The sequence below is a fragment of the Vibrio sp. S9_S30 genome (assembly GCF_014694455.1).
Classification (GTDB): Bacteria; Pseudomonadota; Gammaproteobacteria; order Enterobacterales; family Vibrionaceae; genus Vibrio.
Window position 1 is genome coordinate 1 of sequence record NZ_JAAUWT010000023.1, and the last position, 57,671, is coordinate 57,671.

Below are 57,671 nucleotides of genomic sequence, written 5' to 3' on the forward strand. Positions count from 1 at the left end.
GAAGGTTTCAATTAGTTTGTCCATGCTCGTTCCTTGTTGGTGTCTGTTCACTTTTGGTCGAATGATCAGATCGAGGAACGAGCAATGAGTTCCGCTATTGGTTTAATTTCTTATCCAGAACTCAGGTTAAATCAGGTTAATGATTATATGCATAATTTTATTAACAAGAATTTGGCTTTCGATTGCAATATCAATACTAACTTTAATTCAGAGATGAATAAGGTAGTAGGAACGGTTAATTTCTTTCGTGAAAGTATGAAAAACGCGTTACTAAAAATGCATGAGGTTTCTTCCTGCAATGAAGATTTCGCGAAACATGCTACTTCCGAAATCGAAAAAATCCAATCTAACATACAGCTTTCCCGTGATACTTGTGGGGTTGCAAACGAACGGATTGTAACCATCAAAGATGTATCTTCAAACTTAGCGGTCAAAATGTCTGATTGCGATACCCAAATGAGAGAAATCTCTCAGTACTTAAGCAGTAGTGAGCGGGATGTTACTCAGTTGAAGGGGTCGGCTCATTCCTATGCATCGCAAAACAGTGAATTAAATGAACAATTGGATGTGTTAAGCGGCAATGCGGAACAAGTGAGAAATGTCCTTACGGTTGTTGGAAGTATTGCCGAGCAAACCAACTTGTTGGCATTGAATGCCGCTATTGAAGCAGCAAGAGCTGGGGAGCAGGGGCGAGGTTTTGCGGTGGTGGCGGATGAGGTCCGAACTTTGGCGGTACGCACTCAAGAAAGCTTGGAAGAGATTAATACTATCGTAAATAACATTACTCACGCGTCCTCTAACGTGATAGAGAAAATGCAAAATCAGAATGCATCATTAGAAAAATTGGTCGATTTGACGGGAAGCACGTCCGTCAGCATACAGCGTGCTGCGAAGATTCTCTCCACGTCAACGGAGGTAATTGGCCAGCTGAGTGAAGACACCAGTGGTATCCATAACGATGTGTTATCTATTTCGGATGAAATTAATAAGCTGCATAGAGTCGAGATAGATAATCAAGAACGTATGGACTCAATCGTTCAACAAATGCAGGAAACCAGCAAATACGCCAGTGAAGTGACCGGAATATTAAAAGAATTTGAGCTCGGTAGTGTCAAGATGGGTTAACTTAATCCTTAGATATGTTTCGAACTGAATTCTTAGCAGCATACAACCTAGCTATTTGGGTTTTGAAATCCTGATAGCTAGGTTGATGAAACGAGATAAAAATTGATGAAACGGGATAACAATTGTCATTACTTCGACGAGAAGGTTTGTTTCGGCACCTAGCACCTAAATTACTCATGCCTAAGTCTCTATGGGATTGATGGCTTTATTCAAACAAACGCATCAACTCAAACAAACGCATCAACAAACGCGACGCAATTTAGGTAACGCGTTCATTTCTTATATATTACCTAGGCTTATAGATTGAAATGGTTAAATAATCCGCATATTTATTGGTTGGTAGTATTTAATTCTGCAATATTAAGTGGTAATGGAATTATCATTGTGTTTTTTATTGCGCTCTTGTTTCTGACTTCTCTTTTGTTCATTATTCGCCCCTTATTTTTAGAATAAAATTTCATGATATTTGTAAACACAAGATTATTATAAGGATTTTCAGTGAGTCAGAAACTAAAATCAACTGATGTCATTGCTTTGGGCTTTATGCTCTTTGCGTTCTTTTTAGGAGCCGGCAATATCATTTTCCCTCCCTTGGCAGGTCAATTGGCCGGCGAAAATTTAATTCCAGCGATGTTGGGCTTCCTACTTACTGCGGTAGGATTACCTTTGATCACCATCATTGCCATTGCCGTTGCGGGAGGATCTTGGGAGCACCTGTCTAAGCATTTGCCTAAGCAGGCTGCAACTTTGATTGTGGTACTGATTTTTATCATTATTGGTCCTGCCTTTGCGGCACCACGTACGGGTTTGGTTGCTTATGAAATGGCAGTGAAACCATTTTTCGCGGATGCACAACAATGGCACTTGACGATGTTCTCAGTGTTGTTCTTTGCCGTGGCGATGTTTTTCGCTTGGTCTCAAGGCAAGTTGATCGATACGATCGGAAAAGTACTGACCCCCGTTCTGTTTTTTGGTCTGATTACGCTTGCGGTATCTGTTTTTGTTGATCCTCAAGGTTTACAGTCCGCTGCTCAAGGTGATTATGTGAGTCAGCCGTTGATCACGGGTTTCCTTGAAGGTTACAACACCATGGATACGTTTGGTGCGTTGATGTTCGGCATTCTGATTGTTGATGCGCTGCGTAGCAAAGGCATTACTGAATCGAGTCTAACAACGAAGTATTTGATCCACGCAGCGTTGATTGCTGCGATAGGCTTGGCGCTTGTTTACGTGTCTTTATTCTACTTAGGATCGACAAGCAATACTGTTGCGGCGGGTGCAGATAACGGTGGGGTTATCTTAAGTTTGTATGTTCAGGCGTTGTTTGGAGCGTCTGGGCAAACCGTTTTATCGGTTATTGTATTGCTAGCGTGTTTGACAACGGCGATTGGCTTGATTTCAGCGTGCTCGGATTATTTTAGTTCGGTGACGTCTGTGAAGTACAAGGTGTGGGTCGTGATCATCGGTGTGGCGTGTGCTGTTGTGGCTAACGTGGGTCTGAGTCAACTGATTTCACTGTCGGTTCCTGTATTGTTTGCGCTCTATCCTGTTGCTATCGCGCTGGTGGCACTGGCGTTTGTTCGTCACCGCTTACCCAACCCTGAGGTGGCTTATCGCATTGTGGTCTTGGTTGCGTTTGTCTTTGCCTTGTTGGATGCCGCTAAAGTGGCGGGCATCAATGTGAATGCGTTTAACATGCTACCGTTGTTTGATGTGGGAATGGCATGGTTAATGCCTACTAGTGCTGCGATTATCTGCATGTTCTTCATTGGAACGTCTCGCAAGTCACTGATGAAAGAAACAGCGTAAAGCAAGTTTGGATCCAGACATTCTAGCGAGCTAAAATGATAAGGGGCGGATATTCATCAGCCCCTTTTTAATTCTTTGGTGGATCTCAATTCTTTGGTGGATCTCAATGCACTTGCGTATTTGTTCGGTACGTGCGTTTTTATACAAAAGTTTAGAAGACCGACAGGTTAAAGCGAGTTGTGGTATTCCACTAAGATCTGTTCACACCATCTTTCGATGCGTTCGTCGCTAAGCTCATATTGGGAATCTTCATCCAACGCTAAGCCTACAAAATGTGACTTATCTTCTGTCAGTGCTTTCGATGCTTCGAAGTTATAGCCTTCATTTTTCCAAAAGCCAATGAACTGAGCGCCCGTTTTGGTCAATTCATCATGGAGAAGCCCCATCGCATCGAGAAACCACTCGCCATAACCTTCTTGATCGCCTAAGCCGAATAACGCGACGTATTTGCCTTTTAGCGACACGCCATCGATGTGCTCCCATACAGCACTCCAATCCTCTTGAATTTCACCGAAATCCCACGTGGAAATTCCAAGCACTAACAGATCATAGTCGTTCATTAATGATAGTGGTGTGTCTTTTACATTAAACATATCCACTAAGTCTTCACCAATGAAGGCGCGAATTTTCTCTGCTGCCATTTCAGTGTAGAAAGTTGTAGAGCCGTAAAAAAGTCCGATTTTCATGATCTGTGATTGTTGATGAAAGAGAGGGCAGATTCTAACGGGAAATGAGAAAGATTTGCAGAATTTATACTTTTAGAGAGGAATTTTAATAGTATTCTTTTCTCGGCTCACTTAGTCTGCTTAAGAATAAGTTTAGAAAAGAGAGAGAAGAATGACGCAAGTCAGTCATCCCGATAGCTATTTGATAGAGCAGTTTTTAGATGCAATGTGGATGGAAAGAGGGCTGTCTGAGAACACGCTCTCTTCTTACCGAAACGATCTATTTAAATTATTGAACTGGATGTCTGAATCCAATTTCCGTTTGGATTTTATCAGTGCTTCAGGGTTGCAGGATTACCAGTCATGGCTAATGGATCAAGGTTTTAAACAAACTTCTCGAGCGAGGATGCTCTCAGCGATACGGCGATTGTTTCAATATCTTCATCGAGAAAAAGTCAGGGCGGATGACCCTAGTGCGTTGTTGGTTAGCCCTAAATTACCGCAGCGACTCCCTAAAGATTTGAGTGAGCAGCAAGTTGAAGCGTTGCTTAATGCGCCAGACCCTAACGATCCCATAGAATTACGCGACAAAGCCATGCTTGAGCTTTTGTACGCGACTGGGCTACGCGTCACTGAACTGGTGAGCTTGACCATGGAAAATATTAGCCTACGTCAAGGCGTGGTCCGTGTCATGGGGAAAGGTGGAAAAGAGCGCTTAGTTCCAATGGGAGAAAATGCCATCGATTGGATTGAAACCTTTTTGGAACAAGGACGTCCAACCATCTTGGGTGAAAAATCGTCCGATGTTGTGTTTCCTAGTAAACGGGCAAGACAGATGACAAGGCAAACCTTTTGGCATCGAATAAAGTTTTATGCAGTGCTGGCAGATATTGACTCTGACGCATTATCGCCACACGTACTGCGCCATGCATTTGCAACACATTTATTAAATTACGGCGCAGATTTGAGGGTGGTTCAAATGTTGTTAGGACATAGTGACTTATCCACCACACAAATTTATACTCACGTCGCAACCGAGCGACTGAAACAGATTCACGAACAACACCACCCAAGGGCGTAGTTCGTATATGACTATTTTTAAGGTGAAATCATGCAATTTTTGCGCAAACTTGGTGTAGTAGCGGCTGGCGCGCTGACTTCTTTTTCTCTTTTTGCTGCTGAAGCAGATGTCAGTAACATTACTGAGCGATTCGGTAAATTGGGAGTGGCAGTGAGTAGCATAACCGACAGCGACATCACCGGTCTTTACGAAGTCGAAACGAATCAAGGGCTATTTTTGTCTACACAGACAGGCGACTATTTTATTCAAGGTAAAATCTACGCCCTAGATGACAAAGGTAACTTTACGGATGTGATCGCTAAGCGTTACGCCGAAAAAATTAAGGATTTCTCTTCTAGCTGGATCGAGTACAAAGCAAAAGAAGAAAAATACATTGTGACCGTATTTACGGATATTGATTGTGGTTACTGTTTGAAATTGCACCGTCAGATGCAAGAGTACAATGACAAAGGCATCACCATTCGCTATTTGGCATACCCTCGCGCTGGCGTACAAAGCCAAGTGGGTCAACAAATGTCGCAAATTTGGTGTTCTGTTGATCAAAAAGCGGCTATGGATGAAATGAAGCTTGAGCGCAGCTTCAGTCAAAAAGTCAGAGAGAAAGAAGACTGTCTCAACACCATCGCTTCACATCGTGATTTGGGTTCTAAATTGGGTGTGCGTGGTACGCCTGCCATCGTCACCAGTAATGGCAGTGTGATTGGTGGTTACTTATCACCGGATGATCTGATTGCTCAGTTGGAAAAAATTAACTAATACTAAACGGATGCCTGTGGGAAACTTCAGGCAAACGACTTTTCTCTGAGCGAAATTCAAAGATATGATCGAAATTCAAAGACGCCCTCAAGATACGCCCCATTCACTTCCGAATTCTATTTCGCCCTTACTTCAGCGAATTTACGCCGCGCGAGGTATTCAATCCTCCTCTCAGCTCGATACTACGGCTAAAGCCCTACACTCCTACCAGTTATTAGGGGGCATTCAGCAAGCCGTTGAAATCTTGTTTGGATCTATTCAGAAGAAAAAACGCATTATTGTTGTTGGCGATTTTGATGCTGATGGCGCAACCAGTTCTGCGTTGTCTGTGCTTGCGCTGAGAATGCTGGGCTGCCATAACGTTGATTATCTCGTTCCTAACCGGTTTGAAGATGGGTACGGGTTAAGCCCTGAAGTGGTTGATCAAGCGATCGAACTTGGCGTAGAAGTGATCATGACGGTGGACAACGGGGTTTCATCAATTGATGGTGTACGTTATGCCAAAGACAAAGGGATTACCGTTATTGTGACGGATCACCATTTGCCGGGTCATGAATTGCCTAATGCGGATGCCATCGTTAACCCCAACCTTGAAAGTTGCGAATTCCCATCAAAATCATTGGCAGGAGTTGGTGTCGCGTTTTATATGATGATGGCGCTTTGTGTCCATATGCGCAAACTGAACTGGTTTGCTTCGCAAGGTATGCAAGAGCCCAAGTTGATGGAGCTTATTGACTTGGTGGCTTTAGGCACCGTTGCTGATGTGGTGCCTCTTGATGAAAACAACCGAATATTGGTTCACCAAGGATTGCAACGCATTCGTGCGGGTAAAGCGCGGCCTGGTATTCAAGCTCTAATTGAAGTGGCGAAGCGTGATTCGCGGCGTCTGGTTGCTTCCGATTTTGGTTTTGCGCTAGGACCCCGAATAAATGCCGCGGGTAGGCTTGACGATATGTCATTTGGCGTTGAATTGTTGATGAGTAATAACATCCATGCCGCGCGTCGGATGGCGAGTGAATTGGATGGATTAAATCAAACTCGAAAAGAGATTGAAGAAGGCATGAAACAAGAAGCAATGGCATTTTGTGAACGCCTGCAATTTGGTGAAAACGCAGAGTTGCCTTATGGGCTGGTTTTGTTCCAACGAGACTGGCACCAAGGTGTGATTGGTATTTTGGCTTCGCGTATCAAGGAACAATTTCACCGTCCAGTGATTGCTTTTGCTGATGGGGGGGATGGCACTCTCAAGGGGTCGTGCCGTTCCATTCCTGGTTTGCACATGCGCGACACGCTGGATAGGATCGACACTCAAAACCCCGGTGTGATCACTAAATTTGGTGGGCATGCCATGGCCGCAGGTTTGACGGTAAAAGAGTCAAACTTTGAACAATTCAGTCGGTTGTTTGACAAAGCCGTTCGTCATGACCTAGACGAAGCCTCTCTAAAGGGCATTTTATTATCGGATGGAGAATTGCAACCTGAAGAGTTTTCCATGCACGTTGCAGAAACCCTGCGTTCAGCAGGACCATGGGGACAAGCGTTTCCTGAACCCTTGTTCGATGGTGAATTTAAAGTAATGCACCAAAAACTGGTGGGAGAAAAACACTTGAAGTTAATGTTGGAACCCTTACACAAAGGACACCCGACCAACATTATGATTGATGGTATTGCTTTTAATGTGGATTTGCGTCGATGGCCCGATGCATCGGTAAAAACGGTACGTTTGGCGTACAAGCTTGATATCAATGAGTTCCGCGGCAACCAGTCCCTTCAATTGATGATCGATCATATTGAGGCGAAATAACCTCGTAATCCATACTGTTTTTATGCCTGTCCTGCTGCGGATTAAGAGTCGCGGGCTCCTAGCATTTCTAAGCATGTATGACGCAAATTTTTCTGTATATCTATCACATTTTTGAGTAGAATTCTTCGGTTAAATTCTACGCTAAAATGTTGAGCCAACATGTTTGAAATCAATCCTATTAAAAACCGCCTACAGGACGTGACCGAGCGCACAAATGTCCTGAGGGGGTACCTTTGACTATGACGCTAAGAAAGAGCGTCTAGAAGAAGTCAACGCAGAACTAGAACAACCCGATGTATGGAATGAACCTGAGCGAGCACAAGCACTAGGTAAAGAGCGTGCCTCTCTTGAAGCGGTGGTCGAAACCATCGATTCACTCGATCAGGGTGTTGAAGACGTAGAAGGTCTTCTTGAGCTAGCGATTGAAGAAGAAGATCAAGAAACCTTCGATGAAATCGACCCTGAATTGGTTGAACTTGAGCTCAAACTAGAGAAGCTTGAATTTCGCCGTATGTTTGCGGGCGATCACGATGCTTCCGATTGCTACATCGATTTACAAGCAGGGTCAGGGGGGACAGAAGCACAAGACTGGACCAACATGATGCTGCGCATGTATTTACGCTGGGCGGAGTCGAAAGGCTTTAAAGCGGAAGTCATTGAAGTGTCTGAAGGCGATGTCGCGGGCTTGAAATCGGCAACGGTTCGTATTTCGGGTGAATACGCTTACGGTTGGCTTCGCACAGAGACGGGTGTTCACCGTTTGGTTCGAAAGTCTCCATTTGATTCGGGCGGTCGTCGCCATACCTCATTCGCATCTGCGTTTATTTATCCGGAGATTGATGAAAACATCGACATTGATGTGAACCCTTCAGACCTTCGTATTGATGTTTATCGTGCGTCAGGTGCGGGTGGACAGCACGTTAACACCACGGAATCAGCGGTGCGTATTACGCACCTTCCAACCAATACTGTGGTGCAGTGCCAGAACGACCGTTCTCAACATAAAAACAAAGATCAGGCGATGAAACAGCTTCGTGCGAAGCTATTCGAGCTGGAATTGCAAAAGCAAAATGCGGAAAAACAAGCCAATGAAGATGCAAAATCGGATATCGGCTGGGGTAGCCAGATCCGTTCTTACGTCTTGGATGATTCCCGTATTAAAGATTTACGTACCGGCGTTGAAAACCGCAATACACAAGCGGTTCTAGATGGCGATCTCGACAAATTTATTGAAGCCAGCCTGAAATCAGGCCTGTAAGCTTTCACCGACCAATCGACAGGATACATCGAAAATGACTGATGCTGTTCAAAACGAAACGCAACTAGAAGCCCATTCGCAAGAAGAGAATAAGCTGATTGCAGAGCGTCGTGCGAAACTGGATGAAATTCGCAAGACTTGCAACGCCAACGGTCACCCAAACGACTTCCGTCGTGACAGCTTGGCTGGCGACCTTCAGAAAGCGTTCGGTGAAAAGAGCAAAGAAGAACTGGAAGAGTTGAATCATGTAGTGGCGATCGCGGGTCGCATTATGGCAAAACGAGGTCCTTTCCTCGTGATTCAGGAAACCTCTGGTCGTATCCAAGCTTACGCAGCGAAAGACGTTCAAAAAGAATTGAAAGCGAAATACCAAGGGCTAGACATTGGTGACATCGTTGGCGTGAAAGGGGCATTGCACAAATCGGGCAAAGGTGACCTTTACGTGAATATGGAAGAATATGATTTGCTGACCAAAGCACTGCGTCCTCTTCCAGAGAAGTTTCATGGTCTGACTGATCAGGAAATGCGTTACCGTCAGCGTTACGTCGATCTCATCGTAAACGAAGATTCTCGCCAAGCGTTTATCATTCGTTCTAAGTTGGTGTCCTCTATCCGTAACTTCATGAGCGGTAAAGGCTACCTGGAAGTTGAAACGCCAATGATGCACGTGATCCCTGGCGGTGCTACGGCTCGACCGTTCATTACTCATCACAACGCGCTAGACATTGACATGTACTTGCGTGTTGCACCAGAGCTTTACCTAAAACGTTTGGTTGTTGGTGGGTTTGATCGCGTATTCGAAATCAACCGTAACTTCCGTAACGAAGGGCTATCGCCTCGTCACAACCCAGAATTCACCATGATGGAATTCTACCAAGCGTACTCTGACTACAAAGATTTAATGGACCTAACGGAAGAGATGTTAAGCACGGTTGCGATGGACGTTCTTGGTTCGACTTCTATGCCTTACGGCGATGAAACGGTAGAGTTTGGTGGTCAGTATGCTCGTATGAGCATGTTTGAGGCGATCAAGCACTACAACCCAGAGCATACAGACATCCAAGCGCTGACTGAAGAAGACCTTCAAAATCGTGAAAAAATGGTTGCGATTGCGAAATCGGTTCACGTTGAAGTGGAAACATTTTGGACTTGTGGGCAGTTGCTTGAGGAAATTTTTGGTGAGACGGCAGAGCCTCAACTTATCCAGCCAACATTCATTACGGGTTACCCAGCGGACATTTCTCCATTAGCTCGTCGTAGCGATGACAACCCATTCTTCACCGATCGCTTTGAGTTCTTCATTGGTGGGCGTGAAGTGGCGAATGGTTTCTCAGAATTGAATGATGCAGAAGATCAAGATGCTCGCTTTAAAGCGCAAGTTGACGCGAAAGATGCAGGTGATGATGAGGCCATGTATTACGATGCGGATTATATTACGGCACTTGAACACGGTTTGCCGCCAACGGCTGGTCAAGGAATTGGTATAGATCGATTGGCGATGTTATTCACAAATACGCATACCATTCGCGATGTAATTTTATTCCCAGCGATGCGACCTCAGCAGTAAAAATATTTATGTCTCAAAATTAAAGCCACCTTCGGGTGGCTTTTTTGAACTTAATTCGGACGTTGAAATTTTATAAATATGTGATTTTGCTCTGCAAAATGATAGATCTTTTCACTTTATCTCCATGTGTCTCACTATTGACAACAGTTATTGGTTAGTCTGTTCCTGCTTGACTGTTTAATAAATTGTACTATGTCTTAAGCATGAGACGTTTTATTGTCGCAAGATTAATTCATATGTAAATCGTCAAGCACCTTAAAACCACGATGAAGATCGTAACAACAATATAGATTGATTAAGGAAGTATTAATGGGTACTCAATTCCGAATGGATTCTGTACCGGGTTCACTTGTTGTTGTTGGAGGCACATACGAACCTTGGCTTGCAGTATTAGAGCAGGTAGGTTGGCGTTGCCAGCGATGTGATGACCTTCGTGAAGCACAGACATTGTTCTCAGAGATTGGTCCTTGCATTGGGATTGTTGATTTAAGCCAGGATGAGTTCAGTCTCAACGGTCTGGCAAATTTAGTCAGCAGCCACAAGCAGGTTCGTTGGCTGGCATTTATCAGGGAGTCTCAGTTGAGCTCTGATACCATATGTCAGTTCATAGTAAACTTTTGTATTGATTTTTTTACTGCGCCCATACCAGACGCACAACTTCTCAATACAATTGGCCACCAACTTGGAATGCTGAAACTGGAGAAGAAAGTTTGGCCTAGCTACGGTCAGACAAGTGATATGGGTATGATTGGGGAGTCAATGCCTATAAAACGTCTGCGAGATCAGGTTCGAAGAATCGGACCGACCGATGTCAGCATTTTGATTTTTGGGGAATCAGGATCGGGTAAAGAAAAAGTCGCTCAAGCGATACATACCACATCGGCACGCTCTAAAGGTCCATTTTTTAGTGTGAACTGCGGAGCGATATCAGAGCAGAGAATGGAGGTGGACATCTTCGGTGTAGACAGAGGCGACGACTGGGGAGAAGCGTCACTGTTGGAACAAGCCGATGGTGGTACCATTTTATTCAACGACATTTTGAATATGCCATTATCTCAACAACAGCATTTGCTGTTCTATTTACAGGAAGGAAAAGTCGAAACAAAAGAAGGGGCGAAAGAAGTGGATGTCAGAATTTTGGTTGCTAACCATTCTGATATGGAAAAAGCCCTGTTAGATGATGACTTCAACGAAGAACTTTATCATCGCCTTAATGTGTTAAGAATTAATGTTCCTAGCTTGAAGGAGCGCTCAGGTGACATAGCTGTACTGGCAAATCACTATTTGAACGTTTACTCTCGTGAGTACAACGCGCAAGCGAGAAGCTTCTCTGACCAAGCGTTAAGAGCATTGACTCAACACCATTGGCCTGGAAATGTTCGAGAGTTAATGAATCAAATCAAACGTGTTGTATTGATGTCAGATTCAGTTGTTATTGAAGAATCTCAATTGGATTTACCAAAACGTGCCGATAACCAGAGAAGTTTACGAAGTATTCGTGAACGTTCAGAACGCGATGCTCTAGTGCTTGTATTGGAATCGCATGATGGTCAAGTGACTCCAGCGGCGAAAGAGCTGGGTGTTTCTCGTGCTACCATGTATCGCCTGCTGAATAAGCACAATCTGATATCGGAAACCAGAGCATAGTGCTTGACATTGATTCAGTATGATTGCTTTACAAAACGCTCACTTTTAAGTGAGCGTTTTTTTTATTTGGTCATTAAAGACTGATGTATCGTAGAAATTGGAAGAGTAACAGAAGAGCAGAATCAGAAAGTGGCAGTCTGTACATGGACTGTCTTTGAGTGAAGTATCATATGAATTTTTGTTCTGAGATATAACTTAGGATATGCAATATATTCTGCTAATGACACTGTGACTGAGTTGCATACAGATAAATTGGCTTTTTTTATAAATTGCGTGAATATGCGCTTGAAATATATCCTCTTGGGGTTAGAATTTAATCGTGACAGTAAGTCACCATTAATCATTTCATTCTTGGATTAGTTAACGAAAGGAGGCACAAAATGTTGAATATATTTACTACACAACATGATTGTGTCGCCAATGATCTAGGTTTTGCCATGGATGCCCGTGGCACCTCTACACCTAAAAACGTTAATTGATCCGTGACCATTTGGGCCGCGGATAAGCGGTCTGACTGGGACAGTCTACAAATTTTTTAATCCTATTTTTGACCGCTTTTTCCAGCCTATATTTATTTTCTGGAGAAAAAAGTTATGCGTCATTCTATTTACATCCAACTGGCCACATTCTTGGTAAAAGCCGATATTAACCGTGAAGTCCGTGCTTGGAAACGCAGAGTGAAAAGAGCTCAGTACAATATTCCATGGCACAACGCACATTTGCTTCAAGATATTGGTCTTGACTCGGAAGGCAATCCAATTGGTGTGAATGAGCAACCGTCAGCTACCGCAGAGCGCCGTGTTCGTCATCTTCGCCGATTATTACGAACGCGAATTCCAACGTAGCAAAAGGGGCTAAGCATTTACCCATTTAGTACTTACTCATTTAGTACTGATGGCGCTTAGCCCCTAAAACCGACATATTCCTGTTAATCAGGGGCAAGGGTTGGAGTATTGCACTCCAATCTCTTGCAAAGATGAAAGCAACTCTTCTGACAGATTCACTTCTAAGCTATCAATATTACTTTTCAATTGCTCCATCGTGGTTGCACCAATGATGTTAGACGCAACGAATGGACGCTGATTGACAAAGGCCAACGCCATTTGAGCAGGGTCTAATCCATGCTCTTGCGCTAATTTTACGTAGGCTTCCGTGGCTTTCACACCATTTGGTGTAAAGTAGCGAGCGAAACGTTCATAAAGTGTGCAGCGCGCGCCTTCAGGTTTTGCATTGTTAAGGTACTTTCCGCTTAACGTACCAAACGCAAGAGGTGAGTATGCAAGTAATTTGACTCCCTCATTGTGAGCGATTTCAGAGAGCCCTACTTCAAAAGTACGATTCAATAAGTTGTACGGGTTTTGAATTGTGATGGCTCTTGGTAAGTCGTGTTTTTCAGCCAATCTTAGATAACTCATTACCCCCCAAGGTGTTTCATTGGATAGCCCTATGTAACGAACCTTACCTTGTTTGACCACATCAGCAAGGGCTTCTAAGGTCTCAAGAATGGGGGTATCGTTTTGATCATCGGGGTAGGGGTAGTTCAGTTGCCCAAAGCAGTTAGTTTGTCGTTGTGGCCAATGGATCTGATAGAGATCGACGTATTCGGTTTTCAGGCGAGTTAGGCTCTCATCGATAGCAAGGTGGATATTGCGCCAGTCGAGTGCCATTGCATCACGGATGTAAGGGACGCCACGTGGACCCGAAACTTTGGTAGCGAGCACCACTTTTTCTCGCTTGCCCGATTTTTTGATCCAATTGCCTATGTATTCTTCTGTTCTACCTTGAGTGTCAGCGCTAGGAGGAACGGGGTACATTTCCGCGGTATCGATAAAGTTAATGCCTCTTTCTAAGGCATAGTCAAGTTGGGAAAAAGCCTCTGATTCCGTGTTTTGCTCACCGAATGTCATGGTACCTAAACACAACGGACTGATCTCAAGAGTTGAATGCGGTAACTTATTTAATTGCATATACATTCCTCATTTTTTCTTCACTATAAACTGATTGTTATGGATGCGGTCAAGTAAAAAATGTTAATGATTTGTTCAACATTAAGTCGATTTTGTCTATGCTTTAAAGATGACCAGTAAAGAGTGCATAGTTATTTGATGATCCAGGGAGGAGAATGATGCAAAGAGAACAGCTCAATCATTGGCTACATGCAAAGCATATCGAGCAGGGAAAAGAGCCAAAAATCTATGTGATTAGCTGTGCAAATCTATCCAGTTATTTGTTGGCGGTAGAATATAAGCACAAGTTAGAACCTATTCGAGGCAAGGGAGAGCCATTGCATTACGATTCATTGGAGTTGGTGAAAGATGCATTACATAAAATGGGGGTTCATACCGCTTATTTAAGGCTACACAATGTTTATGATGAATGTGGAGAGAGCGGAGTAGCACTTTATCACGACATTGAGATGTCGATTCACTAGAGCGTAGAGCGGTGAGTTGAAATCGAGAAAGGGTTATGGATCAAAAAACTGTTCTAAGATCCTTTGAGTGAACCCTTTTTTTAAATAGAAACCTCTTGGAAGTGTCATGATTGGCGTACCATTTGCCCCATAAGCTTCCGTGAGTGCTCTGCTGTTCGCGGCTTTTGGGCGGAGCTGTAGAGCTGTTCCATGCCGAGCGGTGATTTGTTCGACTTGCCCTAGGACGATGTACTCCATCAACTCTTCCCAATCTTGTTTTAGGATCTGAGTTTCTTTTTCATTCGGCGACCATAAAACAGGAAAGCCCACTTTACGTTTGGCGACAGGCAACGCTCTTTCACCTTCAACAGGAACCCAGAGCACACTGGATAGTTTTTGCCGTATATGGCTATTTTCCCAAGTAAGACCCTGTACACCAATTAAGGGGGCAACCGCAACAAAAGTGGTTTCTAGGGGGGTACCTTTATGGCTAATGGGGATGCTTTTGAGCTCGATCCCAAGATCAACAAAGTCTTGCTGTGGCTTGCTACCCGCGCTTGCACCTAGGTGCCACTCAAGCAGTTGACCAACCCAACCTTTATCCCTTTTCAAATTATCAGGGACAGGGACTCCAGCTTCCTCAGCTAGCTCGCTTAGCGTATAGCCTGCAATGCTAATAGCACGAGTGTGAAGTTCTTGCTCAGACGTAGGTGTGGGTTTCATGGAATATTGAATACAGCAATAAAAGACTCACTTTAGCATAACTATGGAACGATTAACTGACCATAAAAATGGGATCTGACATTTTTGTAAGTGAAGTCAAAGATCTTTTCCCAACTTATCCACAGCTCGTGGGTTCAGGCTCATGCAAACAAAAGAGCTGGATCTATAATCAGGGTTTTATTGGTCGTTTTTCTGCCTAAATTTTAACTTTGAGCTAAAGTTTAATCACTTTGTGTGGGTAAAGAAATCTATGGTTGATCTTTGACCGATCTGAGCAGGGGATAGGATATCGCTGGATAAATAAGTTGAAAATCAAAGATGAAATATCATTATGTAGTTGTATTTTAAGGCTTATTGTTTTTTTTCTTCATTCCTGGGTAGGGTGGTTTGGAAGATCTTGGATCGTACTCAATGTCTTGTAATCGGTTTCTTCACACACTTATTCACAGAAAAGGTGAATAAATGTGGGACTGGTCTCATTCTTGTGTTGATAACTTATGCTTCGGTGAAAACTTATCCAGTGAGGTCCCTGTTGGGCAGAAAAAAACGTATTATGCGACATGTAAGTTTGCCCCTGTTGGGGATATGTGGAAAAATCACACTTAACAGAGATTTATATTAGAGGTTAGCCAGTGATCGATGGCGATGGTTACCGCTTAAATGTGGGGATTGTGATTTGTAACAACCATGGTCAGGTATTCTGGGCGAAACGATACGGACAGCATTCATGGCAATTTCCTCAGGGAGGAATTGATGATGGCGAAACACCAGAAGAAGCAATGTTTCGTGAGCTGTACGAAGAAGTGGGTTTAACTCAAAAAGACGTTAAAGTCGTCGCGACCTGTCGTCATTGGCTACGCTATAAGCTACCCAAACGATTGGTCCGATGGGATTCAAAACCCGTTTGTATCGGACAAAAACAGAAATGGTTCTTGCTACGATTAGACTGTGATGAGTCTAGAATCAACATGCAGCGTGGCAGTACCCCTGAATTTGATGGTTGGAGATGGGTAAGTTATTGGTACCCCGTAAGACAGGTAGTGTCGTTTAAGCGCGATGTTTATCGACGTGCGATGAAAGAGTTTGCTACGCTAGCAATGCCGTTCAGAGAACGAAAAGTAAAAGGTAAGCGAAAGAATCGGAGAGGATAACTAAATGCTCACTCAGTTGAGGGATATCGTAGAACAGGTTTCTAGAATTGAATACATCCATGAAGCTTTGGATGTATTGGTTAACGAAACCTGCCACGCTATGCAAACTGAGTGTTGCACATTTTATTTTGCCAACGATGAGTTATCTCGATTGGAGCTCATGGCCACCAAAGGCTTAAAGTTCGAAGGCGATGAAATTCACATCGGTTATCATGAGGGCTTGGTGGGTTTGGTTCGTAGAACTGCCGAGCCACTCAATTTAGCGGAAGTGTCATCTCACCCCAATTTTAAATTCTTTCCTCAACTCGGAGAGGAGATTTACCATTCTTTTCTAGGCACGCCGATTATTCATCGTAAGCAAGTACTTGGTGTCCTTGTTATTCAGCAAAAATCCCCTCGGCTTTTTTCAGAAATGGAAGAGTCGTTTCTCGTTACGCTCTCTGCGCAGCTCGCCGTTATTATTGCCCATGCACAGGCACAAGGGCATTGGCTACTTAATGACGCCAACAGTCAGAAAATGAATGGAATAGCCGCCTCACCTGGTGTCGCAGTGGGCGAGTTTTGGTGGGATGATACGCAGCCTAAGCTGTCGGATGTCTACCCTGCAAGTACATTGGATATAGAGCAAGAACAAGAATGGTTAGCGCTTTCCATGGAAAGTGCAAAGGCGGATTTCAGGCGGTTACGAAAGAAGCTAGATAACGATATAAATAAAGATACGTTGGCCATTTTTGATTTGTTCACTCACCTTCTCAATGATCCTATGTTGAGAAATGATCTCAAAGAGCACATTCAAAAAGGCGATCGAGCGGATTGGGCGTTGCGACAAGTGGTGGAAACATATTCCAATCGCTTCGCTCAGATGTCTGATGTGTATTTGCGTGAGCGCGCTCAGGACATTCGAGAACTTGGCCAACGATTGTTGTATTTTCTCCATGCTAATGAAGTGGGGGAGTTAGAACTCCGACATCCGGTTATTCTTGTCGTGAATGAGCTTACTGCTTCCACGTTGGCGAGCCTACCCAAAGATAAGCTTTTGGGCGTCGTTTCTATTGAGGGGGCGGCAAATTCGCATGCGGCAATTTTATCTCGTGCTTTAGGTATTCCTGCCATTATGGGCGCGAGTGTTATGCCACAGAAGCTCACGGGTAAGACGGGCATTGTTGATGGGTATAGCGGTGAAATCTTTGTTGATCCGCCAGCCCAACTTCTTAAGGAATACCGGTCGTTACGAGACGAAGAGTTTGAGCTTTCCAAAATGGTGGAAAAGGAGCTCAAAGAAGAGGCGAGAACAAAAGATGGCTGCCATGTGAATGTAATGCTGAATGCGGGTTTGAGTGCCGATACCAATATTTCAGTGAACCAAGGCGTTAACGGTGTTGGGTTGTATCGTACCGAGATATCTTTTCTACTTCAGCACCGCTTTCCATCAGAAGAAGAGCAATATCAACAGTATCGACGGGTGTTGGAAACCTACCCAAACAAACAAGTGGTGATGCGAACCCTAGATGTCGGCGGTGATAAACCACTGCCTTATTTACCGATTGAAGAAGACAACCCATTTTTGGGGTGGCGAGGGATTCGTTTTACCCTTGATCATCCTGATATTTTCCTAATGCAATTGCGTGCCATGTTGAAAGCCAGTGATGGCTTGAATAATTTAAGCATTCTTCTTCCTATGCTATCAGGGAACCAAGAGTTAGATGATGCGCTGGTCCTCATCCAGCAAGCGTATGACGAGGTCTCGCAAACTCACCATAATGTGGCAAAACCACAAGTCGGTGTGATGCTAGAAGTGCCTTCCATGCTCTATTTATTGCCATTTATGGCGGATAAAATTGATTTTGTCTCGGTCGGTACCAACGACTTAACGCAATATTTGTTAGCGGTGGACAGAAATAATGCTCGGGTATCGGGGGTTTATGAATCGGTTCACCCTGCTGTCATTCAAGCATTGGCGCAAATAGAGGCAACATGCCGAACGCATAATTTGTCTGTGAGCATTTGTGGTGAATTGGCTGGGGATCCTATTGGTGCTTTATTGCTTGTTGGGTTAGGGTATCGTTCGCTGAGTATGAATACCGCTAACGTGGCTCGTATTAAATATTTACTTCGACAGTCGAATGTGACGGATTTACAGGCGTTAGCAAAAAGCGCGTTGTCTCATCCTTACGGAAAAGACATTCATGACCAAGTTTTTGGATACTTGGAAGCACAAAATTTAGCTGGTTTCGTTCGCGCCGGTAAAAAATAGAGGTTCACTTGAACATAGAGCTCATTTTTCAGTTCCTAGTGCTGGGGAGTATTGTTGGCGTCTTGGCGGGATTGTTAGGGATCGGAGGAGGCTTAATTGTTGTGCCTGCGATGCTTTGGCTGCTTCCGGCAGCGAACATCTCCACGGATCTTATTATGCACATTGCCTTAGCGACATCTTTAGCAACCATCATACTTACGTCTGGTTCATCTGCTTTCAATCACCTTCGTCTGGGAAACGTAGACATGTTTGTTGTTAAGTGGTTGATGCCGGGTGTGGTTGTCGGTGGTCTCGCAGGCTCGTTTATTGCAGAAGCGATTCCCACGCAGTACCTTATCAACGTTTTCGGCATCATTGTCCTAGGGTTGGCCATTCAGATGTTGATGTCTTTGCGATCTGCTGTTGCGTCCCCAATGCCATCAGCAGGAACCACTTTAGGCTATGGCGGTCTTATTGGCGTGGTGTCGAGCTTGGCAGGAATTGGTGGTGGTTCATTGACCGTCCCATTTCTAAGTCGGCACGGTGTTGATATGCGAAAAGCGATCGGCTCTTCATCGGTGTGCGGAAGTGCCATTGCTTTGGCTGGGATGGTGGGGTTTGTGGTGCATGGTTTTGAAGTGCAAGGTCTACCCAAATACAGCTTGGGTTATGTTTACTTGCCGGCATTATTTGGTATTGTGGCGACTTCTGTATTAACGACCCGTATCGGCGCCAAATGGGCGACTAAGCTTCCAACGGCGGTATTAAAGAAAATATTTGCTGTTTTCCTTCTTTTCATCGCTGGAAAAATGCTATTACCAATTTAGATGTTGTCGAATGTTTGCCGTGGTCGTTTTTAACCATTGCGGATTCAGATGTCAGTTTACTACTTCAACAGTCCTTAGAAACAGTAAAGAGAATTAAATATGAATCAGGGGTTTATCGCCTTTCCTCAAATTGATCCTGTCATTTTTTCCATCGGACCATTGGCGCTACGCTGGTATGGTTTGATGTATCTTATTGGCTTTGTATTTGCGTTGTGGTTAGCAAACCGTCGCGCTGATATGCCTAATAGTGGCTGGACGCGTGAGCAAGTTTCTGACTTGTTGTTTGCAGGTTTCCTTGGTGTTGTGCTGGGGGGGCGTATTGGTTACGTATTCTTTTACAACTTTGATGTTTTTCTGGATGACCCATTATACCTGTTTAAGATCTGGACAGGAGGGATGTCTTTTCATGGCGGCTTGCTGGGCGTGACCGCCGCCATGGCGTGGTATGCGCGTAAACATGGTCGAGCCGTCTTTGCTGTCACCGATTTTATCGCGCCATTGGTTCCTTTTGGTCTCGGAATGGGGCGCATAGGTAACTTTATGAACGACGAGCTATGGGGGCGCGTAACGGATGTGCCATGGGCGGTGTTATTTCCAAGTGGGGGGTATCTTCCCCGGCACCCTTCGCAGTTGTATGAGTTTGTCCTCGAAGGTTTAGTTCTTTTTTTCATTATCAATTGGTTTATTAAGAAACCTCGCCCTGCTGGAAGTGTGTCTGGGGTGTTTTTGCTGGGGTATGGTAGCTTCCGCTTTATTATAGAATACTTCCGAGAGCCGGATGCACATCTGGGTCTTTTTGGAGGTTGGATCTCCATGGGGCAAATTTTGTCTCTACCAATGGTGATGGGGGGGATCGCATTGATTACATGGGCATTTATCGCCAACAAACAACCTGTTAAATCGAAAGTGTAAGGTCTACAGTGAAACAGTATTTGGAGTTATGTCAGCGTATCGTCGATGAAGGTACGTGGATTGAAAACGAGCGCACGGGAAAACGGTGCCTAACCGTCATCAACGCGGATCTTACTTATGATGTTAGTTCGGGAGCATTCCCACTAGTGACAACGCGAAAAAGCTTTTGGAAAGCCGCCGTTGCTGAATTACTCGGTTACATTCGTGGTTACGACAACGCGGAAGATTTTCGCATGCTAGGCACCAAAACATGGGACGCGAACGCAAATTTAAACGATGCATGGCTTAACAACCCCTATCGTAAAGGCAATGACGATATGGGGCGTGTTTACGGTGTGCAAGGGCGTGCTTGGGCAAAGCCTGATGGCGGACACATCGATCAGCTCAGAAAGATTGTGGATGATTTAACGAATGGTGTGGATGATCGTGGCGAAATATTGAATTTCTACAACCCAGGTGAATTTCACATGGGTTGTTTGCGTCCTTGCATGTACAGTCACCACTTTTCCTTACTTGGCGATACATTATACTTAAACAGCACACAGCGTTCCTGTGACGTTCCATTAGGTTTAAACTTTAATATGGTTCAAGTGTACGTTTTCTTAGCTCTGATGGCTCAGATAACGGGTAAGAAGCCAGGTAAGGCGTACCACAAGTTGGTTAATGCACACATCTACGAAGATCAGTTAGAGTTGATGCGTGATGTTCAGTTGAAACGTGAGCCTTTTCCTGCACCTGAAATCAGAATTAACCCTAAGATACAATCGCTCGAAGATTTGGAAACATGGGTCACTATGGATGATTTTGACGTGGTGGGGTATCAATGCCACGATGCGATTAAGTATCCATTTTCAGTATAATTGTTACAAGAAGAACAACGACGCCACTTGTCCTCAAGCGGCGTTTTTTTGTGGGATAAATCCTGTAGCGAGCAGCACTTGAATAAACAAACTAGTCCAGCTGGATTCGTTAAATCTATCTGACATGTATGCTTTCTTATGCGAGTGAAATCGCCCTAAGAGATCATTAAGCTCGATAAAAACAAAGAAAGCCCCTGCACTTGATAAATGCAGGCGCTTATGACGTTCTGTATCGGCTTTTACGCGGTAAGCGCTAAGATGGTACCGGGCATGATGATGAACACAGCCAGTAAGTAACCTACGACGACCGATTTATTCTTCATCGCCATATCGGATATCAGATCCGCCCCTTTGATGGGGAGCTCTCTTAGGAATGGAATACCGTAGATAAAGGCTGTGGCCATTACGTTAAACACTAAGTGAACAAGTGCAATTTGTAAGGCAAATACAGCAAACTCACCAGAAACCGCTGTTGCAGCGAGCAATGCCGTGATGCACGTACCAATATTTGCACCCAGAGTGAACGGGTAAACATCACGCACTTTTAGTACACCTGACCCCACCAATGGAACCATTAAGCTTGTTGTTGTTGACGAAGACTGAACCAGTACAGTGACAACGGAACCTGATGCGATGCCGTGAAGAGGTCCACGACCAATAGCATTTTTCAAAATGTCACGCGCTCGACCAACCATTAGGCTCTTCATCAGCTTGCCCATAACGGTGATGGCGACGAAGAGGGTTGCGATGCCTAATATAATCAACATAACCCCGCCTGCTACATCGCCAAACGACGCTAGGGGTTCTTTAATCGCGTTAATAACAGGTTTGGTAATGGGTTTAATAAAGTTGAAACCTTTAATGCTCATATCACCAGTTGCAAGCATCGGTGAAATCAGCCAGTGAGAAATTTTCTCTAGAATACCGAACATCATTTCCAGCGGTAGGAAGATGATAACAGCAAGGAGGTTGAAGAAATCATGGATGGTGGCACTAGCAAATGCGCGTTTAAACTCGACCTTGCAACGAACGTGACCTAAGCTGACCAACGTATTGGTAACGGTAGTACCAATGTTGGCACCCATAATCATTGGAATGGCCGTCGCTACAGGGAGACCACCAGCAACAAGTCCGACAATAATGGAAGTGACAGTACTAGACGACTGAATTAATGCTGTTGCAACAAGCCCTATCATTAGACCTGCAACAGGGTGAGAAGCAAATTCGAAAAGTGTTTTAGCGTGCTCTCCAGAAGCCCACTTAAAACCACTTCCTACCATTGAAACTGCAAGTAATAGTAGGTAAAGCATGAAAGCCAAGTTAGCCCAGCGTAGCCAGCGAGCTGAGCTCGATCGTGGCGCTGCTGTTGAAGTAGCTTGGTTTATCATATTTTTCTCCGTGACCGTTCTCAATTAGGTCGGTTAGTGAATCTGAAGGCGATACTAGAGATGAAATATTGCAGTTATATGACATTTACATTTAAGGGGGGCTTTTTTGCTATTTTTTCCACGCAATCGATAACTTACAATGATATGTTTTATAATTTATTGATTTTTAAGGGTTAAGTTGGGTTTGTTGCTAGGCGGTGATTGGTGTTTTTGACTGTTTTTAATAGGAAATTTGCATTTTGTCACACTTTCTCTTGATGATAGTGTCATAAAAGTCTCGATTATGTTCGGTTTTATTCGAAATATTCACTTTTATATATCGAAAATACCGAAAATATGGTCTCTTTATTAGATGCGTTGTATCATATGGTTTCTTCATGCTTTGGTTAAGAAAATTCGATGTCGCACTTAAATTATAATCATCTTTATTATTTCTGGATGGTGTGTAAACAGGGTTCGGTTACGAAAGCTGCGGATGCACTTTTCCTAACGCCTCAGACCGTAACTGGGCAAATAAAAGCGCTAGAAGAAAGAATGGATGGCAAGTTAACCAAGCGTAATGGGCGTAGCGTCGAGCCTACTGAGTTAGGGCAACTTGTCTTTAAGTATGCCGATCGTATGTTTGGTTTAAGTTATGAAATGCTAGACATCGTCAATTACAGTCAGCGATCCAATATTCTGTTTGATGTTGGGGTGGCCGATGCGCTTTCAAAACGCTTAGTAAGCCGGATTCTGATGACCACGGTACCTTCAGACAATAGCATCCACTTACGATGCTTTGAATCGACTCACGAATTGCTTCTTGAGCAGCTCTCTCAGCATAAGTTGGATATGATTTTGTCTGATTGTGCGGTTGATTCAAGCCAGAGCCCTGGGCTATACAGTAAAAAGTTGGGTGAATGTCGAATGAGCTTCTTTAGCTCGAAACCATTGGATAATGAACAGTTTCCCTCAGTATTAGAGAATCGAAAACTGCTTTTGCCTGGAAGCCGAACCTCAATGGGAAGAAAGGTCATGCAGTGGTTTGATCGAAAAGGAATTCAGCCCAACATTCTTGGTGAGTTTGATGACGTGGCTTTAATGAAAGCATTCGCTCAAGATCATAAAGATGCGATTTTTCTTGCACCCAGTTTGTATCAATCCGAAGTGGGTGATGACGTCTCTCTACACTTGGTGGGTGAAATAAATGAGCTTAAGGAAGAGTACTTTGTGATATTTGCTGAACGAATGATTCAGCATCCAACTGTTAAGAATCTTTGTGATGCTGATTTCATTCAGCTGTTCGATTAACAGAATTCATTGTATTACTTTACATTGTTGTAATAACATTACTATGAATAAGGACTTCAACTGACATAACATAAATAATAAGTTGAAGATGCAATAACTTAGCTTTAGCCCATGGAGGCTGTTGAATGAACTTACAGGAAATGGAGCAGAAGTCTGCTCAAGTTGTCGTACTCTTGAAAGCGATGGCGAATGAAAGACGCTTGCAAATATTATGTATGCTACACAGTAATGAACTTTCTGTTGGAGAGCTGTGTTCTAATCTTGAATTGAGTCAGTCTGCACTGTCTCAGCATTTAGCCTGGTTGAGAAGAGATGGTTTGGTACAAACTCGGAAAGAAGCCCAAACGGTCTATTATTCTCTTAGCAGCTTGGAAGTAAAACAAGTCATTAAACTGCTTCATGCACTGTATTGCGAAGATTGATCGCGTATGGACAAGTGGTTGAGCTGACCTTAGAGTGGTCAGCCATCCGAGAAGGATAAGCCTAGGTACGAAAAAGCATTTTGTTTTATTTAGATATAAAAAAACCGGCGAAAGCCGGTTTTTTTGCAAATCTAAACCCGGATTAAAGAGCTTTGATTGCTGCAGAGAAACGAGACTTGTGACGAGCAGCTTTATTCTTATGAATAAGACCTTTGGTCGCCATACGGTCTAGGATCGGTGTAACTGCAGTGAATGCAGCTGTTGCAGCTTCTTTATCGCCTGCTTCAATAGCTGCGATAGTTTTCTTCATGTAAGTGCGCATCATAGAACGACGGCTAGCGTTGTGCTGACGACGTTTTTCAGCTTGGATAGCGCGCTTCTTAGCAGATTTACTGTTTGCCAAGGGTCTAACTCCCAAAAACTTAGTTCGGTGACAATTTAAGGGCGAGGAATATCCCTCAATTACGCTTAAATGTCAAATGATTTGTGCAAAAACCCAGCTCATCCAAACAATCTTTGGAATAGAAGGTCATCGCGGTTAAGATGGCGTGGATTCTAACAGCATTTTTATACCATTGCTAATAATTATCTCTGCTGAGCCCATGAAAGCGCTTTAGCAGATTTATGAGTGTATTTTTTAGGGGATGTTTGTGAGTAAAAAGCTGCTCAAGTCTGGCTTGATCGTCAGTATGATGACTTTTATTTCCAGAATTCTGGGTCTGGTACGGGACGTGGTTGTCGCCAATCTAATGGGCGCAGGTGCCAGCGCAGATGTTTTCTTTTTTGCCAATAAAATTCCCAATTTTTTGCGTCGCCTTTTCGCTGAAGGGGCGTTTTCCCAAGCCTTTGTGCCTGTTTTAACGGAATATCATGCCAGTGGTGATCAAGCCAAAACCCGAGAATTGATTGCGAAAGCATCGGGTACATTAGGCGTCATTGTTACTGGGGTTACACTAGTTGGGGTGCTTGGGTCGGGTGCGATCACTGCACTGTTTGGTTTTGGGTGGTTCCTTGATTGGCTAAATGGTGGTCCCTCTTCGGAAAAGTTTGAACTAGCCAGTTTTCTTTTGAAAGTGACCTTCCCTTATTTGTGGTTTATTACGTTTGTTGCACTGTCGGGAGCGATTTTAAACACCCTCGGGAAATTTGCGGTTTCTTCTTTTACGCCTGTATTTCTCAATATTATGATTATTGGGTCCGCACTTTGGATATCACCACAATTAGAACAACCAGAAATTGGTTTAGCCATTGGAGTGTTTCTTGGTGGTTTGGTGCAATTTCTTTTTCAAATACCTTTCTTAATCAAAGAGGGGATGTTGGTCAAACCTCAATGGGGATGGTGCGATCCTGGTGTTGTGAAAATCCGTACTCTAATGATCCCAGCATTGTTTGGTGTGTCTGTGAGTCAAATTAACCTTTTGCTTGATACTTTTATTGCGAGTTTTTTAGCGACAGGCTCGATTAGCTGGCTCTATTACTCAGACCGTTTGTTAGAATTTCCTTTGGGTTTGTTTGGGATTGCCATTGCCACGGTCATTCTACCGGCGCTTTCTCGGAGGCATGTAGACTCTCAAACTGATGGCTTTGCGCACACGATGGATTGGGGCATTCGAATGGTTCTACTGCTTGGTGTGCCGGCCATGCTAGGGTTGATTATACTTTCGAAGCCTATGTTAATGGTGCTCTTCATGCGAGGAGAGTTCACCCCTCAAGACGTAGAGTTTGCTTCTTTATCCTTAATGGCTTACGCATCGGGCTTACTGAACTTCATGTTGATCAAAGTGCTGGCACCCGGTTATTACTCGCGACAAGACACGAAAACTCCTGTGAAGTACGGCATTATAGCCATGGTATCCAATATGGTATTTAACGCCATTTTTGCTTGGTTCTACGGGTACGTTGGATTGGCGATTGCAACGGCGTTATCGGCTTTTGTTAACATGACATTGTTGTATCGTGGGTTACACATGCAAAAAGTGTATCGAATCACCAAAGAAACGCTTATTTTTGCGCTAAAGCTTATCCTTGCTGGTGTGGTGATGGTTTCGACGGTTTTATGGCTAAATCCGACCATGGATACCTGGTTGTCCTGGAGCTTTGGTGCTCGTTGCATGCAGTTAGCTATTTTGATTGGGGGTGGTGCTTTAGTTTACTTGATATCGGTTTTGGTGATGGGCATTCGAATTCGTCACCTGAAAGCCGCCTCTTAGTGAGCCGATTATTTTAAGAGTGAAACTCGCATCTTATTACGGTTTGGGTATATAATCCGTCGGTTTCGTGCACAATAAAATGATTGAATAACGGCAAGTAAGCCTAAGCTAGAGATTTCATGGAGTTAATCCGAGGTATACACAATATACAGCCCTGTCATAAGGGGTGCGTATTGACGATAGGTAATTTTGATGGTGTCCACTTAGGTCATCAACAAGTGCTGAAACAAGTGTCACGGCGAGCCAAAAATATGGGGTTGCCGACCATGGTCATGACGTTTGAACCTCAACCCATGGAGTTTTTTGCAAGGGATAAAGCACCCGCGCGGCTGACTCGCTTGCGCGATAAAATTGTTCAATTGGAAAAGCTCGACATCCAACGGCTACTTTGCGTGAACTTCAATGCCCATTTTTCAAGTATGAGTGCGGAAGGCTTTATCAGAGAGCTATTGGTTAACCAGCTAGACGTGAAGTTTCTCGTGGTTGGTGACGATTTTTGTTTTGGTAAAGGTCGGAAGGGCAATTTCGACATGCTGAAAAATGCGGGTAAAGCACTCGGTTTCGAGGTCGTCAGCACCCAAAGCTTTAAAATGGATCAACTGCGCGTGAGCAGTACCGCTATCCGCGAAGCGTTAGCGACCGATGATTTTGCTTATGCAGAGAAGATGCTAGGTCGTACGTACAGTATAAACGGTCGGGTTTCTCATGGTAGAAAGCTTGGTCGAACCATTGGTTTTCCTACCGCTAATATTCCGTTAAAACGTTGCGTGTCGCCTGTTTCAGGTGTGTATGTAGTGGAGGTTAATGGGATCGATGGCTCAATATATGGCGGGGTGGCCAACATAGGTCAACGTCCGACGGTTGACGGTATTCGCCAGCAGCTGGAAGTGCATTTGTTTGATTTCAATTCAAACTTGTACGGTAAACAACTCGAAGTATCATTACTTCACAAATTAAGAGACGAGATCAAATTTGACTCTCTGGATGCGTTAACAGCGCAAATTGAATTGGATGCTGAGGCAGCAAGGGTGTGGCTGCGTCAGCTTAAGGGTTGAACGGTTTGTTCCACCGTTCGGCATAATGTCTAACTTTCGCTCAATATAACGGAATTAAGAATCAATGAGTGAGTATAAAGATACTCTGAACTTACCTGACACAGGGTTTCCAATGCGTGGCAATCTGACCAATCGAGAGCCAGATATGCTTAAGCGTTGGTATAAAGAAGACCTTTACGGCGAGATCCGTAAAGCGAAGAAAGGCAAAAAGTCTTTCGTATTACATGATGGTCCTCCCTACGCCAATGGTGATATTCATATTGGTCACGCACTGAATAAGACTCTTAAAGACATTATTATTAAATCCAAAACGCTTTCAGGTTTTGATGCACCCTATATCCCCGGTTGGGACTGTCATGGTCTGCTGATCGAATTGATGGTGGAAAAGAAAGTAGGCAAGCCAGGTCAAAAGGTGACAGCATCAGAGTTTCGTGAGAAATGTCGTCAGTATGCTGAGGGGCAGGTTGAAGGTCAGAAAGAAAGCTTCAAACGCCTCGGTATTCTGGGTGAGTGGGACAAGCCCTACCGAACCATGGATTATGCTACCGAAGCCAATATCATTCGTGCCCTGGGCAAAATTGCGGATAACGGTCACTTATTAAAAGGTTTCAAGCCTGTTCACTGGTGTACAGATTGTGGTTCTGCTTTGGCTGAAGCTGAAGTGGAATACAAAGATAAAGTGTCACCTTCTATCGACGTTCGTTTTAAAGCCGCAGACGAAGCAGCGTTGTTGTCTAAGTTCAACTTAAGCGAAGGCCACGAAGGTCAAGGTGAGATTTCCGTTGTTATTTGGACGACGACGCCTTGGACGCTTCCTGCAAACCGCGCAGTGTGTATGCGTGATGATCTGGAGTATGTTCTTATCCAAGTCGAAGCAAGCGATTCGACGGAGCCTGAGCGTATTATCGTGGCTTCTGAACTCGCGAAAGACGTGATGGAGCGTGCCGGTGTTGAACACTTCCATAACCTAGGCTTTGCGAAAGGTGCAGACCTCGAGTTGTCTGAATTCCACCATCCGTTTTATGACTTTACTGTTCCTGTGATTCTTGGCGAGCACGTGACGACGGATTCCGGTACTGGTGTGGTTCACACAGCACCCGGTCATGGTCAGGAAGACTTTGTCGTCGGTAAAAAATACGATTTAGAGGTCGCGAACCCTGTTGGTTCAAATGGTGTTTATCTGCCTGATACCGAGCTGTTTGCTGGTCAGCATGTATTCAAAGCCAATGATGCGGTTGTGGAAACACTGAAAGAAAAAGGGGCGCTGCTGCATCATCATGCTTACGAGCACAGTTACCCACACTGTTGGAGACACAAAACCCCCATTATTTTCCGAGCAACCCCTCAGTGGTTCATCTCGATGGACCAAGCGGGTCTGCGTGCAAAAGCACTCGAGTCAATCAAAGGGGTGGAGTGGATGCCTGAATGGTGTGTCTCGCGACAACGTACTTGGGGCGTACCTATTGCATTATTTGTGCACAAAGAGACCGCTGAACTGCACCCGAACTCATTAGAGCTTATTGAAAAAGTGGCAAAGCTCGTCGAAGAGAAAGGCATTCAAGCTTGGTGGGATGTTGATGCAGCCGACCTAATGGGGGCGGAAGATGCAACCAAGTACGAAAAAGTTCTGGATACCTTAGACGTATGGTTTGACTCTGGTGTCACTCACTATTCGGTTGTGGATGCACGTGAAGAGTATGCAGGCAACGCTGCGGATCTGTACTTAGAAGGTTCTGACCAACACCGTGGTTGGTTCCAATCCTCTCTTATCTCGTCTATCGCGATGAAAGATGAAGCACCATATAAACAAGTACTCACGCACGGTTTTGTCGTGGATGGCAACGGTCGTAAGATGTCTAAGTCTATCGGTAACGTGGTGGCGCCAAAAGACGTCACTAATAAGCTAGGTGCGGATATCCTACGCCTATGGGTTGCTTCTACTGATTATACTGGCGAAGTAGCGGTATCTGATGAAATCCTTAAGCGTTCTGCTGATGCGTACCGCCGTATTTGTAATACCGCTCGTTTCTTCCTTGCGAACCTCAATGGCTTCAATCCAGAAACCGATCTTGTACCGGCAGAAGACATGGTCGTACTTGATCGTTGGGCTGTGGGTCGTGCTCAAGCTGCGCAAGAAGAGATCGTTAAAGCATACGAAGAGTACAACACGCACGCTGTAACTCAACGCCTGATGCAGTTCTGTTCGATTGAAATGGGCTCTTTCTACCTAGATGTGATTAAAGATCGTCAATACACGGCAAAGCAGGGTGGTCACGCTCAACGCAGCTGTCAAACGGCGCTTTACTACATTGTAGAAGCTTTGGTTCGTTGGATGGCGCCTATTATGTCGTTTACTGCGGATGAGATCTGGAATGAAATGCCGAGCTCCTTGCCAACGGGCGAGCAGCGCGAGAAATTTGTGTTCACTGGCGAATGGTTTGACGATCTATTCGGTCTTGCTGAAGGTGAAGAATTAAGCAATGAATTCTGGGCTGAAATCCAGTCTGTACGTGGTGCGGTGAATAAGCTTCTAGAAGATGCACGTAAAGAGAAAGCGATTGGTGGCTCATTACAAGCGGAAGTGACGCTTTATGCTGATGACACATTAGCTACGAAGCTCAACAAGCTTGAAAACGAGCTGCGTTTCGTATTACTGACATCTACAGCAGAGGTTAAGCCTTTAAATGATAAGTCGGATTCTGCTCAAGCGACAGAGGTAGACGGTCTATTCGTTGAAGTTACGGCGACAGAGGCTGAAAAATGTGACCGCTGTTGGCACCATACGCCGGACGTTGGCACCATTGACGGTCACGAAAAAGTGTGTGGTCGCTGTGTATCAAATGTGGATGGTGACGGCGAAGTACGTAAATTCGCTTAATATTGGGATTCGATATGAGTGACAAAACATTCTCGGTGAAAGAATCAGGTGTTCGTTGGCTTTGGCTCGCGGTTCTGATTTTCATCGCAGATATTGGTATTAAGGCCATTGTAATGGACAATATGGGATATGGATGGGCGAATCGCATTGAGATTACGCCTTTCTTTAACCTATTGTATGTTCATAACTATGGTGCAGCATTCAGCTTTTTAAGTGACCAAAGTGGGTGGCAACGTTGGTTGTTCTTCGGCATCGCATTGGTTGTTTGTGGTGTGTTGATTCGCTGGATGAGAGCCCTACCAGCATCGGATAAATGGCTAAATATATCCTATGCGATGGTGATTGGTGGTGCGACGGCAAATAACTTTTATGATCGGTTGGTTCATGGTTATGTTGTCGATTACCTCGATTTCTATTGGGAAAGCTACCATTGGCCTGCATTCAATTTAGCCGATGTTGCGATTGTGCTTGGCGCTGCGCTTATTTTGCTTGATGGATTCCGTAAAAAACCAGAAGAACCACCTCAATCATGAGGGGATATTGTGAATAACCCTAAGCGCTGTCCGTTGATTCGGACGGCGCTTTTTAATATAAAGGCTAAAAATTGGAAGACATCGGCATCAGCTAAATAGTGTTCCCGAATCAAAGCCAAAGCCCAATAACGACAATAAGGACATAACTCTGTGACTACTATAACCGCAAGTTCTGCTGTGACATTGCACTTTACGATAAAACTGAAGGATGGCTCTGTGGCGGATAGCACGCACAGTATGGGGAAGCCAGCAAAATTGGTAATGGGTGATGGGAGCCTGAGTGAAAACTTTGAAAAATCCTTATTAGGTTTGGTTAAAGGTGAACAAAAAAACATTGAGCTCAGTGCTGACGATGCATTTGGTCGCCCTAACCCAGACAATATTCACCATATGGATAAATCACGCTTTATTGGAGAGGAAAAGGTTGAGATAGGAACCATCATGGCCTTTGTGGGTAAAGATGGGATGGAGATTCCAGGTATCATCACTGAAATTTCTGGCGAATCGGTCACTGTCGATTTCAACCACCCACTTGCTGGGCAAGATGTGATTTTTGATGTCGAAATCCTAGATGTGGAATGATGGCTAAAGATATTGAGAGTATCCTCTCTTTTTGGGGTGGCTTGAGGCACAATAGGGATAACGCTAAACTGTGTCCACAAAACCCTACGCCTAAAAGTGGTGCGCCCAACAGCGATACCCAAAAGTAATAGAACTGTGCGTCATAAAAGCTGCACACTATTTATCAGAGAGCCCGATATCAGAGAGCCCGATATCAGAGAACCCGATATCAGAGAGTCGTAAAATTGCGCGCCAATAAAAAACGAAAGTACTATGAGCAATGAAATGAAAATACTGTTAGCGAACCCACGCGGTTTTTGTGCTGGGGTCGATCGTGCCATCAGCATTGTAGAAAGGGCATTGGAGATGTACCAACCTCCTATCTATGTGCGTCATGAGGTGGTTCACAATCGCTTTGTGGTTGAAGGGTTGAAACAGCGCGGTGCCATCTTTGTTGAAGAACTGCATGAAGTGCCAGACGACAATATCGTTATCTTTTCTGCCCATGGTGTCTCTCAAGCCGTTAGGCAAGAAGCCAAGCGACGTCAATTAACCGTGTTTGATGCTACCTGCCCTTTGGTAACAAAGGTGCACATGGAAGTTGCTCGTGCAAGTCGACGAAATATGGAAGTCGTACTGATTGGTCATGCGGGGCATCCAGAGGTGGAAGGCACTATGGGGCAATACGACAGTGATACGGGTGGCATGTATCTTGTTGAAAAACCAGAAGACGTTGCGTCACTGGTGGTAAACGATCCGTCTAACTTCCACTACGTTAGCCAAACAACGTTGTCTGTTGACGAAACAGCCGATGTCATCGAAGAGCTTCGACGTGTGTTTCCCGAAATCCAAGGACCACGTAAAGATGACATTTGCTACGCGACTCAAAATCGTCAAGATGCAGTACGCATACTAGCCACGCAAGTTGATGCTGTCGTTGTTGTTGGATCCACGAATTCGTCGAACTCCACACGTTTAAAAGAGCTGGCAGAAAAGCTCGGTACACCGGGGTATCTGATTGATTGCCCTGAAGCGATTGAAGCCAAATGGTTCGATGGGGCGAGTAAGATCGGTGTGACTGCGGGGGCGTCTGCGCCTGAAGAGCTGGTCAATCAGATTTTGGATCGAATAAAAGAGCTTGGAGCGGACGAGGTGGAAGAAGTTCTTGGACGCGAAGAAAATATGTTCTTCGAAGTTCCACGAGAACTTCAAGTTAGAGAAATTTAACCATATCGAACATATCAATAAAATAAAGCCCCGTATTATTCGGGGCTTTACTATTTTTAAGGTAGGGGCAAAGAAATGTTTTCAAGTACGGATAAAGAAATGGACGTCTTTTATCCTTTTTATTGCCGAGTGTTCTAAGTAGGGAGGTTGGACAGCGAATGGCTTTCAATTCGTGGTTTTCAAGTCATGTTTCCATCAGGAGAAAGCTGTGGTTGATCACCGTTTTTATTTTAGCGATTGTCTCCATCTTTACTTGGATATCAATATCTTCGTTTTCTGCCTACAAACAAGCCAACTCTGACTATCAGTCCGAAGCGTCTACTCGTATCGATTTATTAAACAATCTTCGTTACCAACTAGGTTATAACGGCGCGATTCATAAGTTCAAAAATTATGTTCTTAGAGGAAAACTCAAAGATAAAGACGCAGCCAATGCGTATTTTAAAGAAGCCAAACGGGTGATTGCACAATACAAATCATTAAACCTAACCATCATGGAAGAGAGCGCTTTAAATGCAGTGGATCGAGTGATTACTGAATACCAAAGTAAGCTGTTTCAAATGCCCGTGGAGTACCACAAGCAGTTGAGTGTTACCCAGCTAGATGATCAAGTGAAAGTCAATGATGAACCAGCAATACACGCGCTGAATAACCTTGAACATACTGCGAAAATGCGCGAATCAACCCAGCTTCAGAGAATGAATGCCCTTTTTTCTGAAATGCGTTGGAAAATGCTCACTGCGACTATTACCATTTTTCTAGCGTCTATAGTGGGTCTAACTTGGCTCTATTTGACTCTAACGCGTCGGCTGAAGCAGTTTGCTTGTTATAGTGAAAAGTTGCGTGATGGCGTATATAACCATGATGAGGAGCCTAATGACCCCTTATCGTGGGAAGGTGATGAACTGAATGAGATAGCAAGTAACTTTGAACGCATCATTGAATTATTGAAATTCGAGAAAAAGCGAGCAGAAGATTCGAGCAAAGCCAAAACGGAATTTTTAGCCGTTGTTTCCCATGAAATTCGCACACCAATGAATGGTGTACTTGGCATCGCTCAGTTATTGCAAAAAACAGACTTGAGTGACAGCCAAAGAAATCATTTGGTTCATTTGCATGAATCCGGTGAACATATGATGACTTTGCTTAACGAGATTCTTGATTATTCGAAAATTGAGCAAGGCAAGTTTGAGTTAGACTGCCAGCCATTTTCCTTTACGCACGTAATGGGCTCGGTGAGTAGTATTTATCAGGCTTTAGCGGAAGAGAAAGGCATCGATTTATACATCGATAATAAAGTCGATCATGAAAGGTGGGTGTTTGGCGATAAGGCTCGCGTAAGGCAAATTATGTTTAACTTGCTCAATAACGCAATTAAGTTTACAGAGAAAGGGTTCATTGAGCTTCAGATTTCTGAACAGATCAAAGGAGAGCGTATTTGCCTGAACATTCAGCTCAAAGACACTGGAATAGGGATGGATCCAGATACACTGAGCAAACTTTTCAACCCATTTGAACAAGCCGATAGTTCGACAACTAGGAGGTTTGGCGGTGCAGGATTAGGGCTATCCATTGTGTCTCGGTTAATCGATCAAATGGGGGGCGACATTATCGTTGTCAGTGAGTTAGATATGGGTAGCTGTTTTACCGTGACACTCCCCTTGCTTCTGGCTAAACCGCAGTTAACGGTTGTGAAAGATGACAGACATATTAATTACAATGGACTGAAAGCGCTTATTGTTGAAGATAACCGTTTAAATGCTATGGTGCTTCAATCCATGCTTAGACAATATGGCTTTATTACTGAATGCATTGAAAATGGGGCGTTAGCGTACGAGTTAGCCAAGAAAAAAGCATTTAACGTCATCTTGATGGATAACCATATGCCAGTGATGGATGGTGTTGAAGCAACGTATCTGATTCGTCAAGACTCCCAAAATAAAAATGCATTGATATTAGGGTGTACTGCGGATTCATTTAAAGAGACTCGCGATAAAATGAAGCAAGCCGGTGCGGATGATCTTATCGCAAAACCGGTTGTTGAGAGAGAGCTACACGAAACTCTGACCCACTATGCGAATAAGCTCTTTCCTAATGGAGTCTTGTATAAACCCAGCTTGGACACGGAAAAGCAAATCGATACGGATTCTGTTGATGTAGATCTTATCATGCGCAAAAATGCCATAGCGTTTGATGTGATGCCAGCGTTCATTAATGGTGTTGTTGAAGAAGTGTTGTCCGCAGTAACGGATTTAAATACCGCGCAACAAAATCAAGAGCTTGATGAAATTGTTCGCTCTGCTAAAACATTAAGTGAACTGTTTGAAAAAGTAGCGTTGCCTGGAATGGTTGTATTAGCGGATTTAGTGTCTAAACAATCAAGTATTGATGATCAACAAATCAATCAGTTGTTTGAATTCACCAATCTATGGTTGGACGAACTCTGTTTGATTGCTGATGAATGTGGGTAGGAATACAAAAAAAGGCTCAAATGAGCCTTTTTTCATTGTGTCTCGTGGTTATACGGTTTTCGGTGATGACGATGGTGTGTCTTCATCAGCGAGTTCCGATTCGCCTTTGCCTTTTGATGTTTTAATCACATAAGCCGTAATAAGTATAGAAGTGATAATACCCGCGACTGTTGAGATATTGATAGGAAGACCAAAACCCAGTTGGCTATTGCTTAAAATAAAGCTCACACATACCGTCGTCATGAATACCGCAGGGACAGTCGTGATCCAGTGAAGTTTGTTGTGGCGCAGTAGATAAGCGGATGCCGTCCACAACATCATAACGGCAGTGGATTGGTTCGCGAACCCGAAGTAACGCCAAATGATGCCAAAATCCACTTGAGTCAAAATCCCCCCCACCACAAACAGAGGCATAGCCATCATCAGACGGTTACGAAGTGTTTTTTGCTCCATGTTGAAGTATTCAGCCAAAATCAAGCGGCTAGAACGAAACGCCGTGTCGCCTGAAGTGATTGGAAGAATAACAACACCCAAGAATGCAAGAACGCCACCAAAGACACCCAGTAATCCAAACGAAGCACTGTACACGACATTTCCAGGTCCACCGTTGGCGACAGCGTCGGACAACGATTCTACAGAGCCGAAGAAGGACAGTGCTAATGCACACCAAATAAGAGCGATAACACCTTCACCAATCATCGCGCCATAAAAGATAAAGCGACCATTCTTTTCGTTCTCCATGCAGCGAGCCATAAGAGGCGATTGAGTGGCATGGAAACCAGAAATAGCACCACATGCAATGGTAATAAAGAGCGCAGGCCACAGCGGTAAGTCATTCGGGTTCATGTTGGTGAACATATCGCTGACTTCATACCCTCCTAGAATAGTATGCTCATCAGACACGCCAATCGCGGTAATCAGACCAACAGACATAAAGATCAGAAGTGCGCCAAATAACGGGTAAAAACGCCCAATGATTTTGTCTACAGGGACAACGGTCGCAATGATGTAGTAAGCAAAGATGAACACCACCATGGAAGTCATCGTAACGGTGAAGTCGGTTTGATCATTGACGAGGTTGGTTATCATACCAGCCGGTGCCGAAACAAACACCACGCCGACCAATAACAAAAGGACAATGGCAAAAATGTTCATAAAGTGTTTAGCACCATTACCCAAGTAGCGACCCGTAATGGTTGGAACGGATGCGCCGCCGTTTCGAACGGAAAGCATACCGGAGAAGTAGTCATGTACTGCACCTGCAAAGATACAGCCTAAGACAATCCACAGCATGGCAGCAGGGCCATACAAAGCCCCCATAATCGGACCAAATATTGGACCAACACCTGCAATGTTCAGCAACTGCACCAAATACACTTTCTTGTTTGACATTGGTACAAAATCGACGCCATCTTGCTTACTATAAGCTGGTGTTTGGCGGTGTTCTTTGATACCAAAAATACGTTCTACAAACGTACCATAAATAAAGTAACCGCCGATGAGTGCAGCGACACACATAAGAAACCACAACATATTCACGTCCCATGTAATTATTTAAATTCTTCACCTTGGATAGTAAAACAGCGCAATGTCGACTGCATTGGCTACAAAAGTGAGTGGTGCTATGGCAGGTTAAGTGGTTGTTATGAAGAATAAGTGGTTGTTATGAACAATAAGTGGTCCGACTTAATAGGAAGGTGAAAGCTTAAATTTGGGGTATTCGCTACTATTCAACGTCTTTCGCAAAGTTGAGAACAAGCCGAGTGAATGAATGCCACCGTTAGATCTATGCTGATTAATTTATTGATAGTAATAATAATTAACCCTTAATGGGGTCTTGTTTTTGAGACTGGGTGAGCGGGTTATTGTATTAAGCTTCTTGAGTTTTCGTTCTGGCTCGATTACTTATAAACGATAACAACGACAAGTTGAGCTAAATAAAAAAGAAGCTGTACTTCACATGGAAGTATTGTCAGAAGCATTGTTTCAGCGAATTCGGTTTATTTGTACATACGGCTTTATTTTAGATAAGACGTTTAAGGGGAACTTCGATGAATACCATTCCCATCGGTGTGCTTTATTCAAGCCAGAGTCAATACCGAAAAGTCAGTTACCAATCTTTGATAGGAACGCAATTTGGCATTTCACAAGTGAATGCGAATCCAAGGTTTGATTTTAAACTAGGCGCCATTCATAAAGATCCGTTTGGTGAGCGATTCTGTTACGTGACACAGGCTGAGCGTCTTTTTCAGCAGGGGATAGAGCATGTTTTCGGTACGACGACTTTAGATTCTAGAATGGCGACACTGGATGTTGTCCAGCAACACTCTGGACTACTTTGGACGTCATCTCTGTCTGGTACTCAACCTAATCATCCTAATTTGTTGAAGTTTGGTCCTTCATCAGAACAACATCTGCTTCCATTACTTACGTATTCTTTTGCAAAATATGGCACTCATGCGGCCGTTGTGAGCCCTAACGACCAATTAGGTTGGGATTTAAGTAAGCTGACGTCTTCGTTTTTTGAAACAGGAGGCGGGACATTAAGTTTTAACAATTTTTATCGGGAAGGCTGCCAAACGTTTGACTACACACTGAATTCTCTTTTGAATGAGCCGCCAAAATTTGTCGTAAACCATTTAATGGGGAATGCGAGCTATGCCTTTTTAAAAGCGTTTAATCAACGTTGGCAAGGCAACCCCATCCCTGTGATTTGCACACACTTGAGTCGCAGTGAATCGGTCGCTTTAGGGGCGTTACCTAATTTAGTTTTACTGTGTGGAAGCAATTTCTTTGAGCAAGTCAACCCCATCTTTTCTCAACGCGTATATCGAGACTTTGCAAAAGTGTATGTCTCAGGTGGCTTTGTTTCCGCTTACTTGTCTGTTCTGACATTGGCATACTCTATTAAACAGGCTGGCAGTTCAGATCCGAAGGACATCAAACGAGCACTCAGTTCGATAGCCCTGCCAGTGCCATTTGGTGGAAAGGCAACGTTTTCCAATCAATGTTTAGAGCAACCCAGTTTTCTTGCGCAACTCAATAAAGAGGAAGTGACTTTATTGGATGCAGAGGTTGGCACTTCAGAAAAAGAAAGCCCCTTCATTTCGCAGGTTGCTGGCGTAGAATAAATTCAGGCAGAACATGCACTTTCATCGTAAACTGTTAATTTGACGTCAATATCAGGTATAACAATGAAACAACGTTTCGTGGCTTTATTAATGGGAACACTGCTGGCTGGGTGTTCAAACGGCGAGTTTTTGGCTGATGACAGCGATTGGTATTCAGTTGGCTACCGAGATGGTCTAAAAGGTCAGACTCAACGTTCTTTTCAAGATTTGGCGGAATACGGTCAAGGGAATCATGCGGACTACGATCAAGGCTATCTCGCCGGAGTTAAAGAGTATTGCAACCCCGCCTTTGCCTATCAGATAGGTCTGTCTGGCAGTTTCTATGAAGGGGTATGTGAGGGCATGCCAGACGCGCAGAAATTCCGAATGGAATGGCAACGAGGTTGGAATCAGGGGACAGGGCGAAGTGAATAAAGGAAGCCTTGCTTTTGGATATAGGTGTTCTTGAAAGACGCGCCTTGAAAAAAGGTTTATTGAGGTGTTTTTTTGTTCGGATTTTTTACCTCTGATGCTTCGACTGCACGACGTAAAAAACCTTGTTGGTTCGCCAACTGTGCTTGAGCTGTGCTGAGATCGGCGCCAGTCAGTAGCATCAAGATTGCCAATTTAACATCATAGCGAGTGTGTTCTAGCGTCGCTTTTGCTTCCTCTTTATCACAACCTGTTGCTTGAACAACAATTCTCACCGAGCGAGCGATGAGTTTTTCATTGCTGGCTTTCACATCCACCATGAGGTTTTGATAGCTTTTTCCTATTCGGATCATGCTGGCAGTGGAAAGCATATTCAGTACTAATTTCTGAGCCGTGCCCGATTTTAAACGAGTCGATCCCGTTAGCGCTTCCGGTCCAACTACGGGGCTAATAGCAAGTTGGGCGCATTGTGCGATAGGGGAACTAGGGTTACAAGATAATGCGATAGTATAAGCGCCAACTTCATTAGCGTATTCCAACCCACCGATCACATAAGGTGTTCTGCCACTGGCAGCGATGCCAACCACGATGTCTTTTTCTGTTAATGCGTTGGCTGATAAATCATGTTTACCCAATGTTTTATTGTCTTCTGCGCCTTCTTGGGCTTTAAACATTGCCTCTTTTCCTCCCGCAATTAAGCCAATAACCATCTGATCGGACACCCCAAAGGTAGGAGGGCATTCAGAGGCATCCAAAACGCCTAAGCGACCGCTGGTTCCTGCCCCTAAATAGATAAGCCGACCTCCTTTTAGGAAAGCGTCGGATATTTTGTCGACCGCAGCAGCAATATTGGGGAGTTCTTTTGCGATGGCAGTTGGGACTTGTTGATCTTGTTGATTGAGTTTTTTTACGATCTCAAGGGAAGACAAAAGATCGATGTCCATGGTGTCAGGGTTTCGTCCTTCAGATACCATGTGTGCTAGGGCAGAAAGTAGAGCGTCATTAGCCATGATGTTGTCCGTTTTTATGAGTGACTAGGGGTTGTTGCGCTTTCGCGAGTCAATTTTATCTGAGATGACTTTAATCCGCTGGGTAGATTACACCTAATGAAGCGAGTCGATGTGCTCCGGTAACCGACGGCGCGTTACTGGGGAGGCCATGAATGCGTCGCTGGGCTAACCAAGCAAAAGCCATGGCTTCCATGAATTCGCTGTTTACGCCAGTACTGTTGGTGTCTTTTACATGCCAATTGGGTAATAAACCTTCCAATCTTTTCATGAGGGCAGAATTCATTGCGCCTCCTCCACAAACCAACAACGTAGGTTCACCGCCCAAACGCTGTTTATCTACCTCTAGGGCAATACTGGAGGCGGTGAGTTCTAATAACGTCGCTTGAATATCTTCCGGCTTGAACTGAGCCACATCATCAAATTGATTCAACCAATTCAGGTTAAAAAGCTCTCTTCCTGTGCTTTTCGGGGAGGCAAGAGAAAAGTAAGGATCCAACATAAACTGCGTAAGCAATGTAGGGATCACGTTACCTGAATGAGCAAACGCTCCCTCTTTATCATAGGGCTGACCTGTATGCTTGTGACACCAAGCATCCATCAACATGTTGCCTGGTCCTGTATCGTACCCAGTAAGGGGGTGAGTCGGGTGCAATACAGAAATGTTGGCAATGCCCCCGATATTCAAAATGACGATGGTGGATTCTTTGCCTTTATATAACCATTGATGAAAAGCGGGAACTAACGGTGCGCCTTGCCCTCCTAATGCCATGTCTTTTCGGCGAAAGTCTGCAATGGTATCGATGCCTGTTTGGGTGGCGATAAGGTTGGCATCCCCTAATTGCATGGTAAAGCGAGTGCCCCCCAAAGGCTGGTGGAAAACAGTTTGCCCATGACAACCAATTGCAGTGATGCGGTGTGCCTCTATCGAAGAGGTCTCCAGTAATGCATTAACACTGTCAGCAAATAGAACCCCGAGGTCATGATCGAGCTCACCCATGGTTTTCACACTAGTCGGTTGCCCTTCACAAACAGAGAAGATCCGTTGTTTAAGCCCTTCAGGAATAGGGTGTACATGGCTCTCGATGAGGGTGATATCGGTTTCAGATATTTCCGTTAAGGCAACATCAACGCCATCCAAACTCGTTCCAGACATGACACCAATGTAGTATTGCTTCTGACTCACCATATGATTTCCTTAATACCAGTCTCAACAGACCCTATTTTTCCTGACCAGCATGAGATTGTTTGAGCCACTACCCAAGTGTCAGTTAATTTTCGCCGAACCAAGCATCTTGAGGTTACTTGAGTATAATAAAACGAATATTCTTATATGGTTACTTAAATCTACGAGGCTTTGAACATAATGGGACCACTTTGGATTGATGTTGCTGGGTACGAGCTGGATGCAGAAGACAAAGAAATACTGCAACACCCAACCGTAGGTGGAGTGATCCTATTTTCACGTAATTATTACGACAATGAGCAATTACTTGCTCTAAGTAAAAGCATCCGACAAGCCGCTAATCGCCCAATATTGATTGGTGTGGATCAAGAGGGGGGGCGTGTACAGCGCTTTAAAGAAGGGTTCAGCTTGATTCCACCGGCGCAAGGTTTTGCCCTGCAGCCCAATGGCGAAGAATTGGCAAAACAAGCCGGATTTTTAATGGCGGCCGAGTTGATTGCTCATGATATTGATCTTAGTTTTGCCCCAGTTCTGGATAAAGGGCATGAGTGTAAAGCGATTGGAAATCGTGCCTTTGGTGACGACATTCAAAGCATCCTTACCTATAGCTCGGCATTTATGGAAGGAATGAAAACGGTCGGTATGGCAACAACAGGAAAGCACTTCCCTGGTCACGGAGGGGTGATTATCGATACCCACTATGACACTGCCAAGGACGAGAGAGAGTCTATTTTCGAACAAGATATGGCTGTGTTCAAAGCGCATATCGACGCCGATATGTTGGATGCCATGATGCCAGCGCATGTCATCTACCCAGAATACGATGCAGAGCCTGCCAGTGGCAGTGCTTATTGGTTGAAACACGTGTTAAGAGAGCAGCTAGGATTTCAAGGCATCGTTTTTTCGGATGATCTCAGTATGGAAGGGGCTGGTGTCATGGGGTCACCAGCAGAGCGAGCCATACAATCGCTAAACGCTGGCTGCGATATGTTATTGATGTGCAATAACCGAGATTACACCGTCAGTGCGTTAGATAAGCTTCCGATTCGTACCGTGCCGAATGCAACAAGCTTGCTAAAAAAACAAAATTTTTCCTTGAGTGAACTTCGAATCAGTGAAGAGTGGAAATCGGCATCGGAAGCCATGAAGCGAATGCTGGAGGAGTAATTCATTTATTCCTAAGATTTTTACTTACTCCTAAGATTTTCACTTGCCTCTATGGTTTTTACTTATCTCTATGGTTTTTACTTATCCCTATGGTTTCCAATTACTCCTATGGTTTCCAATTACTCCTATGGCTTTCACTTTGAACAAAGTTTAAATGGAATCAGGCTGCTGCCGATTGCGCGGCGACTTTGTTACGGAATGCCTAATGTTTCTTTTAAGCTCTTCAAAAAGCGTCGACTGACGGGCACTGGATGCCCGCTTTGCGTAATGATTTCGGCAAGACCGTGTTCCAACAATTTAATTTCCCGAATGGCTTGAGTGTTCACCAAATACTGGCGATGACAACGCAAGAGAGAGGTTTTTTGTTCGAGCACTTTTAGTGTCAGATGGCTCGTCGCAGTTTGCTCTGCGGTTTTTACTTGCACGCCTGATATACCCGTGTAAGCAAATTCAACATCGTGTATTGGGATAATGACAATCCGATTTAGACCAATACATGGAACGTGATCCAGTTTATCTTGCACGAGGGCGGTGATATTTTGTGGTTCTTTGAGTCGAGCTGTTTTGATCAATCGAGAAACACACTTTTTTAACCGTGATGGTTCAACGGGTTTTAAAAGGTAATCGAATGCATTGTCCTCAAATGCTTGAATCGCATATTGATCGTACGCAGTAACAAACACCACATTAGGCATCGTATCGGGGTCAAGCATGGAAAGCAGTTCAATGCCACTGATCTGAGGCATATGAATGTCCAAAAAAACAACGTCTGGCTTACTGGCGTTGATTTTTTTTAGCCCTTCGATGGCATTACTTGCCTGATCAATCACATCGATCTCTTGCGTTTCAGTCAACAACTCGCTCAGTTCTTCTCGAGCAAATTGTTCATCATCAATGAGAATAGCGGTCAGCATTCCTTTGTCTCTGTTGTCGGGAGCTTAAAGCTCATTCGAGTGTACTTCTGTGGTTGGCTGTCTATGTGTAATGTTGACGATCGCCCTAGGAGGTTTATCAGACGTTTATTCACAATATCTAACCCTAATCCAGAGTGGTTTTGTGCAGGGGCTTGATAGAGCCCCGCGTTGTCTTCAACCACTATAGTGTGCTCGCCATTTTCAGTGTGGCTATATATTCGAACTTTACCATTTTCTAGCAGTTGAGAAATACCGTGCTTGATAGCATTTTCGACCAGAGGTTGCAGGGTAAAGCTGGGTATGATTTTTTCCAGTAAAGCATCATCGATCGCCCATTCCACTTCTAGGCGATCACTAAATCGTGCTTTTTCAATGGTGAGGTACGCATTCACGTGCTCCAATTCTTCCTTTAGTCGAACGGTTTCTATATTTTGCTTGAGATTGCTCCGGAAGAATTGAGATAAATGTTGAATCAGATCCCGCGCTTTATCGGGGTTTCGTCGTGTAATGGCACTGATGGTATTCAGTGCGTTGAACAGAAAATGTGGATTAACTTGGGCGTGAAGTAGCTTAATTTCAGCCTGAGTGAGGAGTGTTTGCTGCTCTTGATAATCGCCATACAAAATTTGGCTGGAAAGCAGTTGAGCAATCCCTTCGGCCATCGACATATTGATGGTGGAAAATAATTTCCGTTTGGGCTCATAGAGCTTGATGGTGCCTACTACATCATCCCCGGTGTTCAAAGGAATAATCAGCGCTGAGCCCAGCTTACAATGTTCAGATAAAGAGCACTGATATGGCTGTTCTCTCCCATCTAGGTAGATGATTTTATTGTAGGAAATGGCATCTAATGTACTTTGGGATGAAATGGGCGTGTTGGGGTTGTGGTGGTCATCACCTATACCGACAAAGGCTAAAATTTTATCTTTGTCGGTAATGGATACAGCACCCACGTTGGTTTCTTCATAAATAATACGAGCAATTTTGTCGGCGTTACTGGCATTGAATCCAGAGCTCAGAATCCCAACGGAACGTTCTGCGATTGTGAGTGCTCGCCGCGAAAATGTGGCGGAATATTTTTCGAAGATGGTTTTTCTATCCTGCAAGATGCTCATAAACAATGCCGCACCAACAGAGTTTGCGATGATCATGGGAGCTGCAATGGCAGAGACCAGTTGATAAGACTGCTCAAAAGGTTTTGCTACGATCAAGATAATCAACATCTGTACAATTTCGGCAAAGAGCGTAACAGAAAAGACCACCAGCGGGTTAAAGAGCTGGCTCGAGCGGTTTTTTCTGACGTAGTAGCTATGCAAAATTCCGCCAATTAACCCTTCTGCTGTTGTCGAGATCGTACAGGCGAGGTCGGTGAAACCGCCGAGAGAATATCGGTGCATTCCCCCAGTTAAACCGACAGCAAAGCCAACAACGGGTCCACCAAATAGCCCTCCCATCACAGCGCCAATGGCTCGAGTGTTGGCAATGGCATCATTGATCTGTAACCCAAAGTACGTCCCCATAATGCAAAATAGGGAAAAAAGGACATAACAGCTCAGTTTGTGGCTTAAGCGCGTAGAAATACTAAGTAGCGGCAGAAATATAGGCGTTTTACTCAGCATGTAAGCCAGTACGAGGTATACACACATTTGCTGGAGTAAAGATAATATGAGGTCCATAGCCATTTTCCGTAATTATTTAAGCCCATTTTAATCGATAATGTACGTATTCCGATGTTAAGAATGGCTTACTTTGAGTGTAAATTTATTTTTACATCTAATGTTTTTTTAAGTTTACACTTGAAATGTATTTTATTGCTGTTATTTTGTTGTTTATTGGAATTGAAGCTCGCTTGTTGTGGTGGGTGTAATTTAAATTTTACAGGTAATAAAAATGCAAAAGAGTGAATTGAGCAACATACACATCAGTGACGAGCAGGTTTTAATTACGCCTAATCAGTTGAAGGACAAGATCCCACTGAGCGACGAAGCGCGTCGGTTTATTCAACAGTCTCGTCAGGAGATAGCAGACATCATCGATAAGAAAGATCATCGCTTGTTGGTTGTCTGTGGTCCTTGCTCAATTCATGATCTGGATGCGGCTAAAGAATACGCAAAGCGCCTGAAGGCATTGTCTGAAAAATTGGACGACCAGATATACATCGTTATGCGTGTTTACTTTGAGAAACCGCGTACCACTGTTGGCTGGAAAGGGTTGATTAACGACCCCCATTTGAATGGTACATTCGACATTGAGCACGGGCTACATGTGGCTCGCCAGCTGCTCGTTGATCTCGCAGAAATGAAGATTCCATTGGCGACGGAAGCCTTAGATCCAATAAGCCCTCAGTACCTTGCTGATACCTTCAGTTGGGCAGCGATTGGTGCAAGAACAACAGAATCGCAAACTCACCGTGAAATGGCCAGTGGTTTGTCTATGCCTGTTGGGTTTAAAAATGGCACAGATGGCAGCTTAGCAACGGCAATCAATGCGATGCAAGCCGCTTCTTCTGGTCACCGTTTTATGGGAATAAACCGTGAAGGGCAAGTTGCGTTACTGACCACGCAAGGCAACCCAAATGGTCACGTTATTTTGCGAGGTGGTAAGCAAACGAACTACGATTCCGTTTCTGTGGCGGAGTGTGAAGAAGAAATGTCGAAGTCTGGGTTGGATGCGGCATTAATGGTGGATTGTAGCCACGCAAACTCGCGTAAGGATTTTCGTCGTCAGCCACTTGTTGCCGAAGATGTTATTCATCAAATCCGTGAAGGCAATAAGTCGATCATTGGTCTCATGATCGAAAGCCATATCAATGAGGGGAATCAGCCTTCAGACATACCCGTTAATGAGATGGCTTACGGCGTTTCTATCACCGATGCGTGTATCAATTGGGATGCAACTGAGGCACTATTAACGCATGCACACCAAGAGCTTGTGCCATTTTTACAAGATAGAATGAAAAATCAATAAGGTAATACTGGATGGCAGTTGAACTGAATGAATTAAGAGATCAAATTGACCTAGTGGATAAACAAATGGTCGATTTGCTGGCACAAAGGCTAGCACTGGTAGAGAAAGTCGGGGAAGTAAAAAGTCAGCACGGTTTGCCTATTTACGTACCAGAGCGAGAAGCCTCAATGTTGGCATCTCGTAGAGAAGAAGCGGAAAGGCAAGGCGTACCTCCTCAGCTTATTGAAGACATTCTGCGTAGAACCATGCGCGAATCGTATACCAGCGAAAAAGATTCAGGTTTCAAGTGCCTTAACCCAGATCTGGGGTCGGTAGTCATCGTTGGTGGACATGGTCAGCTGGGTGGATTGTTTGGACGTATGTTCAGCTTGTCTGGGTACAGCGTGAAAGTATTGGGTAGTCAAGATTGGGAGCGTGCCGACGAAATCCTCGATGGCGCTGGGCTCGTTGTTGTGACGGTTCCTATCCACTTGACGGAAAGCGTGATTGCTCAGTTAAACAACCTGCCTGAACAGTGCATTTTGTGTGATTTGACGTCGATAAAGTCAAAACCATTGAGTGCAATGTTGCAGGCGCACTCCGGCCCGGTTGTTGGGTTACACCCTATGTTTGGTCCCGATGTTCCAAGCTTAGCAAAGCAAGTGGTGGTTTATTGCGATGGTCGTGGTGAGGAAGCTTACCAATGGCTACTGAAACAGATTGAGATTTGGGGCGCGAGCCTGTGTAAGTGTGAAGCCCAAGAACACGATCATGGTATGACCCTGATCCAGGCTCTGCGCCACTTTACTTCTTTTGCGTATGGTTTGCATTTAAGTGAAGAGAACCCCAATATCGAAAACCTATTACAACTGAGTTCGCCTATTTATCGGCTTGAACTTGCCATGGTTGGTCGTCTGTTTGCGCAGGATCCAAATCTGTATGCAGACATCATTTTATCTTCCGATGAAAACATTCAGATGATTAAGCGTTTCCACCAAAATTTTGGGAATGCATTAGCCATGCTAGAAGGCGACAACAAACAAGAGTTTGTCGAAAGCTTTGAAAAAGTCGGTGAGTGGTTTGGAGGGTATTCCCAGCAATTTATGGAAGAGAGTCAGAAGCTGCTGAAGCAAGCAAATGACGCGATTCATCGATAAACCTTTACCGGATATTGAACTAAAAACGGCTTCTTAAGAAGCCGTTTTTATGTAACCTAATTGGAGCGTCATCGGAGCCATGCACGTTTGCTGTGGTCAGTTTACTGCTAAGGCTGATGAGGTATTTTTCACGGTATCAACCGAGCTGGGTATCGTGCTTTGGTTTTGTGTCAACAACACTTGCAGCTTTACAACGTTGCTCATCACATCAACCAGAGATGCCCATTTAATACTGCGCTCTTTTTCAAACAAAGTATCAAAGTTTTCGGGAGTCCAATCCATAAAGTGTTTAGGATTCAATGTTCTCCCCAAGAAACGTACTTCATAATGCAAATGCGGACCAGTAGAGTTACCAGAGTTTCCGCACGTGGCGACAACATCGCCTTTCTTTACAAATTGACCACTGCGTACATTAAAGCCTTGTAAGTGAGCGTAGGAGGTCATAAATCCAAAGGCATGGCGTAACTTCAATAAATTCCCATACCCTTCCTTGCTCGGGCGTCTTAGCTCGACCACACCATCTGCCGGAGCCAGTACTTGCTCTCCACGCTGGCATGTGAGATCAATCCCCAAATGTTGGTGGCGTTTGTCAGTAATTGGATTTTTTCGATAGCCGTAATTGGATGAAATTCGTTGATACACCACTGGGCTGTCATTCGGAAGTAACCTGAACATGGTGGCACGCACCGCTGAATCGATCGCTGCGGCGTCAATTCGCTGTTCTAGAGACAACTCTGCGTAGTCTACAACGGAGGTTTCTTGCGTAATTCCAAGTACCGATTCCACATCATTTACACGTTTACCTAGAGCTAGAATTTCCCCTTTCTTTTCTTCCAATTCCTGAGTTAAAGAATGGTTCGTACTGATTTGAGCTTCATACAGAGCTTTAAACTGAGCACTCTTTTGGTCGAGGTAATCGATTTGGGATTGAGCATGACTGAAGTTTTGCTCTGATCTTGCCAGTGTATTTTCTGCGTGGGACTGGGCAGCGAAGTACTGATAAATCGAGGTACCAAGAAAGCTAGGCAGGGCGAAAAGAGAAAGGACAGCCAACGCAGTCGCTTTTCTTCCCACAAAAAAGTGCTGAACCCCAGACGACGTCGGGATTGATATTTGTATTTTTCGTGACATTTATTGCTTTTTAAGCACCTAAATCAGATAGCTGCTCTATTTCTCTGTGCAAAAGGGCTTCATCGCCAACATTCAGCTCGACCAATCGTTTCAAGTGGCTGATGCTGTCGATATCAATATGATGAATACTAAGACGCATAAAATTATCGTTTAGCTCCACAATTTCAGCTTCCAATGATAGCACAATGTCACTATCAGGTAACTCGATGTCGACATCCAGCATTTTATTTTTGTCGAAATTATGATTATCAGGTGAGCCAGAAAGCAAAAGACCATGTAGCGAAAGGTCTCGAATGTCACTGTTTAAAGTTAAATCGCCTTGCACCAGTTTTGCGGGAGCTTGGTAAATTACGCGAGAAAAACGACGGCGTTCAATCATGGTGTGTTCTCTTTAGATTCATGCTTAAATTTTGCCTTATGGTAACTGTTGTACAAGGCTAATGGGTAAAGCGTCTTCTTTTTTGTGACGCTTAAGCGTCTAGTATCAATATCCGATGATCTATTTTGAATATATAAGAAAAAAGACCGCACAGGCGGTCTTTATTACACAATACAAATCAAGTTACTTCGTAATGCGCTTATATTTGATTCGATGAGGTTCAGCTGCCTGTGCCCCGATCGTCTGTTTCAACCACTCTGTATACTCAGTATAGTTGCCTTCATAGAAATTCACCTGACCTTCATCACGGTAGTCCAGAATATGGGTTGCAATTCTGTCTAGGAACCAACGGTCGTGCGAGATAACCATGGCGCATCCTGGGAACTCTAGCAGTGCTTCTTCAAGTGCACGTAATGTTTCAACGTCAAGGTCATTGGTTGGTTCATCGAGTAGCAATACGTTGCCGCCGGCTTTTAGAAGCTTCGCTAAGTGAACACGGTTACGTTCACCACCAGAAAGCTCTCCGATGATCTTCTGTTGATCGTTACCTTTAAAGTTAAAACGAGAACAGTAAGCACGAGCTGGAATTTCGAAGTTGTTGATCTTAATGATATCAGCACCTTCTGAGATCTCTTGGAATACCGTGTTCTTGTCATCCATGCTGTCGCGGAACTGATCAACAGAAGCCAGCTTCACGGTTTCACCAAGTTCTATGGTTCCCGAGTCCGGCTGTTCTGCACCACTTAGCATTTTAAATAGTGTTGATTTACCTGCACCGTTAGCACCAACGATACCAACGATCGCCCCCTTAGGCATGCTGAAAGACAGATCATCAATAAGCACACGATCACCAAACGATTTCGTTAGGTTTTTTACTTCAAGAACTTTGTCACCCAAACGCTCACCTGGTGGGATAAACAACTCATTGGTTTCATTGCGTTTTTGGTACTGGCTAGTCGTCAATTCTTCAAATCGAGCCATACGCGCTTTTGACTTAGCTTGACGACCTTTCGGGTTTTGACGAACCCACTCAAGCTCTTTCTCGATCGTTTTTTGACGGGCGCTTTCGCTTGCTTTTTCTTGCTTCAAGCGCTCATCTTTTTGCTCTAGCCAAGAGGTGTAGTTACCTTCCCATGGAATACCTTCACCACGGTCAAGTTCTAGGATCCAACCTGCTGCGTTATCTAGGAAGTAACGGTCGTGTGTGATGGCCACAACGGTACCGCTGTAATCCACTAAGAAGTGCTCAAGCCATGCAACGGATTCAGCGTCCAAGTGGTTGGTTGGTTCATCAAGAAGCAGCATGTCTGGTTTTTCGAGAAGTAAACGACAGATGGCAACGCGGCGGCGCTCACCGCCCGATAGGTGCTCAATTTTCGCATCCCACTCAGGAAGACGAAGGGCATCAGCGGCACGCTCTAGGGCTATTTCTAGGTTGTGACCATCTTTGGCTTGGATAAGGGCTTCGAGCTCACCTTGTTCTTTAGCTAGTGCGTCGAAGTCAGCATCGGGCTCTGCGTAAGCGGCGTATACAGCGTCAATGCGTTTTAGTGCGTCAGCCACATCAGAGACCGCTTCTTCAACGATTTCTCGAACAGTTTTTGATTCATCAAGTACGGGTTCTTGCGGAAGGTAACCGACATTAAGACCTTGCTGTGCACGAGCTTCACCGTCAATGTCAGTATCAATACCTGCCATGATACGTAATAAGGTAGATTTACCAGAACCATTTAAACCTAAGACACCAATTTTAGCGCCTGGAAAAAAGCTAAGAGAAATGTCTTTCAGAATTTGACGTTTAGGTGGCACCGTTTTGCTCACCCGCGACATGGTGTATACGTATTCAGCCATTACCGACTTTCCTGTTATTCGAAAAATTAGGGCTGTATTTTATACCCAAGTAACCTAAAGATGCTAGGTTCAGCGATGTAGAGTGAGAAAAGTTCTTTTTTTACATGTCATTCAATGAAATCAAGATGCTTCATTTTTTACATGGCTTAAACGGCAAGAAAGGTGTGATAAAATTGGGTACTGACTTACGGTGTTTAAGAACAAACCGTCTACTAATTGGGATAGGAAAAGAAATTTTACTGAATAGGTGAGATTTCTATGGAACTGCTTGATTAGATAAGAGTCTAGCTTAGCAACCTTACTTATATGTGATCTTATGGCAAGTCGTTAGGCTTGTTACCCTAGGGGAAGATTCAATCTAGGATTGTGCTTAATGGTCAGGTTGTCTCTAGCCTGAATATACCGTATCACTATAAAACGTTGCTCATAAAATTGTATTTTTACAGTTGCATTTAAATTGCCATGGATACGCATTCATAAAGGCAAAGCTTTCAAAAGGACAGGTCTCCATGCGAAACATTTCCCAAAGGATTTGTATGGCATCTTTCGGTTTGCTATGTACGTTTTCGACCATAGCAGAAGATGGAACTGAGCTCGTACAACAACGGCTCAAATACGAAGAAGCTCAGAAATTACTCGATGAAAAAAAGGTAGAGGACTACTATGCAATGCGCTCGGATATTGCCGATTATGTGTTGACGCCGTATACCGATTACCGGGCGTTTCTTGTCAATATTGGTCAACGTAGTATTGATGAAGTCAGCTATTTTCAGAAGCAATTCTATACCCTCCCATTTTCGAAAAGAGTCCGTGCCGCGTATTTGGATGGTTTGGCAAAAGAGAAGAATTGGAAAACCATTTACCGCTATCAACTTACTGAACCCCGCGGCGAAACTTATCGATGTTACTACTATTACTCTCAGTTAAAGCACGGCGATAAAGCGACCGCATTCGCAGGGGCGGAAAAATTATGGCTGAGCGGAAAGAGTGTCGTGTCTGCGTGTGATGATTTATTCGAGGCGTGGGAAAAGGCTGGCAACAGAAGTGATGACAAAATCCTTGACCGTATGGTGCTTGCTTATGAAGCAAGGCAGGGTGGAATGATCACGTACCTAAAAAAGCTACCAGATGGAAAGAAAGCCAAAACCGAAGCGGAAAAAATCGCCAAACTGTATCAATACCCTGAGGGTATAGGAGAGTTTGCCAAAAGATCTTACGTTACACCAAGAAATAAGAAGCTGGCATGGCATGGTTATCGAAAGCTTGTTCGAACGGATACCGAAGAAGCGGTAAAACAGCTGGCTCTTGTTGTATCAGGGCAAAAGTTGACTTCTGACCAAAGGCAGCAGCTGTCAGACTATACGGCTTTTTACCTTATCAATACGGAGTCTAGTGAATTAATTGCATGGCGTGACAAAGTCATTTCGACTTCGAAAAACAGCGACTTATTGGAAAGAAGAATTCGCCTTGCAATACAGTATGCCGATTGGAAAGGGATTGAAAGTTGGGTCAATCAACTCCCATCTACAAAGAAAGAGGAGCTTCGTTGGCAGTATTGGTTGGCAAGATCAGAAATAGCACAAGGTCGCAATAAAGCTGGTGAGCAACGGCTGAGGGCGATACTAGGACAACGCCATTTCTACAGTGTTGTGGCGGCTCAAACATTGGGTGTTCCTATCCATTACGAAGTAAGCAAAAGCGAACCGGATACAAGTTTAACCAAGAAATACCAAAAGACGCTAGATCGAGTCCATGAATTGATTGTGCTCGATAAAATTTCAGCGGCAAAAAGTGAATGGCAATGGTTGTTAGAGAGAAGCTCAAGAGAAGAAAAGCAAGCGTTAGCGCATTATGCCTCTATGCAAAAGTGGTCTCATTTAACGGTGAAAGCGTCGATTGCCGCTGAAGTATGGGACGAAATATATTTGCGCTTTCCCATTGCTCACCGTTGGTGGTTCGAGTTTTATGGGGATAAATACAATATCGAGCCAATTACATTGATGTCTCTTGCTCGTCAGGAGAGTGCACTAGATGCACAAGCTCGTTCTCCTGTCGGTGCGCGTGGCATCATGCAAATTATGCCCGCAACCGCCAAATACACAGCGCGGAAATTCGGCATTGCTTATAAGCTGCCAAGCGATTTGCACGATGTAAAAAAGAACATTGAAATCGGTAGTCAGTATTTGAGCTACCTTCTCGAACAGTATGATGGGAATCGCATTTATGCTTTGGCTGCCTATAATGCGGGACCACATCGAGTGGAAAAATGGCGTAAGAACAGCGATCAAAGGTTGGATGTATTCGCATTTGTTGAAGCGATTCCATTTAGAGAAACTCGCGACTATGTACAGAACATTTTGATGTTTGAGTCCTATTATCGTTTCTTGAGTGGAACGAAAGGGGATTTTTTGACGAAAAATGAGCGGGAAGAAAAATACTAAACTTGCAAACCGATGAATGGTTAAGGTCGATAGGCTCTGACTTGTTGAGAATCAATCTGTAATGGCATAAACAAGTCACCCTCGCTGAAGCTATCATTTTTAGGTTACTTGGGTATAAGCAATGTTGGGTATACAATATCTGGGATTGAGTAACAGAGAGAGCCTTATGTCATTAAAGCCAGAGTTTCAAGAATGGCAAGATGTTATGGACTTGGTCGCCAAAGCTGCCGAACATGATAAACATGGTATGCTTTTAACCATGTTAATGACGCCAGATGAAAGAGATGCGATTCAAGCTCGAGTGAATATTTTTAATGAATTACTCAAAGGTAATTTATCCCAGCGTCAAATAAGCCAGATGTTAGGCGTAGGCATAGCAACCATTACACGTGGTTCTAATGAGCTAAAAAACAAATCAGATAATGATAAAGCCGCGTTGAAACAGTTGCTCAAAAATACTCCTAAATCAAGGTAGTTCTATAATACCGGAAGGCAGTGACTTAGATTGCTGCCTTTTCTATTTTATGAGTTATCTGGAAACAGCAAGTTATTTGGAAACAGATCTGGGTGAATAAAAGGGATAAGAGCAAGAATTAAGGCTTGGTGGTAGACCGAACTTCTAGTCAGTGTGTTACCCGTTAGCAGAGCAATCGCCCCTCCTTTTTGCTTGATGTTGTCTGTCCCGAATGTTTTATCCATGACATCACCTAACTCATTACCTTGCTGTACCTGCTTAATGACTTTAGGAGGCAGAGGCAAACTTGATGAGCGAGATTCCCCTCTTTTATTTCCTGATTCAATGATCATCCACGCAAATGTGTCGTTACCCTCAATCCCAGCCTCTAAGCCGACATAAAATTCAGCATGTGGCTTTTTAGCACGCGCATTTTTGACTCGGTTTATTGCTCCAGATTTTGTTTCACTATTGGACATGGGTTGCTCTGCAACCTCACTTGGGACAGAGACATATTCATATTCAAAACTGTTATTGGGGAATGCTTCTTTAAAGGCGCTCTTAACCGCATTAATTTTGGCTGGGTTTAACGATGCGATAATGACTTTTCTCATTAGATGGTGTTCCTTCACATGTCGGCTCAATGCATAATTCTCAACGCCAATTCTACATTGATATATGTGTTTCATACTACTAAGAACATTTGGGTCAACAAACTTCAATTAGTCGCGTGTGTGAAGGGTGGTTGCCCACTCCCTGAGTTGTTCGATGGGCATCGGCTGACCAAAGTAAAAGCCTTGCATATAATCGCAGCCACTTGAACGCAGCCATTGGTGCATATCGCGATTTTCAACCCCTTCGGCTGTAACGGATATGTTTTGAGAGTGGCACAGCTCTATCAATGGTTTAATAATGTGCTGCTTATGAGATTCCAGCATAGCCAGCAAGAACTCTCGATCAAATTTGATTTTTTGAACGGGGTATTGAACCAATTGGGTGAATGAGGTGTACCCAGAACCAAAATCGTCAATAGCCAGCTGAAACCCCTGAGAAGACAGCTCGTGCAGTAAAGGGTAACCCTGACTTTCAGCAGCGAATGTTTCTGTGATTTCAAAATCGACTTGCCCATAAGGGACGCAGTATTGCTGTGCTTTTTGCTCTATAAATGTCGCCAGTTGACAAGAATCCAGTTCAGCAGAAGAAAGGTTGATAGAAAGTTGAACCTGATGTTTAAACAAACTTTGCATTTGGTGATAGTCAGAGAATGCATGTTCAATTACCCATCTATCAATGCTTTCAAATAATCCAGTCTGCTCTGCCAAGGGTATAAACTCAGATGGCGAGACTTCGCCAAGTGTACTGGAGTGCCACCTTAAAAGTGCTTCGACACCAACGACTTCCGTTCCATCGGCATTCATGTAGGGCATGTATACCAAAGAAAATTCATTTTGATCATCCGCTTGGCGCAATGCTCGTTCTATGTTACTCACCCGCTTAACTTCTTTATCCAATGCTTCTGAGTAAAAGGTGTACTGGTTTTTTCCTGCTCGCTTCGCTTGATACATTGCTGTATCGGCGTTTGAGAGCAAATGTTCTATATTGTCACCGTCTGTGGGGTAGGTCGCGACACCAATACTGACGGTAATAGGGAATGTGCCGACTGGAGACACAAAACCAGCTTGTAAAGGATGAAGAATGTTTTGGCAGAAATGATGAATTAAAGTGGCGTCCAAATCCGTACCGCAAAGGTATACAGCAAACTCATCTCCAGAGAGTCGAGAAGACATGGCTTTCACGCTGTGCTTCGACGATACATGTTCTTCTATCTGAATGAGGTTTTTCGCAAACTGGACCAAAAGAGCGTCTCCAATTTTGTGTCCATATTTATCGTTCACAAACTTAAAGTTATCGAGATCGATATAAAGGATGCAGTGTTGCTCTTTTTCTACAGCAGTGTGAGCGAGTGTGAATGCCTTCGCCACATATGACTGAAAATATCGGCGATTTGCCAGCTTGGTCAATTGATCCATTTCTGCCAATTGCTTTGTTTTTTGGTAGTTGTCGGCCAAGCTTTGGTACATTTCGTGAAATTTATGCGAAAGGTGACCGATTTCATCGTTGCTGTTTAGGCGTTGAATGTTCGTTCGCTTGTGATCCTCGACTTCTCGCAGCTGTTTCGCCAGTCGAGTGATAGGGAAGATAACGTAACGATAGAAAAGTAAAATAAGTAAAGATACGGTGATGAGTGAAGATAAACCAAACGAAATTAATAGCTTAAACAGTATTTCACTGAATTTATTTTCAACCACAAAGCTAGAAGGATCTAACGTAGCCCAGCGTGTAGGAGAAAGTTGTACGCTATGAGTCAATTCACGAGTTTGCGTTGGGGGCTCTAACGCGTATGTGAGCACGGTTAAGTGTTCTCGTTCCAAAAGGTGCCTTAAGTTGTTGTACTCCGTTGTCTCAATCATCGCCACCACTATAAAGTAATCCTCGGGAAGCGTACTTTGCTTTGGAGAGGAAAATGTCACTTTATTGTATACATCATACTTTACTAATATTCCGCCAGCCTCTTTATTAAACAAGTACTCTGTTTGCGACCAGCGACCTGCAGTGACGCCTTCTTTAACAAATTGTGTGATTTTTATATCTAACCAAGAATTAAGGTCAACCTGATTCTCTACATAAAAGAGTGTATTAAATTGCTTGTCGAGTAATCCGAGTGCGGCAAAATCTCGGTTATGTAAAGTGAGATCCGTTAATGTTTGGTGAAGGCTTCGGCTGAGTTCAAATTCTCGATAAGGGTTGTTGGTATCATTGAAAAAGCGTTCGAGTATGTCACTATGGCTTAATGTATAGGTGTAACTATTCAGGAAGTTAGCAGCTTGCCTATAATGGCTGGCGAGTTTTTCCATGTTGAGTTGTATTGAGCTTTTTTCTAATTTGATTAGGGCGTTATGCTGTCCTAAGTAAATGATGTAACTTGAAATAGCTGCACTGAGTACAACGACAGGGATTATGAGAAGTAGGGTTCGTTTGCTGAGCTTCATTCTATATACATACGTTCCATCAATGAATACGACCTACCCAAACTGAGGAAAAATAAGGATCTGGAGATTGGGTCTTCACGCAACGCGATTTAGGGGCAAGTTACCTTAAAATAGAATCGTTGTAGTGTGAGAAATGACTTAACTTTAAGAATGGAGCGTTTTTCTATACTGAAGCGGTCAAAAGGTGGAAGCAAACTCACTCTTTATTTTAAGAGTGAGCCATGTCAAACCAGAGTCATTTCTGCTCATTACCTTAAGGTAATTTGTGTCGCTTCTACATTTTCGATTGGGTAACAGCCAAGTACTTTTAAATGAGTAGTCAATTTTATAATTTCCGAAATGGCACTATTCATTTCTTCAGAGTCGAGATGTGCTTCTAGATCAATGTAGAACATTTCTTCCCAAGGGTTCCCCATTATCGGGCGTGATTCTAGTTTGGTCATATTAATGCCATATCGCTGCAATACTAATAGTGTTTCAACGAGTGAACCCGCTTGTTGCGATGTCGACATAATCAATGTTGTCTTGGCAGGGATCTGAGTGGACACTTCAACTGGTTTACGTGCCACGACAATAAAACGTGTGCGATTTTCGGTTTGATTCGCAATATTGGCTTGAATGGGCTGTAAGCCATACAGCTTTCCACTAGAAGCGTTACCAATAGCGGCTACATCCTTTCTGTCCAAATCTTTTACTTTCTGCATAGCATCAGCTGTACTGACGCAAGATTTCAAGGTGACACCATGCAAGTGAGAAAGAAATTCACTGCATTGTTGGTGAGGTTGTGGGTGTGAGTAGAGTGTTTTTATTTCTTCGAGTCGAATGTCAGATGTGGCGACAAGGCAATGCTCTATCGGGAGTGTCAGTTCGCCTACGATATACAACGTGGTATGTTGAAGGAGATCATAAACTTCGTTTATCGAACCTGAACTCGTGTTTTCTATTGGAAGGACACCGTAGTCAGCATGACCAGACTCAACGGTAGTCGTGATTTCTTTGAAATGCTCGCAGTTAAGCTCAATAAGCTCTGTATTTTTGCGGCTGAAATATTGGTGGCTGGCTAAGTGAGAATATGAGCCTCGTGCTCCAAGGAATGCCACACGAGCTAATGGCTTCCTGCTCTCACTTGGGTTTAACAAGTTTTGTAGGTATGCCTGTTGCAGCAATACTGAGTCTTCAATAATGGTATGAAAAATTTTAGTGATGTATGGGGCATCTAGCTGGTACTTATCTCTACCATTATTAATCAATTTTACGAGTAGCTGTTGCTCGCGTTTGGCATCGCGTACAGGCTTTGATGTTTCAACTTTGCTTTTGGCTACTTCGATACTGAGTTCTCGCCTTTCCGATAGCAATTTTAGAAGCTGATCATCCAGCTCGTTTAGGCGTGATCTTATGCCGTCCAATCTGTCTGTCATTTTGTTATTATCCTTATAAAAAAAGCCCCCCATTTTTGGGAGGCTTTCTGTTCGTTTTTAACTTTTCTTTCAGTAAACGACTTTTGCCCCCAATTCAGGAGATAAAAAAGAAGTTAAAAAAGAACAGGGTAATTGTTTGCATACTTACTATTGTTTAGTGGATGT

The 57,671-nt window shown here is 43.9% G+C and carries 47 protein-coding genes and 1 other annotated feature; of the genes, 31 read left to right on the forward strand and 16 right to left on the reverse strand.

Annotated elements, in window-relative coordinates; all coding sequences use genetic code 11:
- Nucleotides 1–84 precede the first annotated feature (84 nt).
- Nucleotides 85–1,125: a methyl-accepting chemotaxis protein gene (locus HC752_RS20770; RefSeq protein WP_190337117.1), complete on the forward strand. Its 1,041-nt coding sequence runs from the start codon at nt 85–87 to the stop codon at nt 1,123–1,125.
- Nucleotides 1,126–1,623: 498 nt separating this feature from the next.
- A complete protein-coding gene (brnQ, locus tag HC752_RS20775) occupies nt 1,624–2,934 on the forward strand; it encodes a branched-chain amino acid transport system II carrier protein (RefSeq protein WP_190337118.1) in 1,311 nt (436 codons plus the stop codon).
- A gap of 167 nt (nt 2,935–3,101) precedes the next feature.
- Here the strand turns inward: brnQ and fldB are convergent, their stop codons facing one another.
- Nucleotides 3,102–3,620: a flavodoxin FldB gene (gene fldB / locus HC752_RS20780; protein WP_190337119.1), complete on the reverse strand. Its 519-nt coding sequence runs from the start codon at nt 3,618–3,620 to the stop codon at nt 3,102–3,104.
- 151 nt (nt 3,621–3,771) lie between these two features.
- On the opposite strand from fldB, the gene xerD reads away from it, so the two are divergent.
- From xerD to HC752_RS20815, 7 genes are all read left to right on the forward strand, one after another.
- Nucleotides 3,772–4,680 carry a site-specific tyrosine recombinase XerD gene (gene xerD, locus HC752_RS20785; protein ID WP_190337120.1) on the forward strand — a complete coding sequence of 303 codons (909 nt, stop codon included), beginning with the start codon at nt 3,772–3,774 and terminating at the stop codon, nt 4,678–4,680.
- Nucleotides 4,681–4,710: 30 nt separating this feature from the next.
- Nucleotides 4,711–5,436, forward strand: a complete 726-nt coding sequence (locus HC752_RS20790) for a thioredoxin fold domain-containing protein (RefSeq protein WP_190337121.1) — start codon at nt 4,711–4,713, stop codon at nt 5,434–5,436.
- A 64-nt stretch (nt 5,437–5,500) separates the two neighbouring features.
- Complete coding sequence (gene recJ, locus HC752_RS20795; protein WP_190337122.1) at nt 5,501–7,240, forward strand: single-stranded-DNA-specific exonuclease RecJ; 1,740 nt, start codon at nt 5,501–5,503, stop codon at nt 7,238–7,240.
- A 159-nt stretch (nt 7,241–7,399) separates the two neighbouring features.
- A protein-coding gene (gene prfB, locus HC752_RS20800; protein WP_190337123.1) for a peptide chain release factor 2 occupies nt 7,400–8,498 on the forward strand; the annotation gives its coding sequence in 2 pieces (ribosomal slippage) (nt 7,400–7,474 and nt 7,476–8,498; 1,098 coding nt in all).
- A 34-nt stretch (nt 8,499–8,532) separates the two neighbouring features.
- A complete protein-coding gene (gene lysS, locus HC752_RS20805; protein ID WP_190337124.1) occupies nt 8,533–10,065 on the forward strand; it encodes a lysine--tRNA ligase in 1,533 nt (510 codons plus the stop codon).
- A gap of 309 nt (nt 10,066–10,374) precedes the next feature.
- Nucleotides 10,375–11,712, forward strand: a complete 1,338-nt coding sequence (gene vpsR, locus HC752_RS20810; RefSeq protein ID WP_190337125.1) for a cyclic-di-GMP-binding transcriptional regulator VpsR — start codon at nt 10,375–10,377, stop codon at nt 11,710–11,712.
- 593 nt (nt 11,713–12,305) lie between these two features.
- Nucleotides 12,306–12,557 carry a DUF1127 domain-containing protein gene (locus tag HC752_RS20815; RefSeq protein ID WP_190337126.1) on the forward strand — a complete coding sequence of 84 codons (252 nt, stop codon included), beginning with the start codon at nt 12,306–12,308 and terminating at the stop codon, nt 12,555–12,557.
- 87 nt (nt 12,558–12,644) lie between these two features.
- Here HC752_RS20815 and HC752_RS20820 read toward each other — a convergent pair whose 3' ends face one another.
- Nucleotides 12,645–13,679 carry an NADP(H)-dependent aldo-keto reductase gene (locus tag HC752_RS20820; protein ID WP_190337127.1) on the reverse strand — a complete coding sequence of 345 codons (1,035 nt, stop codon included), beginning with the start codon at nt 13,677–13,679 and terminating at the stop codon, nt 12,645–12,647.
- Nucleotides 13,680–13,837: 158 nt separating this feature from the next.
- Here HC752_RS20820 and HC752_RS20825 point away from each other — a divergent pair, with 158 nt between their 5' ends.
- Nucleotides 13,838–14,143, forward strand: coding sequence for a DUF6482 family protein (locus HC752_RS20825; RefSeq protein WP_190337166.1), 306 nt, complete (start codon nt 13,838–13,840; stop codon nt 14,141–14,143).
- A 33-nt stretch (nt 14,144–14,176) separates the two neighbouring features.
- Here HC752_RS20825 and mutH read toward each other — a convergent pair whose 3' ends face one another.
- A complete protein-coding gene (gene mutH / locus HC752_RS20830; RefSeq protein ID WP_190337128.1) occupies nt 14,177–14,845 on the reverse strand; it encodes a DNA mismatch repair endonuclease MutH in 669 nt (222 codons plus the stop codon).
- A gap of 632 nt (nt 14,846–15,477) precedes the next feature.
- On the opposite strand from mutH, the gene rppH reads away from it, so the two are divergent.
- From rppH to HC752_RS20855, 5 genes are all read left to right on the forward strand, one after another.
- Nucleotides 15,478–15,996, forward strand: coding sequence for an RNA pyrophosphohydrolase (gene rppH, locus HC752_RS20835; RefSeq protein ID WP_190337129.1), 519 nt, complete (start codon nt 15,478–15,480; stop codon nt 15,994–15,996).
- Between the two features lie 4 nt (nt 15,997–16,000).
- Complete coding sequence (gene ptsP / locus HC752_RS20840; protein WP_190337130.1) at nt 16,001–18,250, forward strand: phosphoenolpyruvate--protein phosphotransferase; 2,250 nt, start codon at nt 16,001–16,003, stop codon at nt 18,248–18,250.
- 8 nt (nt 18,251–18,258) lie between these two features.
- Nucleotides 18,259–19,056: a sulfite exporter TauE/SafE family protein gene (locus tag HC752_RS20845; protein WP_190337131.1), complete on the forward strand. Its 798-nt coding sequence runs from the start codon at nt 18,259–18,261 to the stop codon at nt 19,054–19,056.
- Between the two features lie 99 nt (nt 19,057–19,155).
- Nucleotides 19,156–19,968: a prolipoprotein diacylglyceryl transferase gene (gene lgt / locus HC752_RS20850; protein WP_190337132.1), complete on the forward strand. Its 813-nt coding sequence runs from the start codon at nt 19,156–19,158 to the stop codon at nt 19,966–19,968.
- 8 nt (nt 19,969–19,976) lie between these two features.
- Nucleotides 19,977–20,828, forward strand: a complete 852-nt coding sequence (locus HC752_RS20855) for a thymidylate synthase (protein WP_190337133.1) — start codon at nt 19,977–19,979, stop codon at nt 20,826–20,828.
- Between the two features lie 239 nt (nt 20,829–21,067).
- On the opposite strand, the gene HC752_RS20860 is transcribed toward HC752_RS20855, so the two are convergent.
- On the reverse strand, nt 21,068–22,213 hold the full coding sequence (locus HC752_RS20860; RefSeq protein ID WP_190337167.1) for a Na/Pi symporter: 1,146 nt from the start codon (nt 22,211–22,213) through the stop codon (nt 21,068–21,070).
- Nucleotides 22,214–22,615: 402 nt separating this feature from the next.
- Here HC752_RS20860 and nhaR point away from each other — a divergent pair, with 402 nt between their 5' ends.
- Nucleotides 22,616–23,506 carry a transcriptional activator NhaR gene (nhaR, locus tag HC752_RS20865; protein ID WP_190337134.1) on the forward strand — a complete coding sequence of 297 codons (891 nt, stop codon included), beginning with the start codon at nt 22,616–22,618 and terminating at the stop codon, nt 23,504–23,506.
- A 125-nt stretch (nt 23,507–23,631) separates the two neighbouring features.
- The gene (locus HC752_RS20870; RefSeq protein WP_190337135.1) at nt 23,632–23,928 is read left to right on the forward strand and encodes an ArsR/SmtB family transcription factor; all 297 of its coding nucleotides are present in this window, start codon (nt 23,632–23,634) and stop codon (nt 23,926–23,928) included.
- A 142-nt stretch (nt 23,929–24,070) separates the two neighbouring features.
- Here the strand turns inward: HC752_RS20870 and rpsT are convergent, their stop codons facing one another.
- Nucleotides 24,071–24,331: a 30S ribosomal protein S20 gene (gene rpsT / locus HC752_RS20875; RefSeq protein WP_190337136.1), complete on the reverse strand. Its 261-nt coding sequence runs from the start codon at nt 24,329–24,331 to the stop codon at nt 24,071–24,073.
- 247 nt (nt 24,332–24,578) lie between these two features.
- Between rpsT and murJ the strand changes: the two genes are divergently transcribed.
- The 7 genes from murJ (at nt 24,579) to HC752_RS20910 (ending at nt 34,863) form a co-directional block, all read left to right on the forward strand.
- Nucleotides 24,579–26,138, forward strand: coding sequence for a murein biosynthesis integral membrane protein MurJ (gene murJ / locus HC752_RS20880; RefSeq protein WP_342029499.1), 1,560 nt, complete (start codon nt 24,579–24,581; stop codon nt 26,136–26,138).
- A gap of 119 nt (nt 26,139–26,257) precedes the next feature.
- Nucleotides 26,258–27,193: a bifunctional riboflavin kinase/FAD synthetase gene (gene ribF / locus HC752_RS20885; RefSeq protein WP_190337138.1), complete on the forward strand. Its 936-nt coding sequence runs from the start codon at nt 26,258–26,260 to the stop codon at nt 27,191–27,193.
- 64 nt (nt 27,194–27,257) lie between these two features.
- On the forward strand, nt 27,258–30,071 hold the full coding sequence (gene ileS, locus HC752_RS20890; protein ID WP_190337139.1) for an isoleucine--tRNA ligase: 2,814 nt from the start codon (nt 27,258–27,260) through the stop codon (nt 30,069–30,071).
- A gap of 14 nt (nt 30,072–30,085) precedes the next feature.
- Nucleotides 30,086–30,604 carry a signal peptidase II gene (gene lspA, locus HC752_RS20895; protein ID WP_190337140.1) on the forward strand — a complete coding sequence of 173 codons (519 nt, stop codon included), beginning with the start codon at nt 30,086–30,088 and terminating at the stop codon, nt 30,602–30,604.
- A gap of 150 nt (nt 30,605–30,754) precedes the next feature.
- Entirely contained in the window at nt 30,755–31,186 is a 432-nt protein-coding gene (fkpB, locus tag HC752_RS20900; protein WP_190337141.1) for an FKBP-type peptidyl-prolyl cis-trans isomerase, read from the forward strand.
- A 252-nt stretch (nt 31,187–31,438) separates the two neighbouring features.
- Nucleotides 31,439–32,392: a 4-hydroxy-3-methylbut-2-enyl diphosphate reductase gene (ispH, locus tag HC752_RS20905; RefSeq protein WP_190337142.1), complete on the forward strand. Its 954-nt coding sequence runs from the start codon at nt 31,439–31,441 to the stop codon at nt 32,390–32,392.
- 158 nt (nt 32,393–32,550) lie between these two features.
- The gene (locus tag HC752_RS20910; protein WP_190337143.1) at nt 32,551–34,863 is read left to right on the forward strand and encodes an ATP-binding protein; all 2,313 of its coding nucleotides are present in this window, start codon (nt 32,551–32,553) and stop codon (nt 34,861–34,863) included.
- Nucleotides 34,864–34,911: 48 nt separating this feature from the next.
- On the opposite strand, the gene HC752_RS20915 is transcribed toward HC752_RS20910, so the two are convergent.
- Complete coding sequence (locus tag HC752_RS20915) at nt 34,912–36,396, reverse strand: carbon starvation CstA family protein (protein ID WP_190337144.1); 1,485 nt, start codon at nt 36,394–36,396, stop codon at nt 34,912–34,914.
- 518 nt (nt 36,397–36,914) lie between these two features.
- On the opposite strand from HC752_RS20915, the gene HC752_RS20920 reads away from it, so the two are divergent.
- Nucleotides 36,915–37,994 (forward strand): transporter substrate-binding protein, encoded by a 1,080-nt coding sequence (locus HC752_RS20920; protein ID WP_190337145.1) that lies wholly within the window; start codon nt 36,915–36,917, stop codon nt 37,992–37,994.
- A 63-nt stretch (nt 37,995–38,057) separates the two neighbouring features.
- Nucleotides 38,058–38,408 carry a DUF2799 domain-containing protein gene (locus tag HC752_RS20925; protein WP_190337146.1) on the forward strand — a complete coding sequence of 117 codons (351 nt, stop codon included), beginning with the start codon at nt 38,058–38,060 and terminating at the stop codon, nt 38,406–38,408.
- A 56-nt stretch (nt 38,409–38,464) separates the two neighbouring features.
- Here the strand turns inward: HC752_RS20925 and murQ are convergent, their stop codons facing one another.
- Both murQ and HC752_RS20935 read right to left on the reverse strand, forming a co-directional pair.
- Nucleotides 38,465–39,415 carry an N-acetylmuramic acid 6-phosphate etherase gene (murQ, locus tag HC752_RS20930; RefSeq protein ID WP_190337147.1) on the reverse strand — a complete coding sequence of 317 codons (951 nt, stop codon included), beginning with the start codon at nt 39,413–39,415 and terminating at the stop codon, nt 38,465–38,467.
- Nucleotides 39,416–39,485: 70 nt separating this feature from the next.
- Nucleotides 39,486–40,598, reverse strand: coding sequence for an anhydro-N-acetylmuramic acid kinase (locus HC752_RS20935; RefSeq protein ID WP_190337168.1), 1,113 nt, complete (start codon nt 40,596–40,598; stop codon nt 39,486–39,488).
- 180 nt (nt 40,599–40,778) lie between these two features.
- Between HC752_RS20935 and nagZ the strand changes: the two genes are divergently transcribed.
- Entirely contained in the window at nt 40,779–41,765 is a 987-nt protein-coding gene (gene nagZ / locus HC752_RS20940) for a beta-N-acetylhexosaminidase (RefSeq protein WP_190337148.1), read from the forward strand.
- 191 nt (nt 41,766–41,956) lie between these two features.
- On the opposite strand, the gene btsR is transcribed toward nagZ, so the two are convergent.
- Both btsR and HC752_RS20950 read right to left on the reverse strand, forming a co-directional pair.
- Complete coding sequence (gene btsR, locus HC752_RS20945) at nt 41,957–42,679, reverse strand: two-component system response regulator BtsR (RefSeq protein WP_190337149.1); 723 nt, start codon at nt 42,677–42,679, stop codon at nt 41,957–41,959.
- Nucleotides 42,673–44,355 (reverse strand): sensor histidine kinase, encoded by a 1,683-nt coding sequence (locus HC752_RS20950; RefSeq protein ID WP_190337150.1) that lies wholly within the window; start codon nt 44,353–44,355, stop codon nt 42,673–42,675. Before HC752_RS20950 ends, btsR begins: the two co-directional genes overlap by 7 nt.
- A 214-nt stretch (nt 44,356–44,569) precedes the next feature.
- Here HC752_RS20950 and HC752_RS20955 point away from each other — a divergent pair, with 214 nt between their 5' ends.
- Nucleotides 44,570–45,646: a 3-deoxy-7-phosphoheptulonate synthase gene (locus HC752_RS20955; protein WP_190337151.1), complete on the forward strand. Its 1,077-nt coding sequence runs from the start codon at nt 44,570–44,572 to the stop codon at nt 45,644–45,646.
- 11 nt (nt 45,647–45,657) lie between these two features.
- Nucleotides 45,658–46,782 (forward strand): bifunctional chorismate mutase/prephenate dehydrogenase, encoded by a 1,125-nt coding sequence (gene tyrA, locus HC752_RS20960; protein WP_190337152.1) that lies wholly within the window; start codon nt 45,658–45,660, stop codon nt 46,780–46,782.
- Nucleotides 46,783–46,878: 96 nt separating this feature from the next.
- Here the strand turns inward: tyrA and HC752_RS20965 are convergent, their stop codons facing one another.
- The 3 genes from HC752_RS20965 to ettA form a co-directional block, all read right to left on the reverse strand.
- A complete protein-coding gene (locus HC752_RS20965) occupies nt 46,879–47,913 on the reverse strand; it encodes a M23 family metallopeptidase (protein ID WP_190337153.1) in 1,035 nt (344 codons plus the stop codon).
- Nucleotides 47,914–47,923: 10 nt separating this feature from the next.
- Complete coding sequence (locus tag HC752_RS20970) at nt 47,924–48,292, reverse strand: PilZ domain-containing protein (RefSeq protein WP_190337154.1); 369 nt, start codon at nt 48,290–48,292, stop codon at nt 47,924–47,926.
- Between the two features lie 183 nt (nt 48,293–48,475).
- Complete coding sequence (ettA, locus tag HC752_RS20975) at nt 48,476–50,143, reverse strand: energy-dependent translational throttle protein EttA (RefSeq protein ID WP_190337155.1); 1,668 nt, start codon at nt 50,141–50,143, stop codon at nt 48,476–48,478.
- A gap of 536 nt (nt 50,144–50,679) precedes the next feature.
- On the opposite strand from ettA, the gene HC752_RS20980 reads away from it, so the two are divergent.
- Together HC752_RS20980 and trpR are read left to right on the forward strand one after the other, a co-directional pair.
- Complete coding sequence (locus HC752_RS20980; RefSeq protein WP_238930584.1) at nt 50,680–52,584, forward strand: transglycosylase SLT domain-containing protein; 1,905 nt, start codon at nt 50,680–50,682, stop codon at nt 52,582–52,584.
- Between the two features lie 166 nt (nt 52,585–52,750).
- Nucleotides 52,751–53,059 carry a trp operon repressor gene (gene trpR, locus HC752_RS20985; RefSeq protein ID WP_190337157.1) on the forward strand — a complete coding sequence of 103 codons (309 nt, stop codon included), beginning with the start codon at nt 52,751–52,753 and terminating at the stop codon, nt 53,057–53,059.
- A gap of 47 nt (nt 53,060–53,106) precedes the next feature.
- On the opposite strand, the gene yjjX is transcribed toward trpR, so the two are convergent.
- The 3 genes from yjjX to pheA all read right to left on the reverse strand — a co-directional run bounded on the left by yjjX (nt 53,107) and on the right by pheA (nt 57,506).
- Nucleotides 53,107–53,652, reverse strand: a complete 546-nt coding sequence (gene yjjX, locus HC752_RS20990; protein WP_190337158.1) for an inosine/xanthosine triphosphatase — start codon at nt 53,650–53,652, stop codon at nt 53,107–53,109.
- 108 nt (nt 53,653–53,760) lie between these two features.
- On the reverse strand, nt 53,761–56,088 hold the full coding sequence (locus HC752_RS20995) for a putative bifunctional diguanylate cyclase/phosphodiesterase (RefSeq protein WP_190337159.1): 2,328 nt from the start codon (nt 56,086–56,088) through the stop codon (nt 53,761–53,763).
- 248 nt (nt 56,089–56,336) lie between these two features.
- A complete protein-coding gene (gene pheA / locus HC752_RS21000; RefSeq protein ID WP_190337160.1) occupies nt 56,337–57,506 on the reverse strand; it encodes a prephenate dehydratase in 1,170 nt (389 codons plus the stop codon).
- 15 nt (nt 57,507–57,521) lie between these two features.
- Nucleotides 57,522–57,646: a sequence feature (Phe leader region), on the reverse strand.
- Between the last annotated feature and the right edge of the window lie 25 nt (nt 57,647–57,671).

Bases quoted from the DNA above. Each gene is read 5' to 3' on its own strand.
- tyrA (WP_190337152.1), top strand. From the start codon at position 45,658: ATGGCAGTTGAACTGAATGAATTAAGAGATCAAATTGACCTAGTGGAT.
- HC752_RS20820 (WP_190337127.1), bottom strand. From the start codon at position 13,679: ATGCAATTAAATAAGTTACCGCATTCAACTCTTGAGATCAGTCCGTTG.
- xerD (WP_190337120.1), top strand. From the start codon at position 3,772: ATGACGCAAGTCAGTCATCCCGATAGCTATTTGATAGAGCAGTTTTTA.
- nhaR (WP_190337134.1), top strand. From the start codon at position 22,616: ATGTCGCACTTAAATTATAATCATCTTTATTATTTCTGGATGGTGTGT.
- ileS (WP_190337139.1), top strand. From the start codon at position 27,258: ATGAGTGAGTATAAAGATACTCTGAACTTACCTGACACAGGGTTTCCA.
- lgt (WP_190337132.1), top strand. From the start codon at position 19,156: ATGAATCAGGGGTTTATCGCCTTTCCTCAAATTGATCCTGTCATTTTT.
- HC752_RS20790 (WP_190337121.1), top strand. From the start codon at position 4,711: ATGCAATTTTTGCGCAAACTTGGTGTAGTAGCGGCTGGCGCGCTGACT.
- lspA (WP_190337140.1), top strand. From the start codon at position 30,086: ATGAGTGACAAAACATTCTCGGTGAAAGAATCAGGTGTTCGTTGGCTT.
- recJ (WP_190337122.1), top strand. From the start codon at position 5,501: ATGATCGAAATTCAAAGACGCCCTCAAGATACGCCCCATTCACTTCCG.
- trpR (WP_190337157.1), top strand. From the start codon at position 52,751: ATGTCATTAAAGCCAGAGTTTCAAGAATGGCAAGATGTTATGGACTTG.
- vpsR (WP_190337125.1), top strand. From the start codon at position 10,375: ATGGGTACTCAATTCCGAATGGATTCTGTACCGGGTTCACTTGTTGTT.
- nagZ (WP_190337148.1), top strand. From the start codon at position 40,779: ATGGGACCACTTTGGATTGATGTTGCTGGGTACGAGCTGGATGCAGAA.
- HC752_RS20925 (WP_190337146.1), top strand. From the start codon at position 38,058: ATGAAACAACGTTTCGTGGCTTTATTAATGGGAACACTGCTGGCTGGG.
- HC752_RS20955 (WP_190337151.1), top strand. From the start codon at position 44,570: ATGCAAAAGAGTGAATTGAGCAACATACACATCAGTGACGAGCAGGTT.
- HC752_RS20910 (WP_190337143.1), top strand. From the start codon at position 32,551: ATGGCTTTCAATTCGTGGTTTTCAAGTCATGTTTCCATCAGGAGAAAG.
- btsR (WP_190337149.1), bottom strand. From the start codon at position 42,679: ATGCTGACCGCTATTCTCATTGATGATGAACAATTTGCTCGAGAAGAA.
- HC752_RS20965 (WP_190337153.1), bottom strand. From the start codon at position 47,913: ATGTCACGAAAAATACAAATATCAATCCCGACGTCGTCTGGGGTTCAG.
- yjjX (WP_190337158.1), bottom strand. From the start codon at position 53,652: ATGAGAAAAGTCATTATCGCATCGTTAAACCCAGCCAAAATTAATGCG.
- HC752_RS20920 (WP_190337145.1), top strand. From the start codon at position 36,915: ATGAATACCATTCCCATCGGTGTGCTTTATTCAAGCCAGAGTCAATAC.
- ispH (WP_190337142.1), top strand. From the start codon at position 31,439: ATGAGCAATGAAATGAAAATACTGTTAGCGAACCCACGCGGTTTTTGT.
- fldB (WP_190337119.1), bottom strand. From the start codon at position 3,620: ATGAAAATCGGACTTTTTTACGGCTCTACAACTTTCTACACTGAAATG.
- ptsP (WP_190337130.1), top strand. From the start codon at position 16,001: ATGCTCACTCAGTTGAGGGATATCGTAGAACAGGTTTCTAGAATTGAA.
- HC752_RS20825 (WP_190337166.1), top strand. From the start codon at position 13,838: ATGCAAAGAGAACAGCTCAATCATTGGCTACATGCAAAGCATATCGAG.
- pheA (WP_190337160.1), bottom strand. From the start codon at position 57,506: ATGACAGACAGATTGGACGGCATAAGATCACGCCTAAACGAGCTGGAT.
- HC752_RS20970 (WP_190337154.1), bottom strand. From the start codon at position 48,292: ATGATTGAACGCCGTCGTTTTTCTCGCGTAATTTACCAAGCTCCCGCA.
- HC752_RS20770 (WP_190337117.1), top strand. From the start codon at position 85: ATGAGTTCCGCTATTGGTTTAATTTCTTATCCAGAACTCAGGTTAAAT.
- HC752_RS20915 (WP_190337144.1), bottom strand. From the start codon at position 36,396: ATGTTGTGGTTTCTTATGTGTGTCGCTGCACTCATCGGCGGTTACTTT.
- HC752_RS20995 (WP_190337159.1), bottom strand. From the start codon at position 56,088: ATGAAGCTCAGCAAACGAACCCTACTTCTCATAATCCCTGTCGTTGTA.
- murQ (WP_190337147.1), bottom strand. From the start codon at position 39,415: ATGGCTAATGACGCTCTACTTTCTGCCCTAGCACACATGGTATCTGAA.
- lysS (WP_190337124.1), top strand. From the start codon at position 8,533: ATGACTGATGCTGTTCAAAACGAAACGCAACTAGAAGCCCATTCGCAA.
- HC752_RS20950 (WP_190337150.1), bottom strand. From the start codon at position 44,355: ATGGACCTCATATTATCTTTACTCCAGCAAATGTGTGTATACCTCGTA.
- ettA (WP_190337155.1), bottom strand. From the start codon at position 50,143: ATGGCTGAATACGTATACACCATGTCGCGGGTGAGCAAAACGGTGCCA.
- mutH (WP_190337128.1), bottom strand. From the start codon at position 14,845: ATGAAACCCACACCTACGTCTGAGCAAGAACTTCACACTCGTGCTATT.
- HC752_RS20815 (WP_190337126.1), top strand. From the start codon at position 12,306: ATGCGTCATTCTATTTACATCCAACTGGCCACATTCTTGGTAAAAGCC.
- HC752_RS20980 (WP_238930584.1), top strand. From the start codon at position 50,680: ATGGCATCTTTCGGTTTGCTATGTACGTTTTCGACCATAGCAGAAGAT.
- HC752_RS20870 (WP_190337135.1), top strand. From the start codon at position 23,632: ATGAACTTACAGGAAATGGAGCAGAAGTCTGCTCAAGTTGTCGTACTC.
- ribF (WP_190337138.1), top strand. From the start codon at position 26,258: ATGGAGTTAATCCGAGGTATACACAATATACAGCCCTGTCATAAGGGG.